The organism is Noviherbaspirillum album, assembly GCF_035916955.1.
Classification (GTDB): Bacteria; Pseudomonadota; Gammaproteobacteria; order Burkholderiales; family Burkholderiaceae_D; genus Noviherbaspirillum; species Noviherbaspirillum album.
Genome location: NZ_JAWIIV010000030.1, coordinates 1 through 56,536 on the forward strand (window position 1 = coordinate 1; position 56,536 = coordinate 56,536).

55 protein-coding genes and 2 riboswitches are annotated in these 56,536 nt (G+C 59.9%); of the genes, 24 read left to right on the plus strand and 31 right to left on the minus strand.

Features of this window, described 5'->3' with window-relative positions:
* The first annotated feature begins 281 nt into the window (after positions 1 to 281).
* From RY831_RS24995 to RY831_RS25010, 4 genes are all read left to right on the plus strand, one after another.
* On the plus strand, positions 282 to 515 hold the full coding sequence (locus tag RY831_RS24995) for a hypothetical protein (RefSeq protein ID WP_326509093.1): 234 nt from the start codon (positions 282 to 284) through the stop codon (positions 513 to 515).
* 87 nt (positions 516 to 602) lie between these two features.
* The gene (gene glf, locus RY831_RS25000; protein WP_326509094.1) at positions 603 to 1,754 is read left to right on the plus strand and encodes a UDP-galactopyranose mutase; all 1,152 of its coding nucleotides are present in this window, start codon (positions 603 to 605) and stop codon (positions 1,752 to 1,754) included.
* 479 nt (positions 1,755 to 2,233) lie between these two features.
* Positions 2,234 to 2,605 (plus strand): hypothetical protein, encoded by a 372-nt coding sequence (locus tag RY831_RS25005; RefSeq protein ID WP_326509095.1) that lies wholly within the window; start codon positions 2,234 to 2,236, stop codon positions 2,603 to 2,605.
* Between the two features lie 682 nt (positions 2,606 to 3,287).
* A complete protein-coding gene (locus tag RY831_RS25010) occupies positions 3,288 to 4,337 on the plus strand; it encodes a site-specific integrase (RefSeq protein ID WP_326509096.1) in 1,050 nt (349 codons plus the stop codon).
* Positions 4,338 to 4,391: 54 nt separating this feature from the next.
* Here the strand turns inward: RY831_RS25010 and RY831_RS25015 are convergent, their stop codons facing one another.
* A complete protein-coding gene (locus RY831_RS25015; RefSeq protein ID WP_326509097.1) occupies positions 4,392 to 5,345 on the minus strand; it encodes a diguanylate cyclase domain-containing protein in 954 nt (317 codons plus the stop codon).
* Between the two features lie 523 nt (positions 5,346 to 5,868).
* Here RY831_RS25015 and RY831_RS25020 point away from each other — a divergent pair.
* The gene (locus RY831_RS25020; RefSeq protein ID WP_326509098.1) at positions 5,869 to 6,348 is read left to right on the plus strand and encodes a nuclear transport factor 2-like protein; all 480 of its coding nucleotides are present in this window, start codon (positions 5,869 to 5,871) and stop codon (positions 6,346 to 6,348) included.
* Between the two features lie 184 nt (positions 6,349 to 6,532).
* Here the strand turns inward: RY831_RS25020 and RY831_RS25025 are convergent, their stop codons facing one another.
* Both RY831_RS25025 and RY831_RS25030 read right to left on the minus strand, forming a co-directional pair.
* Entirely contained in the window at positions 6,533 to 7,618 is a 1,086-nt protein-coding gene (locus RY831_RS25025; protein ID WP_326509099.1) for an alkene reductase, read from the minus strand.
* Between the two features lie 62 nt (positions 7,619 to 7,680).
* Positions 7,681 to 7,977 carry an ArsR/SmtB family transcription factor gene (locus RY831_RS25030; RefSeq protein ID WP_326509100.1) on the minus strand — a complete coding sequence of 99 codons (297 nt, stop codon included), beginning with the start codon at positions 7,975 to 7,977 and terminating at the stop codon, positions 7,681 to 7,683.
* A gap of 194 nt (positions 7,978 to 8,171) precedes the next feature.
* Here RY831_RS25030 and RY831_RS25035 point away from each other — a divergent pair, with 194 nt between their 5' ends.
* The 5 genes from RY831_RS25035 (at position 8,172) to RY831_RS25055 (ending at position 15,200) form a co-directional block, all read left to right on the plus strand.
* Complete coding sequence (locus RY831_RS25035) at positions 8,172 to 8,660, plus strand: response regulator (protein WP_326509101.1); 489 nt, start codon at positions 8,172 to 8,174, stop codon at positions 8,658 to 8,660.
* Between the two features lie 157 nt (positions 8,661 to 8,817).
* The gene (locus RY831_RS25040; RefSeq protein WP_326509102.1) at positions 8,818 to 12,138 is read left to right on the plus strand and encodes a DUF748 domain-containing protein; all 3,321 of its coding nucleotides are present in this window, start codon (positions 8,818 to 8,820) and stop codon (positions 12,136 to 12,138) included.
* 105 nt (positions 12,139 to 12,243) lie between these two features.
* Positions 12,244 to 12,696 carry a thrombospondin type 3 repeat-containing protein gene (locus RY831_RS25045; protein WP_326509103.1) on the plus strand — a complete coding sequence of 151 codons (453 nt, stop codon included), beginning with the start codon at positions 12,244 to 12,246 and terminating at the stop codon, positions 12,694 to 12,696.
* Positions 12,697 to 12,902: 206 nt separating this feature from the next.
* Positions 12,903 to 13,766 carry a glycosyltransferase family 2 protein gene (locus RY831_RS25050; RefSeq protein ID WP_326509104.1) on the plus strand — a complete coding sequence of 288 codons (864 nt, stop codon included), beginning with the start codon at positions 12,903 to 12,905 and terminating at the stop codon, positions 13,764 to 13,766.
* 189 nt (positions 13,767 to 13,955) lie between these two features.
* Positions 13,956 to 15,200, plus strand: coding sequence for a YihY/virulence factor BrkB family protein (locus RY831_RS25055; protein ID WP_326509105.1), 1,245 nt, complete (start codon positions 13,956 to 13,958; stop codon positions 15,198 to 15,200).
* Here RY831_RS25055 and RY831_RS25060 read toward each other — a convergent pair.
* On the minus strand, positions 15,166 to 15,747 hold the full coding sequence (locus tag RY831_RS25060; protein WP_326509106.1) for a lytic transglycosylase domain-containing protein: 582 nt from the start codon (positions 15,745 to 15,747) through the stop codon (positions 15,166 to 15,168). The genes RY831_RS25055 and RY831_RS25060 overlap by 35 nt on opposite strands.
* A 10-nt stretch (positions 15,748 to 15,757) precedes the next feature.
* Here RY831_RS25060 and RY831_RS25065 point away from each other — a divergent pair, with 10 nt between their 5' ends.
* From RY831_RS25065 to RY831_RS25080, 4 genes are all read left to right on the plus strand, one after another.
* Complete coding sequence (locus tag RY831_RS25065; protein ID WP_326509107.1) at positions 15,758 to 16,060, plus strand: hypothetical protein; 303 nt, start codon at positions 15,758 to 15,760, stop codon at positions 16,058 to 16,060.
* 96 nt (positions 16,061 to 16,156) lie between these two features.
* Positions 16,157 to 16,242, minus strand: a riboswitch (cyclic di-GMP riboswitch).
* 317 nt (positions 16,243 to 16,559) lie between these two features.
* On the plus strand, positions 16,560 to 17,210 hold the full coding sequence (upp, locus tag RY831_RS25070; protein ID WP_326509108.1) for a uracil phosphoribosyltransferase: 651 nt from the start codon (positions 16,560 to 16,562) through the stop codon (positions 17,208 to 17,210).
* Between the two features lie 128 nt (positions 17,211 to 17,338).
* Positions 17,339 to 17,545 carry a hypothetical protein gene (locus RY831_RS25075; protein WP_326509109.1) on the plus strand — a complete coding sequence of 69 codons (207 nt, stop codon included), beginning with the start codon at positions 17,339 to 17,341 and terminating at the stop codon, positions 17,543 to 17,545.
* 406 nt (positions 17,546 to 17,951) lie between these two features.
* Entirely contained in the window at positions 17,952 to 19,712 is a 1,761-nt protein-coding gene (locus RY831_RS25080) for an MBL fold metallo-hydrolase (protein WP_326509110.1), read from the plus strand.
* A 120-nt stretch (positions 19,713 to 19,832) separates the two neighbouring features.
* On the opposite strand, the gene RY831_RS25085 is transcribed toward RY831_RS25080, so the two are convergent.
* Positions 19,833 to 20,111 carry a hypothetical protein gene (locus tag RY831_RS25085; protein WP_326509111.1) on the minus strand — a complete coding sequence of 93 codons (279 nt, stop codon included), beginning with the start codon at positions 20,109 to 20,111 and terminating at the stop codon, positions 19,833 to 19,835.
* 285 nt (positions 20,112 to 20,396) lie between these two features.
* Between RY831_RS25085 and RY831_RS25090 the strand changes: the two genes are divergently transcribed.
* Positions 20,397 to 20,666 (plus strand): hypothetical protein, encoded by a 270-nt coding sequence (locus tag RY831_RS25090; RefSeq protein WP_326509112.1) that lies wholly within the window; start codon positions 20,397 to 20,399, stop codon positions 20,664 to 20,666.
* A 56-nt stretch (positions 20,667 to 20,722) separates the two neighbouring features.
* Here the strand turns inward: RY831_RS25090 and RY831_RS25095 are convergent, their stop codons facing one another.
* The 3 genes from RY831_RS25095 to RY831_RS25105 form a co-directional block, all read right to left on the minus strand.
* Positions 20,723 to 21,274 carry a hypothetical protein gene (locus RY831_RS25095; protein WP_326509113.1) on the minus strand — a complete coding sequence of 184 codons (552 nt, stop codon included), beginning with the start codon at positions 21,272 to 21,274 and terminating at the stop codon, positions 20,723 to 20,725.
* Between the two features lie 80 nt (positions 21,275 to 21,354).
* A complete protein-coding gene (locus RY831_RS25100) occupies positions 21,355 to 21,582 on the minus strand; it encodes a hypothetical protein (protein ID WP_326509114.1) in 228 nt (75 codons plus the stop codon).
* Positions 21,583 to 21,683: 101 nt separating this feature from the next.
* Positions 21,684 to 22,376, minus strand: coding sequence for a tRNA-uridine aminocarboxypropyltransferase (locus RY831_RS25105; RefSeq protein WP_326509115.1), 693 nt, complete (start codon positions 22,374 to 22,376; stop codon positions 21,684 to 21,686).
* 191 nt (positions 22,377 to 22,567) lie between these two features.
* On the opposite strand from RY831_RS25105, the gene RY831_RS25110 reads away from it, so the two are divergent.
* On the plus strand, positions 22,568 to 23,761 hold the full coding sequence (locus tag RY831_RS25110) for a pyridoxal-phosphate-dependent aminotransferase family protein (RefSeq protein ID WP_326509116.1): 1,194 nt from the start codon (positions 22,568 to 22,570) through the stop codon (positions 23,759 to 23,761).
* Positions 23,762 to 23,849: 88 nt separating this feature from the next.
* On the opposite strand, the gene RY831_RS25115 is transcribed toward RY831_RS25110, so the two are convergent.
* The 7 genes from RY831_RS25115 to RY831_RS25145 form a co-directional block, all read right to left on the minus strand.
* Entirely contained in the window at positions 23,850 to 26,726 is a 2,877-nt protein-coding gene (locus tag RY831_RS25115) for a PAS domain-containing hybrid sensor histidine kinase/response regulator (RefSeq protein WP_326509117.1), read from the minus strand.
* A gap of 3 nt (positions 26,727 to 26,729) precedes the next feature.
* The gene (locus tag RY831_RS25120) at positions 26,730 to 27,950 is read right to left on the minus strand and encodes an ABC transporter substrate-binding protein (RefSeq protein ID WP_326509118.1); all 1,221 of its coding nucleotides are present in this window, start codon (positions 27,948 to 27,950) and stop codon (positions 26,730 to 26,732) included.
* A gap of 181 nt (positions 27,951 to 28,131) precedes the next feature.
* Positions 28,132 to 29,814: a carboxylesterase/lipase family protein gene (locus RY831_RS25125; RefSeq protein WP_326509119.1), complete on the minus strand. Its 1,683-nt coding sequence runs from the start codon at positions 29,812 to 29,814 to the stop codon at positions 28,132 to 28,134.
* Positions 29,815 to 30,045: 231 nt separating this feature from the next.
* On the minus strand, positions 30,046 to 30,348 hold the full coding sequence (locus RY831_RS25130) for a hypothetical protein (RefSeq protein WP_326509120.1): 303 nt from the start codon (positions 30,346 to 30,348) through the stop codon (positions 30,046 to 30,048).
* A 96-nt stretch (positions 30,349 to 30,444) separates the two neighbouring features.
* Complete coding sequence (locus RY831_RS25135; RefSeq protein WP_326509121.1) at positions 30,445 to 31,464, minus strand: DUF2272 domain-containing protein; 1,020 nt, start codon at positions 31,462 to 31,464, stop codon at positions 30,445 to 30,447.
* Positions 31,465 to 31,558: 94 nt separating this feature from the next.
* Complete coding sequence (locus tag RY831_RS25140) at positions 31,559 to 32,872, minus strand: solute carrier family 23 protein (protein ID WP_326509122.1); 1,314 nt, start codon at positions 32,870 to 32,872, stop codon at positions 31,559 to 31,561.
* A gap of 193 nt (positions 32,873 to 33,065) precedes the next feature.
* Positions 33,066 to 33,398, minus strand: coding sequence for a thioredoxin family protein (locus RY831_RS25145; protein ID WP_326509123.1), 333 nt, complete (start codon positions 33,396 to 33,398; stop codon positions 33,066 to 33,068).
* 153 nt (positions 33,399 to 33,551) lie between these two features.
* On the opposite strand from RY831_RS25145, the gene RY831_RS25150 reads away from it, so the two are divergent.
* On the plus strand, positions 33,552 to 33,923 hold the full coding sequence (locus RY831_RS25150; RefSeq protein WP_326509124.1) for a hypothetical protein: 372 nt from the start codon (positions 33,552 to 33,554) through the stop codon (positions 33,921 to 33,923).
* 118 nt (positions 33,924 to 34,041) lie between these two features.
* Here RY831_RS25150 and RY831_RS25155 read toward each other — a convergent pair whose 3' ends face one another.
* The 3 genes from RY831_RS25155 to RY831_RS25165 all read right to left on the minus strand — a co-directional run bounded on the left by RY831_RS25155 (position 34,042) and on the right by RY831_RS25165 (position 38,398).
* On the minus strand, positions 34,042 to 35,796 hold the full coding sequence (locus RY831_RS25155) for a methyl-accepting chemotaxis protein (protein ID WP_326509125.1): 1,755 nt from the start codon (positions 35,794 to 35,796) through the stop codon (positions 34,042 to 34,044).
* Between the two features lie 365 nt (positions 35,797 to 36,161).
* Positions 36,162 to 36,584 (minus strand): NUDIX hydrolase, encoded by a 423-nt coding sequence (locus tag RY831_RS25160; RefSeq protein ID WP_326509126.1) that lies wholly within the window; start codon positions 36,582 to 36,584, stop codon positions 36,162 to 36,164.
* 95 nt (positions 36,585 to 36,679) lie between these two features.
* Positions 36,680 to 38,398 carry a DUF2382 domain-containing protein gene (locus RY831_RS25165; protein WP_326509127.1) on the minus strand — a complete coding sequence of 573 codons (1,719 nt, stop codon included), beginning with the start codon at positions 38,396 to 38,398 and terminating at the stop codon, positions 36,680 to 36,682.
* A 344-nt stretch (positions 38,399 to 38,742) separates the two neighbouring features.
* Here RY831_RS25165 and RY831_RS25170 point away from each other — a divergent pair, with 344 nt between their 5' ends.
* Positions 38,743 to 39,933 carry a PA0069 family radical SAM protein gene (locus RY831_RS25170; protein ID WP_326509128.1) on the plus strand — a complete coding sequence of 397 codons (1,191 nt, stop codon included), beginning with the start codon at positions 38,743 to 38,745 and terminating at the stop codon, positions 39,931 to 39,933.
* An 84-nt stretch (positions 39,934 to 40,017) separates the two neighbouring features.
* Here the strand turns inward: RY831_RS25170 and RY831_RS25175 are convergent, their stop codons facing one another.
* The 5 genes from RY831_RS25175 to RY831_RS25195 form a co-directional block, all read right to left on the minus strand.
* Positions 40,018 to 40,218 (minus strand): hypothetical protein, encoded by a 201-nt coding sequence (locus tag RY831_RS25175; RefSeq protein ID WP_326509129.1) that lies wholly within the window; start codon positions 40,216 to 40,218, stop codon positions 40,018 to 40,020.
* Between the two features lie 61 nt (positions 40,219 to 40,279).
* Positions 40,280 to 40,819 carry an MOSC domain-containing protein gene (locus RY831_RS25180; protein ID WP_326509130.1) on the minus strand — a complete coding sequence of 180 codons (540 nt, stop codon included), beginning with the start codon at positions 40,817 to 40,819 and terminating at the stop codon, positions 40,280 to 40,282.
* Positions 40,820 to 40,824: 5 nt separating this feature from the next.
* Positions 40,825 to 42,114, minus strand: a complete 1,290-nt coding sequence (locus RY831_RS25185; protein WP_326509131.1) for a multidrug effflux MFS transporter — start codon at positions 42,112 to 42,114, stop codon at positions 40,825 to 40,827.
* A gap of 76 nt (positions 42,115 to 42,190) precedes the next feature.
* The gene (locus RY831_RS25190) at positions 42,191 to 42,634 is read right to left on the minus strand and encodes a thioesterase family protein (protein WP_326509132.1); all 444 of its coding nucleotides are present in this window, start codon (positions 42,632 to 42,634) and stop codon (positions 42,191 to 42,193) included.
* A gap of 120 nt (positions 42,635 to 42,754) precedes the next feature.
* On the minus strand, positions 42,755 to 44,800 hold the full coding sequence (locus tag RY831_RS25195; protein ID WP_326509133.1) for an AsmA family protein: 2,046 nt from the start codon (positions 44,798 to 44,800) through the stop codon (positions 42,755 to 42,757).
* A gap of 239 nt (positions 44,801 to 45,039) precedes the next feature.
* On the opposite strand from RY831_RS25195, the gene RY831_RS25200 reads away from it, so the two are divergent.
* Positions 45,040 to 45,312, plus strand: a complete 273-nt coding sequence (locus RY831_RS25200) for a hypothetical protein (RefSeq protein WP_326509134.1) — start codon at positions 45,040 to 45,042, stop codon at positions 45,310 to 45,312.
* On the opposite strand, the gene RY831_RS25205 is transcribed toward RY831_RS25200, so the two are convergent.
* The 3 genes from RY831_RS25205 to RY831_RS25215 form a co-directional block, all read right to left on the minus strand.
* Positions 45,302 to 46,555: a polysaccharide pyruvyl transferase family protein gene (locus RY831_RS25205; protein ID WP_326509135.1), complete on the minus strand. Its 1,254-nt coding sequence runs from the start codon at positions 46,553 to 46,555 to the stop codon at positions 45,302 to 45,304. The two genes, RY831_RS25200 and RY831_RS25205, sit on opposite strands and share 11 nt — an antisense overlap.
* Entirely contained in the window at positions 46,552 to 46,821 is a 270-nt protein-coding gene (locus tag RY831_RS25210; RefSeq protein ID WP_326509136.1) for a hypothetical protein, read from the minus strand. Before RY831_RS25210 ends, RY831_RS25205 begins: the two co-directional genes overlap by 4 nt.
* 168 nt (positions 46,822 to 46,989) lie before the next feature.
* Positions 46,990 to 47,469, minus strand: coding sequence for an Lrp/AsnC family transcriptional regulator (locus tag RY831_RS25215; protein ID WP_326509137.1), 480 nt, complete (start codon positions 47,467 to 47,469; stop codon positions 46,990 to 46,992).
* Between the two features lie 126 nt (positions 47,470 to 47,595).
* On the opposite strand from RY831_RS25215, the gene RY831_RS25220 reads away from it, so the two are divergent.
* Positions 47,596 to 48,204 (plus strand): LysE family translocator, encoded by a 609-nt coding sequence (locus RY831_RS25220; protein ID WP_326509138.1) that lies wholly within the window; start codon positions 47,596 to 47,598, stop codon positions 48,202 to 48,204.
* 78 nt (positions 48,205 to 48,282) lie between these two features.
* Here the strand turns inward: RY831_RS25220 and RY831_RS25225 are convergent, their stop codons facing one another.
* Complete coding sequence (locus tag RY831_RS25225) at positions 48,283 to 48,825, minus strand: M15 family metallopeptidase (RefSeq protein ID WP_326509139.1); 543 nt, start codon at positions 48,823 to 48,825, stop codon at positions 48,283 to 48,285.
* A 120-nt stretch (positions 48,826 to 48,945) separates the two neighbouring features.
* On the opposite strand from RY831_RS25225, the gene RY831_RS25230 reads away from it, so the two are divergent.
* On the plus strand, positions 48,946 to 49,149 hold the full coding sequence (locus RY831_RS25230) for an oxidoreductase-like domain-containing protein (RefSeq protein ID WP_326509140.1): 204 nt from the start codon (positions 48,946 to 48,948) through the stop codon (positions 49,147 to 49,149).
* A 6-nt stretch (positions 49,150 to 49,155) separates the two neighbouring features.
* On the opposite strand, the gene dmeF is transcribed toward RY831_RS25230, so the two are convergent.
* Both dmeF and RY831_RS25240 read right to left on the minus strand, forming a co-directional pair.
* Entirely contained in the window at positions 49,156 to 50,127 is a 972-nt protein-coding gene (dmeF, locus tag RY831_RS25235) for a CDF family Co(II)/Ni(II) efflux transporter DmeF (protein ID WP_326509150.1), read from the minus strand.
* Between the two features lie 133 nt (positions 50,128 to 50,260).
* On the minus strand, positions 50,261 to 50,836 hold the full coding sequence (locus RY831_RS25240) for a TMEM165/GDT1 family protein (RefSeq protein WP_326509141.1): 576 nt from the start codon (positions 50,834 to 50,836) through the stop codon (positions 50,261 to 50,263).
* 11 nt (positions 50,837 to 50,847) lie between these two features.
* Positions 50,848 to 51,028, minus strand: a riboswitch (yybP-ykoY riboswitch).
* Position 51,029: 1 nt separating this feature from the next.
* Between RY831_RS25240 and RY831_RS25245 the strand changes: the two genes are divergently transcribed.
* Positions 51,030 to 51,206 carry a hypothetical protein gene (locus tag RY831_RS25245; RefSeq protein WP_326509142.1) on the plus strand — a complete coding sequence of 59 codons (177 nt, stop codon included), beginning with the start codon at positions 51,030 to 51,032 and terminating at the stop codon, positions 51,204 to 51,206.
* Between the two features lie 441 nt (positions 51,207 to 51,647).
* Here RY831_RS25245 and wrbA read toward each other — a convergent pair whose 3' ends face one another.
* Positions 51,648 to 52,247 (minus strand): NAD(P)H:quinone oxidoreductase, encoded by a 600-nt coding sequence (gene wrbA / locus RY831_RS25250; RefSeq protein WP_326509143.1) that lies wholly within the window; start codon positions 52,245 to 52,247, stop codon positions 51,648 to 51,650.
* A 137-nt stretch (positions 52,248 to 52,384) separates the two neighbouring features.
* Positions 52,385 to 53,182, minus strand: a complete 798-nt coding sequence (locus RY831_RS25255) for a dioxygenase family protein (protein WP_326509144.1) — start codon at positions 53,180 to 53,182, stop codon at positions 52,385 to 52,387.
* Between the two features lie 158 nt (positions 53,183 to 53,340).
* On the opposite strand from RY831_RS25255, the gene RY831_RS25260 reads away from it, so the two are divergent.
* Positions 53,341 to 54,219, plus strand: a complete 879-nt coding sequence (locus RY831_RS25260) for a LysR family transcriptional regulator (RefSeq protein ID WP_326509145.1) — start codon at positions 53,341 to 53,343, stop codon at positions 54,217 to 54,219.
* 352 nt (positions 54,220 to 54,571) lie between these two features.
* Entirely contained in the window at positions 54,572 to 56,287 is a 1,716-nt protein-coding gene (locus tag RY831_RS25265) for a methyl-accepting chemotaxis protein (protein ID WP_326509146.1), read from the plus strand.
* The last annotated feature ends 249 nt before the right edge of the window (positions 56,288 to 56,536 follow it).

Below are 56,536 nucleotides of genomic sequence, written 5' to 3' on the forward strand. Positions count from 1 at the left end.
ATGTTGTTTGAGCTTGCAGCTTGCGCTGCCGGCTCGCTTCATCAAGCGCCCACACTTATCGGTTGTTGGTTGTTAAAGAACCTTGCCTGACAGAGCGTCGTGTCTGTCGCCGTCATTCCCATATAGGGTGCGGCTGTCGTGCTTCAAGGGGCAATTTCCACTGCAAACCGCCATCCCTTACCGCACTGTTTCGTCCCTGTCGCTGCTCGCTTTGTTTGCTGCGTTTCGCGACGGGAGCCGAACTATAGCAAAGCATTCGCCAGTCTGCCAAGCACTTTTTTATGCATAAGAGAAAAAACGCCCCTCATAAAGGAATATTGATTTGGGGCCAATATTCCTTTTGGGATACGGGAACGCCGTTTGATGTAATGCCTGACTCAAAAAAGTGTCGTTTCCTTATTAATCCTGCCGCTGCGCTTTGTCATCCGTTGAAAATTCGCAAGTATCTTCCGGTGCGCAATACGGATCGTTCGCTTCCTGCTATGTATCAATCGATCACTGCCCAGTACAAATAAACTTAAAAAATTTACACGAATCCTAACTAGGAATTGCTGGTTGCAGGTTGACCCAGTTCCTTTAACCGTTGGCGAAAAGGGAATCCATTGAAAAACATTGCTATTGTCGGAGCAGGCTTTTCCGGCGCCGTTATTGCTCATGAACTTGCGAAGGCCGGTTATCAATTAAGCGTATTTGACTCACGAAACCATGTTGCCGGCAATTGCCATTCCGCACGCGATACCGAGACTGGCGTCATGGTCCATACTTATGGGCCGCATATTTTCCACACGAGCAATGAAAAAGTCTGGAACTATGTGCAAGAATTTGACGAATTCATGCCTTTTACCAATCGCGTGAAGGCGATCACTAAAGGTAAGGTCTTTTCGCTACCCGTGAATCTGCTTACGATCAACCAGTTCTTCGGCAAGACCTTCAATCCGCGGGAAGCTGAAGAATTCATGAAGATGATCGGCGATCAGTCCATTGCCGAGCCGCAGACATTCGAGGAGCAAGCTCTACGTTTCGTTGGAAAGGACCTCTACGAAGCGTTTTTCAAGGGCTATACCAGCAAGCAATGGGGGCTTCATCCATCCGAGCTGCCGGCCAGTATTCTTAAACGGCTGCCCGTGCGCTTCAACTACGACGATAATTATTACGCAAGCACATACCAGGGTATGCCGAAGAATGGATATACCTACATCGTGGAAAAAATGCTTGATCATCCGAACATCAAGCTGCATTTGAATACAGCCTTCGAACGATCGGCATCTGCCGACTATGATCATGTCTTCTATAGCGGGCCGATTGATACCTGGTTCGGCTATAGTCAAGGGCGGCTTGGTTATCGCACTTTAGATTTTCATGCAGAGACGCATACAGGTGATTATCAGGGAAACGCTGTGCTTAACTATTGCGACGAGGATGTGCCCTGGACTCGCATTTCGGAACACAAGCATTTCTCACCGTGGGAGTCGCATGAGAAGACTGTGATCTTCAAGGAGTACAGCCGATATTGCGAGGAGAACGATATCCCGTATTACCCCATTCGTCTGGTGAAGGACAAATCGCAGCTCAAGCAGTATATCGAGCTTGCTCAGGCAGAACGCAATATCACATTTGTCGGACGACTCGGCACCTACCGGTATCTGGATATGCACGTAACAATCGCAGAGGCATTGGATGTGGCCGAGCGTTTCCTGTCGCTTACCCAAACCAACCAACAAATGCCCGCATTCAATATCAATCCGCTGGGTTAGGCATTCGTCTGATTCAAGGGCCTGTAAGATAAGGCTAATGAGCCGATGAAGACTATCATCGGCTCATGCCTGATCGCTATTACGGCTCTTGCCGAGGCAAGCCGTGCTGTACAGCGCCTTCATTAGTACCGACGTCGGACATGCCATGAACGCCATTTAGCCCAGGCCGTTGGAAATCATATATTCGAGCATGTCGAGGCTCGGAAAGTACGCTAGCGACACCATCGGCCAGCATCGCTGAATACGACGTGATTTTAGCTTCGGCATGCTTCGCGCGGACTTTTCCCTGCAGGGGAATAACCTGGCACTTGCTCATTCGCTCTCTCCCAGAAGATGGAAATTGCAGTATAGAACCGCGGTGATGCTGCCGCTGTGACATTTTGTATCCCGAACAATGTTGCATGCGAAAGCGAGAACCGCTGCTGTGCCATCGCGGTCAGAACTATTTGATAATGCCGCTGACTGCATGGAGGAAAACGATGATGCAAGTAGCTCAATTGGAGGAACTCGCCGACCGACTGCTGTCGTTGAAGTCTCGTCTGCAGGATGTTTCCGGATCTAAGGAACAGGCGCTTGATGAGGGCAGCGAATTGGTACGAGCCGCAAAAGAGTGCGATTTCATGCTACCGACGCCTCTTACCCTGAGTACGCTTTCCGACACCGTCGAAAGAAAACTCCAAAATGTTGCGATCCTTACAGAACGTGCGCGCAAGCATGAATCCCTGCCCGAGGAGGCTCAAATCGCTGCCGAGCAGGAATACATGATGTCCGACGAAGACTATGCCCTTAATCACGCTCCGCAAGACGTGAGCTCACGCGGCGACAGTTCTGAACAGCCCGGTCGTCAATGAAAACATGACCTGGCACAATGCCACTGATGGCGACACGGTGTTCATTGAATTGCCGCAATGATGCTTGATCGCCTTCAGATGAACATACTGATCGACACGACGGCGCAGGCGAGCTGTGCAACGCCGTAGAGAATAGGTTGGACTCGTCCTTATCGAGTTTATCGCTGCTTGAGTCGGATATTCATCAAGCGAGTAATGTTGCGCCTCAACCTGATATGAGCGGTCGGCAATCTCGTCTATCGATGTCCAAGGGCCGCAAGTTGCTGAGGCGTGGGCCTCAGGTTTGGCGCTTGATGCATGTTTATCCCGCTTCATCGCAGTTTAACGGATGCTGCCTCTCGTCCTACCTGCCGGCGCCATCCGGCTTGCATATTCCATCCGAATCTCCTCTCCCATCTCTGGGTGCAGTTTCCGAAGTAGAAGAGTACTCATGCTGATCTGATGCCTCTCCAAAGGGAACGTTGATTAGCGTAAATATCTTGCAGAATCATTCATCACACCGCAAAAAAACGAACTAACCGTCGAATCTCTCCAACTGCTGAACACTGTGCACGCACTCCTTCCGGCTCCGGTATAACCCTCGTGTGCGAACGCCTCGCAGTTAGTTCGAATGGCTTCTCAAGCGCCTGATGTTCAGAGAAAATGCAGGCAATCTACTGCGCAGGCTTGTAAAGTGGCATTTATGACTATTCCTTTATTTCCAGACCAAGACCCCGCCGTCCTTGAGCAGAAACTGCGTGAAAGTTTCAAGGCATGGGTCGAATACCGAGCACGCTCGGGATCGACTGCGCGCAGCGAGCGACCCTTGAAAGACGAGTCCGCAATTGTTTATCAGGAAATGTGGCATGCGTTTGCCGCTTATTGCGCGTCGCGAAGTCTAGACACCACCACGGTGGAAGCAGCCGACATCAAGACTTTCCTGGCGTTGCGCGGCGCGGGTAACGCCAACGGTCGTCCGCGACCAAGTACCAAGGGCCAAGAGCTTTCCCCTCGCTATGCCTGGCGCATGCTCACCTTGATCGATCGCGTAACGCGCTTTCAAGCCCGATGCGACGGCGTCACTCCCAATCCCGCCGCCACCGAACTACTGCAGCTGAGCGAATACCGGTATGCCAACGCCAGCCATCGCGATCCCTTGCCGGACTACTGCACCGAGGCGCAGGCGAAACGCCTCATTGGCTATCTGACGGAGATCAGGCATTCCGAGTCCGCATCAGGACCGCTTACATGGAAGGAGGTAAGGGACCGCACCGCGGTGGCATTGATGCTGGGTGCCGGCCTCACGCCGGGCGACGTTCGGGTCATGACGCTGGACGGGGTTGCCGTCGCCGGCGGACGCAAGGCCGGCGTGCCATGGAAACTTGCATTGCCTGGCAACGGCAATGCGCCGGCACGTGAAACGCCGGTCGCCGAATGGGCCGGTCGTCAGCTCGCCCTTTGGCTCTCGATTCGCGAAGCGCAGAATATCGACGGAGAACTCGTCTTTCCTTCCACCCGCTCGGGCAAGCCTTGGTCGCATACCGGCTGCTATGAATCGTGCAAGGCGGTACTGTCGGGAGCAGGCATGGGGGATGAGGGTGGAGGCGTTTTCAAGCTGCGTCATACATTTGCCCTGCGCCAGCTTGCGAAAGGCAAGACCGAGACTGAAGTGGCGCGATGGCTTGGAATTCTAGACATCAACAGTATGGCTCGCTATCGCCATGTTCTTCCCAACCAGGTTGACGTCGTGTGAAGAGCCGGCATGCTATTTCACGACGGAAAAAGGCCGCGTGCGGACTGAGCGCATTCACGCTGCGTCACTTGCCTTTCGGCGTGGGCGCTTCGGATCAAAGGACGTCCGGTACTGATTCTTGCCCGCCCGCTTTGCGTCGTACATGAGACGGTCCGCGCGTTCCATCACCAACGCCGGGGTAGTCATGCAGGCATCGGGATGAATGCAGATACCCAGGCTGCCGGTGATGCGAAGTCCGGCATGCCCGGGAATGCACACTGCTGCAATGGCTTGCAGCACCTTGCAGGCGAGCCATTCGGCATCGTCAGCCGCATGCAGGCCGCACGCAAGGATGCCAAATTCATCGCCGCCGATACGGGCAATCCTGTCGGAATCTCGGAGGGAGTGGCTAATACGCTGCGCGACCAGGCGAAGGAGTTCGTCTCCCGCCTGATGTCCGGCGGCGTCGTTGACTGCCTTGAAGCCATCGAGATCGAGCAGCATCACTGCACAGATTGTGTTCGTGTCCTTTAGTACGCATGCAAGCGCCTCATCAAAGCCGGCGCGGTTCAGTACGCCCGTCAGCGAATCGGTCTTCGACGCCGTTTCCAATGCCTGCGCCCTGCGCTGCAATTCTTTGCGCCCGCGTGCAATCTGTTCCGATACAAGCGCCGCCTGCCACGGTATGACGAGTATCGCGAGCACCACGCCTATGGACAGCAGCGGAACACCTTGCCAGTACGGCGACAGCATGCAGGCCAGCGCAACCATTCCCGCCCCAAGCAGGGACGCTAGTTTCGCATAGTAGATTCCGCCCACCAATCCACATCCTATGGATACGCTGATCGGTGCCCACCATACCGGCGCCAGAAATTCTCCGCCGATCAGCATTGCAAATGCAATCGTCGCCTGGTCGACGAGTATCGATGCATTCAACCTTGATTTGAGCCTGAAAACAGCATGGCTGCAGACGAACATCCAGCCCAGGGCAAAACAGAAATAAACGCCGAGCAGAACCAGAAGCGGCACATTCGGCTTCAATGGAAGGAAGAATACGGCAACGAGCGCATATAAGATAAAAACGCACACGACGAGCAATCGGAACGCCGCCTGGCCGCTTTCGATATGGAGAGTGGACCTGGAAGCGGGGAATGGCATCGTACGAAATAAATCGTTCATTGAATGCGTTGGTGCTGGTGAGGCTGAAGAAACCGATTCGCAAGCGATCGAGACCTGATCGTGCTCGCGTCTGAATTGCAATTGCGCAACTATTCTATGTAAGAGCGTTGTTACCCGCTTCCCATAAATAGGGGGAAATGCGTCATGGATTTCATTGCGGATGAGCAGTCGGCGGCTTAGCCCCTGCGGCACTTTTGATGCGCGGCGGTTATACATCGATAATCTCAATCCATGCCGCTTTTTCCCATGTCCATGGGATCAATCGAGTCTGCATAATGGCTATACTCGCCGGCGCGAACACGCTGCTCGATACCGATCGAGTGCATTCTGACCCCGTGCGAGTCATCACCGCTCGCACCCACCGGGAATTGCCATGGAGCCCTTGAACTTGTGCCGGCGCTACCTTGCTGCCATCAATGCATCAAGTCTGGCCGACATTCTTGCACTGTTCGACTCGCCAAATGCGCCAGTCGTGTCGCCCACTCATGGGCAGCTGCCGGTCAGCGCCTACGTTCCGACTCTGTTTCACAACAATGAACGGTTTATCATCCGCATACGGCATGTCTTCGAAGCACTCTCGCAAGGGGCCTCAATTGCGCTGCACTGTCATTGCACGTGCATCGGCAACGATGGACAAGTCGTCGAATTCGATAGCGTTGACATTTTCGAGCTGAACGAAGCCCGGAAGAAGTTCAAGAAACTGACCGTGATCTACGATCCGACAAACCTATCGGTACGCACGTGCCGTGGCGAATTGAATAACGCCGGTTTTCCCAGTCGTCCAACGATGCCTGACGAAACGCGTTACTACAATTTTGAACTGGATTTCGACTCGCCTCGGCAAGCAGCATGACCACAGGCGAGCCGATTGGCTTGGAAACCAGGACATGCGAAACCCGTCCGCATCAAGTGGCTGGAAAAGAAAGACTTAACCCCGCAAAAGGCTCAGGGTTTCTCAAGGTTTGGGATCGGCCACGCTCGACCCGGACTTTTCAGAACGGGCGATCCCGTCCGGAGAAGTCCAGGTGATCCGTCACTTATGCCGCGGCCGTCCCGGCCACATCTGCATCATTTAATGCGGGGTAATCAATATAACCTTCAGGCGAGGGATGATAGAACGTATCCGGATTGGGTACGTTCAACGGGGCGCCGAGACGGAAGCGGCGCGGCAGATCCGGATTGGCGATGAAAAGTTTTCCGAAAGCCACCGCGTCGGCCTCACCCGTGGCAATCAGATCCGCCGCGCTTTCCCTGGTCATTTTTTCATTTGCGATATAGACGCCGCCGAACGCTTCCTTGATCTGCGGACCCAGCCGGCCGTCACCGAGCGATTCACGTGCGCAGATGAAGGCAATCTTGCGCTTGCCCAGTTCGCGCGCGACATAGCCGAACGTCGCAGCCGGATCCGAATCTCCCATGCTGTGGGAATCGCCGCGGGGCGCCAGATGCATGCCGACCCGGCCGGCTCCCCATACCTCGATGCAGGCATCCGTAATCTCGAGAAGCAGGCGCGCCCGGTTCTCGATGCTTCCGCCATATGCATCGGTGCGCTTATTGGTGCTGTCTTGCAGGAATTGATCCAGAAGGTAGCCATTCGCACCATGGATCTCGACACCATCAAACCCGGCCGCCTTGGCGTTTTCGGCACCCTTGCGATATGCCGCGACGAGGCCCGGGATTTCTTCGAGCGACAATGCACGCGGAGTGACATATGGACGCTTCGGCCTTACCAGGCTGACATGGCCCGACGCCGCGATTGCACTTGGTGCAACGGGCAATTCACCGTCCAGGAAGACAGGATCGGAAATGCGGCCTACATGCCAGAGCTGAAGCATGATGCGGCCGCCGGCAGCATGCACGGCATCGGTGATTTGCCTCCAGCCGGCCACCTGCTCATCGGACCAGATGCCCGGCGTGTCGGCATAACCCACGCCCTGCGGCGTTACCGCGGTCGCCTCGGAAAGAATCAGGCCGGCTGAAGCGCGCTGGACATAGTACTGCGCCATGAGCGCGTTGGGAATGCGTCCCTCGCCTACTGCGCGTGAACGCGTCAGTGGCGCCATGATGATGCGATTGGGCAGATTCAGGTCACCTGCCTGGAGTGGTGTAAACAATGTTGTCATAAAACCTCTTTATAAAACTGCAACGGTGGATACCGTTGAACTTAGGCGGGCTCGGGACAGCGTCATAGCCTGTCGTTCAAGCTTTCAAGAAACGCCTTGATCGTCGCCTCATTTCTTTTGAAAAAAACCCATTGACCTTCGCGTTGAGCTTCGATCAGGCCAGCTCGCTGGAGAACCGCAAGGTGGGCGGAGACCGTGGATTGCGACAGCCCGGCGCGTTCGTCGATCAACCCGGCGCACACGCCCAGGTGGAGCGGATGTGCCTGATGGGCGAAATATTGCTCCGGGGCCTTAAGCCACTCGAGAATCTGGCGACGGACCGGGTTGGCCAATGCCTTGTGAATCACATCGATATCCATCAGGCGGGATTGCGTCTTTTCAATGTTGAAGTGGGAACAGTGTGGCTGCCGATATTCCGGAACCGACGAATATCGCTAATTTACGATATATCTTGAGAGTTTGCTTGGGACGCTATAACCGGCACTTTTGCGGAATCTTAATCTCTGACGGAGCGCTATCGGTTAAAAGATACGCACACTGTTGAAAACCATTCATGACTCGTTACGGATCCCCTCCCAACGCCATGCTGAAAGATATCTCCAACGCCTTCGTACTGGCGAACCAAACAAAGGGCCACAATGAAGGCGCCTCCGCAGGGAAATCGCTTTCTAAGTCCCGTCGCGTGCTGGTGGTTGACGACAACGACGATGCCGCTCAATCCACGGCGGAACTCCTGCGCCTCCTGGGCCATGAAGTCTTTGTCGCAAACCAGGGAAGCACAGCCCTTGCGGAACGAGCTCGCTGTCATCCCGATATCGTACTGCTCGACATCAGCCTGCCGGACATGGACGGTTATGAAGTGGCGCGCCAGATGCGCACGGCGCCGGATCAGCAATCGCTGGTGCTGGTAGCCATGACCGGCTGGGGCGGCGAGCAGGACAAGCAACTGGCTGATGCCGCAGGCTTCGACCTTCATTGGGTCAAGCCGGTCAGCCTCGACAAGTTGCAGCAAATTTCGCTAATGCCTCCGCGTTCGCTTTGAAGTTGTTCGGGTTAGCATCGGATTTGCAGAGCTGGTGCCGGCCGGAGTCCGAATGGCTGCGCTACCACGCCGACGGTAACGGTGTGTAACGCGTAAAAGCAGGCAACTATCACGCCGGAAACGGCTGGTAGAATCGAAAGACTTCTCTTTCGATGCCATGTTGAAAAAAATTACATCCCGAATCTGGTCTCCCGCCGCAGCCAGGCACGGCTCCCTGTACCGGATTGGGCTCGCGCTGGCCGCGCTGGCCGGTTTGCTGAGCCTATATGCGGTTGCAGGTTTCCTGCTGCTGCCATTCATCGCCAAATCCCAGGCGGAGAAAATATTCGCGGAAAAATTCAAACGCCAGACACAAATTGAAGAAGTCAGGTTCAATCCCTTCACGCTGAAACTGGCCGTCGAAGGTTTCCGGCTATACGAAGCCGACGGCAAGAACGTATTCGCCGAGATCGACGCATTGATGGTGAACCTGTCCGCCGAATCGCTGATACGCGTGGCTCCCATAGTTCAGGAGTTGCACATTGCCGCGCCACGCTTGCATATCGCTCGCCTGGATGCGAATCGATACAACTTCGACGATATCCTTGCTGCGCTTTCCGATCAGCCAGCCTCGGAGGAGACGGCAAGGTTCTCGATCAATAATATCCAGCTTGAGGGCGGGCGAATCGAGTTTGACGACAAGCCAACGCGCGCCAAGCATGTAGTCGGCGACCTGCGCATCGGAATTCCCTTTATCTCATCGCTGCCATCCGACGTGCAGATTTTCGTCGAGCCCTTGCTTGACGCCAAGGTCAATGGCACACCCGTTCTGCTCAAGGGAAAGGCGCGTCCGTTTGCCAGCACGCGTGACGCGACTGTCGATCTGGACCTGGAAAACTTTGACCTGACCCGCTTCGTCGAATATCTGCCGTTCAAGGCACGGATTAAGGTGCCGAGCGCAAAGCTGACCATGAAGATGCAGGCAAATTTCCTGCAACCGGAAGGAAAGCCCGCCGCCGTTACGCTTAGCGGCAGAACGTCAATGAGTGCGGTACAAATCAGTGAGCCTGGCGGGAAATCGATTGCCAGGTTCGACGAACTCGCTGTCGAGCTGCGGGATACGCCGTTGTTCGGCGAGCGCATCAGTATCGCTCGCATTTCCCTCGATGGATTCCAGGCCAATGTGCAGCGGGGTAGCGACGGACGCATCAATATCGAACGAATGCTGGCTCCGACACAAGCCAGCGGACCTGCTCCGGGGAAGGCGCAGCCTGTTGGTGCCAAGACTGCCGTGCCGCGCCTCTCAGTGGGCGAGATTGCGGTGAGCAATGCGGCGCTTCACTTCGACGATGAGGCCGCAGCCCGTCCCATGCAGGCCGACGTCGAGAGATTCAAGTTCACTCTCAAGAAGCTTGATATCGATCTGCGCCGCAATGCAATCGACATCGCTGAGTTGCGCTCGGACAGCGCAGCCTTCAAGCTGCGGCAGGAGAAATCCGGAACCGCGGCGTCTTCCATTCCAGTTCCGCAGGCCGCCAAGAGCGTCACGACAGATCCAGCGCTCAAGTCCGAAACCGGGCCGCTGCTGTCTATCGGCGCGATTCATATTGGCAACTGGACAGCCCGTGTGGAAGACCACAATCATGCCGAACCGGCCGTGATCACGGTTGCTCCGCTCAGCGCTTCGCTAAAAAACCTGTCCAATGCGCCGGGAGCGGCGCCTGCGGCGTTGACGCTGAAGGCCAATGTCAACCAAGGCGGCCTTCTTGCGATGGAGGGCAACCTTGGCATTGCGCCGCTTCATACCGACTTCGCAGTCGACATCAAGGGCATTGACATATTGCCTCTGCAGCCGTACATCACCGATCACGTCAATCTCAAGCTGACGCGCGCCAGCCTTACCGCGTCGGGAAGGCTGCAGCTGGCGTCCGGGAAGGACAATGCCGTGCAGGGCGGATTCAAGGGCGACCTAACGCTGGGCAACGTGGCGACGGTCGACAAGTTGAGCGGCAATGACTTCCTGCGCTGGAAATCGCTGTTCGTCGGCGGCATGGATCTACGCGTGGCTCCATTTGCCTTTTCCGCCGACCAGGTTGCGTTGAGCGACTTCTTTGCGCGCGTGATCATCGATCCCAACGGGCGCATCAACCTGCAGGATATTGCGCGCGGAGATGCGCAAGGCAGCCGCAGTCTCACCGAACGCAACGACGACAAGAGCGGCCGGGGCAACGCCAAGCCGGCGGCCCCGGCCGCTACGGCGAGCCCGGAGGAGGCATTTGCCGGTGACAAACCGGGCAATGCCAAGGCCCCCGGTCTGCCGCCAATCGCCATTCGCCAACTGACGCTGCAGGGTGGACGCATCCGGTTCACCGACAACTTCATTCGCCCCAACTATTCCACTACTCTGGCCAACTTTGGCGGCGGAGTAACCGGTCTATCCTCGGTCGCAGCCGGAAATGCGCAGGTCGACATGCGCGGCGAGGTCAATGGCGCACCGCTGGCGGTCAATGGCAGCATTAATCCGCTGCGCGGGGATCTGTTTCTGGATCTGAAGGCCAATGTCCGGGGCATGGAACTGGCCCCGCTGTCGGCCTATTCCGGGCGCTATGTGGGCTACGGCATCGAAAAGGGAAAACTTTCGTTCGAAGTTGCCTATCGCGTCGATCAGCGCAAGCTGACCGCGGAGAATCGTCTGACTCTCGATCAGCTCACCTTCGGCAACAAGGTCGACAGTCCGAACGCAACCAAGCTGCCGGTGCAGTTCGCGGTTGCACTGCTGCGCGACCGCAATGGCGTGATTGACTTGAATCTTCCGATCGGCGGTTCGCTGGACGACCCGCAATTTTCGATCGGCGGCCTTCTTATGAAGGTAATTGGCAATGCCATCCTGAAAGCCGCCACGCAGCCCTTCGCGATGCTGGGATCATTGTTCGGAGGCGGCGCGGAGCTGTCCTCCATCGACTATGAACCCGGGCGTGCCACGATACCGTCCGCAGCCGAGTCCAAACTCCAGTCGCTTGCCCGCGCCTTGAGCGAACGGCCGAATCTCAAGCTCGACATCGGTGGCCAGGTCGACCCGGAGGCTGATCGGGAGGGCCTGAAGCGCACTTACCTGGAGCGCAGGGTCAGGTCGCTCAAATTGCGCGATGCCGGCATCCGCCCAGGTTCGCCCGAGGCTGCGGAAATCTCAATACGGCCGGATGAATACGCTGACCTGGTGGCACGCGTTTATCGGGACGCAAAATTCCCCAAACCGCGCAACGTGATTGGTCTGCCCAAGAGTGTTTCCGTCGGCGAAATGGAAAAACTCATCATTGCCAATGCCGAGGTCGATGAAGACGATCTTATTGCACTTGGTAACCAGCGCGCCCAGAACACGAAACTATGGCTGCAGCAGAAGGGCCAGGTCGTACCGGAACGGTTGTTCATCGTTGCACCCAAGCTTGGCAAACCAGATGGCAATGCGGCCGGCAGTCGAGTCGAATTTGCCCTCCGATAAGCCGTGTCAAGTCAGCGAAACATTTTGTAACAATCCTTACGACATATCTGTGGATAAAGGTACAGCCTTGGTATGTAATATCGACATCAACCAAGGAGATGGATCATGAACAAAACCATAGGCATCGTCGGCTCGCTGGCCGGACTGGTGCTGCTGGTATCAGCCAATGTCGCTCATGCCCGGGTTGACGTCGGCATCAATATCGATATTCCAGGGCCTTATGTGCGACCGGCACCCGTCTATGTACAGCCGGCGCCTGTTTATGTGCAGCCAGCACCTGTCTATGTGCAGCCCCAGCCGGTATACGTGCATCCGCGTCCGGTTTATGTGCAGCCCCGGCCTGTCTATGTACAGCCCGCGCCCGTCTACGTACATCCGCAGCCGGTGTATGCGCATCCGCGCCGCGTAGACAATCACGGCTGGCGGCATCAGCACTGGAACAACGGTCGACGCGACCAGGACAGGGACGGCGTTCCCAACTATGCGGACCGGGACCGGGATGGCGACGGCGTGGCCAATCGCTATGACCGCAGGCCGCATAATCCTTATCGCTACTAACAGGAAACAAGACCGCGGACGCTTTGCAAACTGGCAGAGCCAAGTACCGTCGCTCTCTGAATCGGCGGAAGCATTCCAAGCAGCGCTTGTATCCTCCCTGTTTCCTCGTGTCCCCGCGGGGAAAACATGAAACATAACGCAGGGCAGCCCCTCAAACGGCTGACCTGCGTTTTTCATGTGGTTTTCGTTTGTCTCCGGGGGAAATTGTGCAAAAGCTACGCAACCTTCTATCGATTGTCATCCTGACCTTCAATCGCGCATCGGAATTGCGCAGCACACTCCAGCAACTATTCTCGCTTCCCGAAACTCCGGACATCGTGATTGTCGATAATGCCTCGACGGATGATACGGCCGAGATGGTAAGCAGGGAATTTCCTCAAGCAACCCTAATACGCCTTCGGCAGAACATCGGCGCGGCGGCGCGCAATTTCGGAGTTCGCGCAGTTCAAACGCGCTATGTCGCTTTTTGCGACGATGACTCATGGTGGGCCGCCGGCTCCCTTGAAAGGGCGGTAGACATTCTCGATGGCCATCCCCGCGTGGCGGCAATCTGCGCCCGAATCCTTCTCGGAACGGACAATAGGGAAGATCCGATCTGCCGCATCCTCGCCGAAAGCCCTCTCCCCTCGGACGGACTGCCTGGGCGGTCGCTGCTCGGGTTCATAGCCTGTGCCACGGTTGTTCGCCGCGAACCTTATCTGGCAGCCGGCGGCTACGAACAGAAGTTCTTTGTCGGAGGCGAAGAAGAACTGCTTTCTCTCGACCTGGTCAGCAACGGCTGGCGCGTGGTCTACATTCCGGAAATGACGGTGCATCATCATCCCTCTCCACAGCGCGACAATCCAGGCCGGCAAATCATCGTCATACGCAACGCCCTGTGGGTCAGCTGGCTGCGCCTCCCTCTACGCAATGCCTTGCGCGAGACGCTGCGCACCTGCCGCTCAGCGAAAAACAGGCGCATTCTTTTCAAGGCATTGGGTAATGCCGCAAAGGAATTGCCCTGGGTTTTCCGCAGGCGCAAGGTCCTTGCTCCGGAAACCCTGGCACTGTATCGCCTGCTGCGTCACTAGCTCTTCTTGCGCTTGCACAGGTCACTGCGTTGCATTGCATGCGGCAGGACGACCGCCATGCGAGGGCTTGGAACAAAGTTACGAAACGACCATCATATTGTCATTAATGCAGTACCACAAACATTTGCCGCGCCTTCACCGGTTGCGGCATTCATGGATCCGTAGGCAACGGCATAAAGGAAGATGTCCATGCGAGGCCCGAATCAAATTGACAAACAACAGATCGTGCACGGTTTATTGAAGGCCACGGTCGCGGCACTTTCCTTCTGGCAGTTACGCAAGCAGGCGCAACGGAAGCAGTTGAAACAGCAGCACCAGGCCTTCACGAGCAGTGCCGAGGCACTCAATCCAAAGCGTCTTCCCGCACAGCCTGTTGGCGGGCAGCGCCGCGAGCTTGCTGCCGGACAGGCACAGACTCAGGCTCAGGCAAAAGACGGAACCAAAGGCGCGCCAAAGGTGCAGGTCGACGAAAAGCCGCATGAGGATCTTCGGAAGGAATCACGTCCCAAGGCGCTGCTTCATATCGCCATCTCGGCAGCCAAGGAATGGTCCGCGCACCGTGCCGCAAGCAAGGGCGCTGCGCTGGCGCTGTACACGCTGTTTTCTCTTGCGCCGATGCTGCTCCTGGTGGTCACCATCGCCGGATTCTTCTTTGGCGAGGATACCGTCCGCCAGAATCTGCTGGAACAGATGTCCAAGCTGATGGGAAGCGAGGGCGCGGACGCGGTGAAAACCATTCTAGGCGGCGCCAAGAACGAGTCTGGCGGCCTGATCGCAGGCCTCGTCTCGATCGCGCTGGTGCTGGTCAGTGCAACCAGCGCCTTCGCCGAATTGAAGGATAGCCTCGATGAATTATGGGAAGTGCCGCCATCGAATCAATCGGGATTGTGGGCTCTTGTGAAAGAACGCTTTCTCTCCTTTGGACTGATCCTGGTGCTGGCGCTGATGCTGCTCATGACCCTCGGGGTGAGCACCGCGCTTGCCTCGATGGAAGGCGTATTTGGAGGCGGCACGACGGGCACGATCCTGAAAACCGTCACCATGGTCGTCTCGCACCTGGTGTCGTTCGGGGTGGTTGCGGGGCTTTTCGCGGTGATCTTCAAGTATCTCCCGGCGACTCAAATTGCCTGGAGAGACGTGATCGTCGGCGCCGTCATCACTGCCATACTGTTCATCATCGGCAAATTCGCCATTGGAATGTATGTCGCCAGCGCCGACATCAGTTCTTCCTATGGCGCCGCCGGATCGGTCGTCATCCTGATCACATGGATCTACTATTCAGCGCAGATCTTTTTCTACGGTTCGCTGTTCACGCACGAATATGCAATGAAAGTGGGCAGCCGAGCCGGCACGAGCAACGTGGAACAGGCGAAGCCGCTCCCGTTGCGCGACGGCGGGCCTAGTCCTTCGACGTCGCGGAATAGTATCGCTTGACATCCCGGATGTAGCGACGCGTTTCGGCAAATGGCGGAACACCGTTGTACTTGCGCACATTGCCCGGACCGGCGTTATATGCAGCGAGCAGCTTGTCGAAAGTCGTATGGCTCTGCATCAGGTACTTCAGATAGGCCGTGCCTGCATTGATATTGATCTGTGGGTCATAAAGACTATGGGCGCGGCTCACCCCCACGAAGCGCGCGGTATCCGGCATAAGCTGCATCAATCCGCGCGCCTGCTTGGGTGATGTGGCACCCGGGTCGTAGCCTGATTCCTTCTCAATGACAGCGTGGATCAGCCCGGCCGGCACGCCATGCTGGCTCGATGCTGCCAGCACCATGTGGTGAAAGGGCTTGTCCTCGCATGCATGGCAGGACGCGTTGGCCACGATCTCGTCGACCGACAAGCTGTAATCCTGCGCCAGAGGCACAGTGTCCCGCGAACGGGCGTTTACGGATTTGCGCGGCAATCGGCCGCGTCCGTTGTCGGCGCCGAACGTGCCCCACTCGGCGAGAATGTCCTTGACGCTGGTCGCCCGATTCATCCAGCTTTTCTTGGGTCTATTCGTGAGCTGGTTCGCCTGCGATGACGACGTTACGGACGGCGGCTCTTCCTGCGGCGCTTGCACCGCCGGACCGGCGCACCCGGCAAGCATTGTGCATGCGGCGATTGCCGCGCAACTCGTCACGCCTATCGCACGTGCAAATTGTCGCGTTGAGATCCAGCATCCTGCTGCGATGGTGACTTGCGAAGCCGCGGCGGGCAGCGGCGGCGTTGAACGAGAGCGCAACATTCCATCCTCCTACGGCACGACCGCGATGAATGTCACGACCGGCGTGGAAGCGGCCGGACAATAGCGGGGACGTAAAGGTCTTCTGCTGCGGCTGCAGGCGCTTGCGGAGCGAAACAATCCGGGCGGATGTCGCTTCCATCGCGTTCATGTCGCGTTCATGATGTGCAGCTCTGCTGTCATAGGCAAACAGCCCTTAGACCAGAAGCTTTGCGTCCCCGCCTTTCAACGGGTTTGCCGAATTGATTTGGTGATTCGTGCGACGAGCATAGCGCGCGTCATTTCCTTGTGGAAAGAACTGATGCGATTTGTCACACTTTTTGTCTACTTTTTTGCCTTCGCGTTTTGTGCGCCGCAGCGTGGCGATCATGCTGCGGCAGGAAGCAGGAGCCCGCGATCGGTTTTTGCGTCGACGCGAGGAAGTCCGGGACGAAGGGGAGTGGCGAGTACATCGCTGCGCTTTCCCCGTTCATGTTGCCGTATACTCTTGCATGATTCGCCAGCCCGGGCATCCGCAAGGATTACCCGACAGCGGTGCCCGCATGCCTTACCTTACCGACGACGACATGAGACAAGATTCCCGTTTTCCCAATCTCTTCATCCTCAATCATCCGCTGATCCAGCATAAGCTGACGCACATGCGCGACCGCGAAACGTCGACCCGCACGTTTCGCGAACTGCTGCGCGAAATCACCTTGCTGATGGGGTACGAAATCACGCGCAACCTGCCGCTGACGACAGTGAGCATCGAAACGCCGCTGCAGACGATCGAGGCCCCCATCATCGCCGGAAAGAAGCTGGTGGTTGTTCCGGTCTTGCGGGCAGGCATCGGCATGAGCGACGGCCTGCTCGAACTGGTGCCCTCGGCACGTGTCGGTCATATCGGGGTCTATCGCGATCCCGACACGCACCGCCCTGTGGAATACCTGGTCCGGCTTCCCGATCTGGCTGAACGCATCTTCATACTCTGCGATCCGATGCTCGCCACCGGCAACTCGGCGGTGCATGCGGTCGACGTGCTGAAGAAGCGCGCCGTCGGCGACGACCAGATCATTTTCATGGCGCTCGTGGCGGCGCCGGAAGGCATCGAGGTTTTTCAAAAGGCGCATCCGGACGTCAAGGTGTACGTCGCGTCGCTCGATTCCCATTTGAACGAGCATGCCTATATCGTTCCCGGACTGGGCGATGCGGGCGATCGTTTGTTCGGAACGAAATAAGCCGGATCTTCAACGATGATGTGGCGGCCCGATGGCGTCACGGCTAACGGCGCCGCGATCCGTCTCCTGTTGGAAATGACCGGAACAATGCGGGCTCGATTGTGGTCGCACGTATTTTGGAGCTGATCATGACACGACCACACACCGACACCAACGCAGGCAAGCAGGACAAGGACCAGGACCAGGGCGCTCTCGAAAAGCTGGCCAATCTCATCGACCCGGCCAGCCGGGACGTCAGCGATGCGGAAATCTTCGATCCCGGCGCCAATATTCCGAGCTCGGGCCGGGTATTGAACGAGTCCGAAGCCCCGCCTTCGAAACGCAGCCCCCGCTGATGTGCAGACGTCACCCGGGCATCTAGGATGTCCCGGGTGTTACAGCGCGCTGCTGGTGATATCCGTGTGCCGATGTTCGTGTGCCGCCAGAACTTCTTGCCAGGTCGCCCTCCTCCGCGCACCGTCATGCACCGTCATGCAGCCGCCCTGCCCTGCGCCTGAAGCTACATGACGGCAAATATCATCCCGAGGCCGACCAGCATCGCAAGCACGAGCAAGGCTATGAGAATGGGAGGCTTCATCTTGTTATCCTTTCCTGTCAATTTAGCAATTTAATTTTTTGAGACATGCCGCAGCAATTCGTTCACTCGAAAACTGAAGCGCCACCGCATTAACAGAGGCCGCCTGTGCGTGGAAGCAAGCTCGACTACAATCGATCTTCAACGCCAACGATTGAAAACTGCCCATGGCTGCCATACCTGTCCCTGCCCCTGCTTCAATTCCCGGCGCTGCCCCTAAGCCGCCCCTGACGCCGCGCCCTGCCGCAACCCTGATCCTCGTACGTGACGGCGCACGAGGCCTGGAAGTTTTCATGCTGCAGCGTACTCACCAGGCAGCCTTCGTGCCGGGCGGCTATGTCTTTCCGGGAGGAGCCGTGGATGCCGGCGACGGCGATGCATTCTTCGCGCCCGATGCTACAGCCGACATCAGCGCCAGCCAACGCCTAGGCCTGCCCTCGGGAGGGCTGGCCTACTGGACGGCCGCTATCCGGGAATGCTACGAGGAAGCCGGCATACTGCTTGCCGATGACGCGCACGGGCGCCCTGTCGATACGGCCGAACCGTCCTTGTGCGCGGCGCTGGCGGAAGCGCGCGGCAAGGTCGCATCGGGAGAAATGGCTTTTGCCGACCTGTGCCGGGCGCTGCGCATGCGGCCTGCGTTCGAACGGCTTGCCTATTTCGCGCACTGGATCACGCCGGTGGGCGCACCGCGCCGTTTCGACACGCGCTTCTACATCTCTGCGGCGCCCGCCGGCCAATGCGGCTCGCATGACAACAGCGAAACCATTGCCAGCATGTGGCTGCGGCCCGAGGATGCCCTGGCGCGCCATAAGTCGGGTGAGGCCGACATGATGTTTGCCACGGTGCGCACGCTGCAAACGCTGGCGCGTTTCCATGACGTCGCGGCATTGATGGATTACGCGCGCAGCCTGGCGACAGTGCCGACACATCAACCTAGGGTATCGGCCGGAAGCAAGGGGCGCCGGGTGCTGATCCAGGGTGATGCCGCCTATGCCGAAGTCGGCAAGCTGGACCCGGAGGGCAAGGGCCATGCCGCCAGCGACATTGTTCCCGGCGAAGTGACCCGACTATCGCGATATCTGCGCCGGGTGACAGCCCCCAATCCCGGCTACATGACCGGCCCCGGCACCAACAGCTATCTGGTCGGCGAAGGCGATGATCTCGCATTGATCGATCCTGGTCCCGCGGATGCAAGCCATGTCGCGGCGGTGCTTCGCCATGCCGGAGGCCGCATTCGCTGGGTGCTGACCACCCACACCCATATCGACCATTCACCTGCCGCGGCACTTGTCAAGGCGCAGACCGGAGCCCGGGTGCTTGGGATGCCGGCGCCGCCGCATGGCAACCAGGACCGCGCCTTCGTGCCCGATGAGACGCTCGAGGATGGCATGACGATCCGGATCGGCGCTTGCACGCTGCGTGCCGTACATACGCCAGGACATGCATCGAATCACCTTTGCTATCTGCTTGAAGAGGACCGTATCCTGCTGACCGGCGACCACATCATGCAAGGCTCGACGGTAGTCATCAATCCACCCGACGGCAACATGCAAGCCTATCTGGCTTCCCTCCAGCTATTGAAGACCCTGGATATCGATTATCTCGCTCCGGGCCATGGCTTCCTGATCGAGAATCCCGATGCCGTAGTCGACCGCATCGTCGCACACAGGATGGCGCGGGAAGCAAAAATCGAGAGGGCCCTTGCAGCGCTCGGGGAAGCGCGTATCGAGGAACTGGTAGCAATCGCTTACGATGACGTGCCGCCGCAGCGGCATGCGATGGCTGCGCGTTCCCTGCTGGCGCATCTCGAAAAGCTGCAGGCGAATGGACGTGCCGCGGTGGAGGGTTTGTTCTGGCGTTCCGCTGCGGAAGGCCTGTGGAATACGGGGAATGCGTCAGTACGCGGGACGAAAGGCGGCGCCTGAAAACATCATAAGGCGCCTCTGCGCAACCGCCATGAAAATGGTCGACCGCGCCAAGGCGTTGGAAGGCTACAGATGTGCAGGTTTCAGATACCTTGTTCGTCTTTCATGCCGGTCATGCGGTCAATACGAATCGTAGACGGACTGCCTGCGCTCGAACAGGGGACGCTGGCGCGAACGGTCAATGGCGCGGCGCTGGGGAAAGCGTCCGGCCAGAAAAAAATGCATGGGATTGCGCCGATCAGCCCCGTGGTCCGAAAATCGCCGCCCCTTGGTCTGGGTGCGGCCCATCGACAGCAATGCCACCGCGGCCAAACCGCCGGCCAGCCCGATCAGCAATCCTTTGTTGCCGAGCAGCCGTGTCGCATGCCCGGTCGTCGGCAACCTTTTATTCAGTTCCATTGCAACGCCTCCTGTTTTCTACTGCACTCATCGTGAAAAATCGGTATTCGGTACCTGTTAGGACTGTGCTCTGCGCAAATTTGTTCTCGCTTGTTAAAACACTTGCGGCAGGTGCACTTCCATTGTCGCAAGCCTTTCCGTTTCGCCTTCGAGAAATCTCAACTTACCTCATGCATTTTCGGTTGCGGACACTCGGAAACGGCTCCTTGCGGAACCCCGTCCACGGCGAGTACTCTCTCTTGATGGCAGGTCTTTAACCGGCCACACTCAATCATGGAAAAATTCTTGATCCAGAATGAATTCGGGCAGCCGCAGGAATTGATCGGCGAAGAGATCGTCGTGCCGGATTTCGAAGAGCTGCAATTCATTTTGCATACCTGGCTGTACGACAAGCACGGCGGATGGGCCATTACCGAACGCTCTTCCGGAAAGCGCATCACCAGCGGTCCGCAGGGAACCGAACATTCCGCGCGCGAGCAGCTGGAACGCCAGCTGCGGCTGCATGGCAAAGATGCGCTAATGCGGGTGCTGGGCGCGGGCAAGCTGTCCAGCTGATCAGCGCAATCTGTTCTTGCGAGTCTGTGCGAGGCCGGTGCGTGCTTAGTACGCGCTTAATCTGCGCCGTGAACCGGCTGCAAGGGCTCGAAAATGGCCGCGTCGCGGATGGCCTGCGTCACATCGGCATACCGGTTCTGGTAGATGCTGACCTGCGCGTCATACTCCTCGCGGCCGATATGGTTGCCATGCTGACTGGCAATGATTTCATTGAACTTATCGCTCATGGGCACCGACATCGAAAGCCGGCGCACCGCCCGTATCGTCCGGCTGCGGCGGTCGATAAGGCTGAGGTACAGGGTAAAGCGGCTGTCCTGGCTCAGGGCTTCCGGCACGGGGCGCGTTTCCGGCGGGTAGAGAAAGACATGGAACTGTGCATCGCCGGTCATGTTATCGCCGATCTGCCACGGCACCACCGCGATGTTCTCCACCTGTAGCACACCGATGCGCACCTCGTCCTCGGTCACGGTGCGAATCAGATCGTCCGGCGGGTCGGCGAAGAACAGGCGCAGTTCGGGGCCGGACTTGGAAAACTCGAATACAGCCGCATCCGCATCGAGCAAGGTACCGCCATAGGTCTTGCCGACTTCCAGTGTCTCTGGGGTCATACACTCTCCTGCCATCGTGTTGCATGTACGGGGCGCAGGAGCACATGGCATGCTTGCGCTCCTGCGGTAAAAACTACCTGTCAGCGGTCAAGCGCATTGGGACTGACGCTCACCCGCAGATCGCCGGCCCGGCCATTCTGCCTAGAGTACAGCCACGCCGCATAATCCTTGATAACGGACATGCGATCGTCGTCATTCATGTCCTTCCATGCCGTGCCATCCTGATGATGAGCGATCACTTCGTCGAGTGAAAATTCGACGGAGCTTTCCTGGCCGTCGTCATCGATTGCCGCCTTGATTCGGCTCATGTCTGCTCCTTTCCATGTAAATGTCCGATCGGGAAAGACAGCTCAAGCGAAAGCCGTGCCTGCTTTCGTCCTCGCATCACCCGGCCTTGCACTGCATTGATTCAGCAACAGTTCCGGGGCGGCACACGCGATAGTTGCTCATTCACGAAGCCTTCGAACGCGTGCAGCAAGGGCATATACTTTGCCTCATTGCCTTCGAGCTGCATCAAGGCCCGGCAGGCGGCTTCCAGCGTGGAAAGCTGGTCGGGTGCGTGCGCCTTGCGGATGCTGTACCGCGAAGTATCGACCTGCTGCAGGGACATCCTTGGCAAGGTTTGCAGCATGGGATTGAGATGGAGCAGCTTGCGGCTTTTGCGCCATGTGCCGTCGAGAATCACGAGGCGCAGTCGAAAGACTCCGGGCGGCCTGCTCCTGTAATCGCCGGGAACGAACGACACCGGCATTTCCGGCGTCCCGGGATACAGCAGCACCGGATGAATTTCCTGCGGCCCGCAAACACCTGACTGCGTCGCTGCCATCGCGTCTTCACGCTCGACAGGCGCATGCAGCAGGCGCCGCAGTTCATCATCATCGAACGTTTCACCGACGGCCAGCCGGCTGCCGGCGAGACTCAGGTGCAGCAGCGGCGCGCTGCCTTTTGCCTGGCGGCTTTCCAGCGGATGCTGAAGAATGAGCACCTCGGGAATGGGTTGGACCGGCGTGATCCAGCGGCAGATGCACGCCGACCGCGGGCGGGCGCAACGACCGCAGATCGGACGGGATGGTTTCTCGGGAATGGAATCGTTCGGCGTCATGCAAGGCAGCGATGGAAGTAGCGCAGGCGCCACGACTATATCACCCGGCACCACCCCGCGCCGCTCAGTGTACCGGCGAGTTCCCCGGGCCACCCTATGCAACTATTTGCCAAAGTGTATTGGGACTCGCATAAAACAGGACCGTTAAGCTGATGCGTCTTCTCTCACCTACTCATATGACTGTCCCCGCCATGGAAACACTGCAAGCTCCGAACGTCTCTTCTCTCGACCATCTGCTGCCGCAGGAGCCCTTGCTGATGATGGGAGCGGGTCCGGTGCCGATCCCGCACAAGGTGGCCTACGCCAACTCCATCGTCATCAACCATCTCGGCGAGACCATGAACAAGGTCATCGAGCAGGTAAAGGAAATGGGCGCCTATGTGTTTCAGACCACGTCGCGTCATGTGCTCGGCGTCGCCGGTCCCGGCTCTGCGGCGATGGAAATGGCAATCGTCAACCTGGTGGAACCCGGCAGCAAGGTGCTCGCCGTATGCAATGGCTACTTCAGCCGGCGCATGGCCGACATGGCCGCCCGCGTGGGAGGCGAAGTGGTTGTAATGGAAGTGGCATCGAACCGCGCCGCCGATCCGGAGGAAGTGGAAGGCTATCTGAAACAGGGTGATTTCCGCACCCTCACCATCGTGCAGGGAGAAACGTCGAATACCGTATTCAACCGGCATCTCGAGGCGATTTCGCGGCTGGCGCATCGCTACGGCTGCATGGTAATCGTCGATGCCGTCTGCACGCTGAGCACCATGCCGCTGGAAATGGACCGATGGAAAATCGATGCGGTCATTACCGGCGGCCAGAAGGGACTGTCTTCCATTCCGGGCGTTTCACTGCTCGCGTTCTCGGAAAATGCCTGGAGCCGCATCGCCGCGCGCCGGCATACCCTGTCTCATTGGTGCCTCGATGCCCTTCTCGCCGACAAGTTCTGGAACCAGAAGTCCTATCACTATACGGCGCCGGTTTCAGGCATCCTGGCGTTGCATGAAGCACTGCGCCTGGTATGCGAAGAGACGCTGCCGCGCCGTTTCGAGCGGCATGCACTGTGCTCGCTGGCGCTGCAGAGAGGCATAGAAGCCATGGGACTGGAGCTGCCGGTATCGGCCGATGTACGGCTGAACTCGGTGGTGGGCATTACCGTGCCGGACGGCGTATCGGGGGATGCGGTGCGCACCCATATGTCGCGCGTGCATCGGGTGGAGATTTCCGGATCCTTCGGCGCCAACATCGTGCGTATCGGCCAGATGGGCGAACAAAGCCGGGCGCACAATCTGTTCCGCACGCTGCATGCGCTGGGAACCAGCATGCAGTTTGCCGGTGCGGCCGTCGATCTGCCGTCGGGCATCGCCGAACTGGAAAAGGGTTTGACGGGAAGCTGAAATCGGAGGGTCGCGCGTTTTGATGAGCCGCCCTTTTTGGCAAGGACGGCGACCGCATTGAGAATGCAGCACCATCGCCCGTCTCTCCCTACTGCATGGCGGCCGGCTCGCCTGATCCGGGTATGTTGCCCGAGTCGTGACGAGAGTGCGCGAGAATGTCCACCAGCGCCTGCCTGGTGGCGGGCTTGACCAGGTGATGATCGAATCCAGCAGCCTGGGAGCGTTCGACATCTTCCTTGCGGCCGTACCCCGTGACCGCGATCAGCAATGCATCCGCGGTCGCGGGGGCCTCCCGCAGCCGGCGCGCCAGCGCATAGCCGTCGATTTCCGGGAGGCCGATGTCGAGCAGGAATGCCTGGGGCGGATGTGCAAGAGCGCGCTCCAGTGCCTTGTCGGCGCGATGCTCGACGCTGACGCGGTAGCCTTCGGCCTCCATCAGGACGGCGAGGCTGTGCGCGGCGTCGACGTTGTCATCGACGATCATGACATGCATGCCCCGGCTATCCCGCACCGGAGCCGCGACAGGTGCGGCATCGGGCTCGATGACTTCGAGGTCGAGCCGCGGCAGCTTCACCGTGAACAGGCTTCCCTTGTCCGTTCCCTCGCTATAGGCTTCCACGACGCCGTCATGCAGCTCGACAAGACTGCGCACGAGGGCCAGGCCAAGTCCCAGGCCGCCTTGCGAACGGTCGGGAGTGCGCTCGGCCTGGGTGAACAGCTCGAACACGTGCGGCAGGAGGCTGGAAGAAATACCGATGCCGGTATCGCGTACGCTGATCTCCACCTTCTCGGCATCGACCGCGACCAGCAATACGATCTCGCCGCCTTCGCCTGTGTACTTGGCGGCATTGTTCAGCAGGTTGGTAACGATCTGCACCAGTCGCTTGCGGTCGCCGACCACGCAGGCCTGCGGCGGCACCGGCTGCACGTTGAGATGATGGCGACGGGACTCGATCAGCGGCCTGACCTGCTCGACGGCGCCGGTTATCACGTCGACAATCCGCACCGGTTCCTTCTCCACCTTGACCAGGCCTCGCGTCACACGCGACACATCGAGCAGGTCATTGATCAGGCTGGTCATGTGATCGACCTGGCGCGTGATGATCTCACTGGTCTGGCGCAGGCGTTCAGGGTCGGGTCCGGTCAGCTTCAGTATTTCTGCGGCGGTGCTGATCGGCGCCAGCGGATTGCGCAATTCGTGCGCCAGCATCGCCAGGAACTCGTCCTTGCGCTGATTGGCAATGCGCAGCGCCTCTTCGGCGTTCTTCCGCACCGTCACATCGATGGAGATTCCCCGCACCGAATGGGGCTTGCCGCTCTGGTCGCTCACCACCTTGCCGCGCGCTTCGATCCAGACCATATTGCCGTTGTCGGGACGAATCATCCGCACTACCTGGTTGAATTGGCTGCGTTCCTCGATGGCCTTGTCCATCGCGCGCTGCAGCCGCATCTGGTCGTCGGGATGCACCGCACTCCAGGCGTCGGTGCCGACGTCCCAGGTCGCGCCGAAAATGTCGGGTGCATTCGGCGAAAAGCGGATGCCGTCATTCGCCAGTGTCCAGTCCCACACGGCCATCCTTGCCGCAACCAGGCCTTCGCGCAGCCGTTCCTCGCTTTCCCGCACCGCCCGCTCGGCCTTTTCGATCTGCGACACATCGGTATTGGTGCCGAACCACTGCACAATGCGGCCGTCGCTGTCATGCAAAGGCGCGGCCGATGTAAAGAACGGCCGAAACTCTCCGTCGGCACCCCTGAGCGGGAAAGTCATCTGGAACGGCTGTCCCTGTTCGATCAGCTCCCGCATCCGTTCGAACACGGTGTCCTGCATGGCAGGGTGATGGACGATGCGCCAGCCGAACTCCTTCATTTGTCCAGGCGTCGTGCCGGTGTACTCGTACCAACGGTCGTTGTACCACTGGATCTTGCCGTCTGGACCGGCGATCCAGGCCAGCTGGGGAATGGTATTGGCGAGTTGCAGGAAACGCTCGCGCTCCTGTTGCAGCTGCACATGCTGCTCGTAGAGGCGGTCCAGCATGTGATTGATCGATCCCGCCACGCTGGCAACCTCGGTGCTGCCCTCGGTCGCCGCGCGCTGCGTACCCAAACCGCCGTCGACCACGCTGCGTGAAAAAACCTCCAGCTTGCGCAGGTCGTGGGTCAACCTGAGGGCCAGGCGCGCGCCGAGCACCAGCACCGTTCCCGCCAGTGCCAGGGCAATGACGGCGATGATGGCGAACTGCGGCGCAAGCTCCCGCGCCGATGCCGGCTGCAGCGGCTCAAGTACCTGGAAATGCAGGTGACGAAAAGTTTCGGGCATGTCGACGGGGACGGAAACCATGCTTTCGTTCCTGCTGGGAACGAACGCCTTGTCCGACCAGGTCAGCTGCGCCATGTCGTTCGGCCGCAAGTCTTTTAGCCTCAACTTGTAGATCAGCGCGCCTTCGGGCGTTTCGGTCCTGGAATAGCTCAGCATCTCCACCGCGATCAGTTCCGGTCCCCGATCGGATTCGATGATTTCGGCGGTTTCCCTGCCGGTTTCCAGATGTTTCTTAAGCCATGCCATTTCCTTTTCATTGAAACGCCCGAGGCCGTTGCTGGAAATCTCGCCGCCGGCGAAATCGGTGAAAAGAATATTGATCGGAACCCCGTTGATCTGGCGGATGCTCGACAGATAGGGCGCGAGATAGGTTTCCCGTCCGGCGCTGTCGACCAGTCCGGTGGCGAGAATGCTGCTGTTGGCGACATCATTCATGCGCGAGGCGACCGAATGCAGCGTCGAGCTTACGGTGGCCGCATGAAAGTCCGCCTCCTTCTTCGATACGATGCTCATTGCGGTGGCATGCTGCTCGCTGACCAGCCACCAGGACGACGCTACCGTCAGCAGCAGCGCGAACGTCGCCAGCGCCGCACTGGCGACGGCAAAGCGGCGCGTCAGGCTACCGGCTGCGGTGCGATGGAAAATCATGCATCACTTCTTTATCGGGACAAGCACGCCGTCTTCACGGTAGCGGGCCATCAGCAATTCATCGGGACCGAGCGCTTCGTGCCGCGCCGGAGTGAACGGCGGCTTGTAGTGTTTAACGAGGCCGCGATGCTCGCGCACCTTTTCCAGCGCGTCGCGTACCGCCGGCCGGTCGGTGGTGCCGGCAAGGGCGATTGCGCGCGCCAGGATATGCATCATGTCATAGGCATGGGCCACGCCTACCGGCGCCTTAATGTCCTCTATCCTGCGGATATCGGAGATGGACGACACCGTGCGCATGAATTTTTCCAGCGGCGGTTTTGCGGCATTGAAGAAACTGAAGGTCTGGATGACGCTGAAATCGACCTGATGCAATGCCGGCCCGGCCTGCTTCACGAACTCGCCGCCGGTGATGCCCCAGTGGCTGAGAATGGGAATGCGTTTTTCCTTCGGCAACGCGGCCACTTCCTTCACCAGCACCGCTGCCTCGTCATCGTTGGCCACCAGCAGCACCGCTTCGGCGCCGGCATCGATAAGTTTCTGATATTTGTCGACCAGCGTGGTATCGCGCCAGTTGTACCAGGTGGTGCGCACGATACGGATATCGCTCGCGGTTTCCACGAACTTTTCCGCCGCCGCCAGATTGCTCCTGCCCCACGAGGTATTGGTCAGCAGCAGGCCCACGTTATTAAGCTTGCGCTGTCTCGCATTCTTGAGCATGGTCGGCATTGCCAGGCTGTCGCGCAGCGAGAGGCGATAGATGAAGTTCGGACTCATGCCGTTATCGACGATGGCGTCGGCCGACGACCACACCGCGAGAAAAAGCAGCTTGGTTTCCTTCAGCTTGGGCAACTGCTCGATGACGACCGGGCTGAAGCGTCCGCCGAATACCGCGACCACGTTCGGCATCGAGGCGAACTCTTCGATATTGCGGATGCCGCGGGCCGGCATGGAACGATGGTCCTTGGTAATGATCTCGATCTGGCGACCGTCGAGCACGCCGCCGGCCGCATTGATTTCCGCGGCGGCGGCGCGCACGCCAAGTTCGACGGCCTGCGCCGATGTGCTGTTGGCCAATCCGAACTCGCCATCGATGCCAATGACAATCGGCGGCTTGCCGCTCTTGTCCTCGGCACCGGAGGCGAACGGCGAAACCAGGCCGGACAGGAGTCCGAGAGTTAGCAACTGGCGGCGCCTGCGCGCGTTTTGCAGTTGAGAACGGCCCATGCCGGCTCCAGTGGTGCGTGTTGACTGCCTAGCAGCGTCGTATGTTGACATCATTCCTTTTCCCGAGTGCCTTGTCATGTTCCCATGTTTCCATGTTCTGCCATGCCTTGTCGGTGAAACATGGCGCGGCGATGACGCAAGCAGCTGCGTCGTTATGCAATCGCGTATGCAACCGCGGGCATCAAAGATGCGGCCAGGGCAGCTTCACCCCGTCCCAAAAGTCGCAATGCGCATCCTGGGCCCCGCTCTTCATCGAAAGCGCCGGCGCAATTTCCAAATACGCATCCTGCGCCTTGGTGCTCGGCTGCCAGGCAACGCCGCCCGCGCTGCCCGGCGCACCGGTCCTTGCCATCGCGCTCCAGTAGGCGATCATTGCATTCTGAATCTTCAAATCGTCGCCGGTCGGGCGGTAGCTGCCCTGCCATGGAAACAGGAAAGCATGCTCGATAGTATGCACCGCGCCGAGCGCCTTCTGTTGAGCATCGTTCTGCAGTGCATGCGCGAACAGGTAACGGTAAACCGGCGGGTTGCCGGCTTCAGTCAGCGTGCGGGCGACACGGCGGCTCTGGCAGGTGAACAGCGCATCCGTAGTCAGGCTGACGAAGGCGGCCCGCGGGGTCGGGTAGGCTTGCAGCGGATAGCGCGACGCAATGGCGGCGGCATTGCTGCTGCCGAAGACCTTTTCGATGCCGGCCGCGTAGCTCGTCGCATCGGTCACCGGACCGACCGCGTTAACGAACAGCATGGTTTCTTCCGTGGAATTACCGACGATGACCGGCATCGCGGAATGGCCCCGCTCGCGGATGATCTCGATCGGCTGGCGCGGGAATACATGTCCATCGACATTCGGGCCATACAGGCGGGGCAGCACTCCGAACGTGCCAGGCAAGGCCCGCACGATGTCCTTCATGCTTTTGCCGCGCAGACAGGCAGCAATGTCGGCGAGCCTGTCATCTGCCTTGTTGCCCGCCCTGGTGCCCGCCTGATCGCAGCCGGTCAGCTGCGCGATGCGCTGGCCGGTGCCCTGTTCGGCATCGGCCAGGGTTTGCATTTCGCAGCCTGTGGGCACGCTGCTCTGCATGGCGGCGCCGTGAAACAGGCCGCGCGCCTGTGGCGATGTCATCAATGCGCACAGATTGCCGCCGCCTGCGGAGGTGCCGAACAGGAAGATGCGCTTGGGATCGCCGCCGAAGGATGCGATGTTCTGCCGCAGCCACTTGAGCATGGCTATATGATCAAGGCTGCCATAGTTGCCGGACACATTTTTGCTGTGCTCGGCATCCAGCGCCGGATGGGCGAGATAGCCGAGCGCGCCGAGGCGCGCGTTGAAGCTGACATAAACGACGCCCTCGGGAACGAGCTTTTCGCCGTTGTACTTGACACCGCCGAATCCGGGCGAACCTTGTCCGGAAAACGCATGATTGCCGCCGCCGGTCAGAAATACCATCACCGGCAACGCCCCGGTCGAAGCCTGCTTCGGCTTCCAGATGTTCAGCGTCAGGCAATCCTCATTGCCGATGACTTCCTTTCCATCCAGTTGTGGACAGACCGGGCCGAATGCCGAGGCGTCGCGCACGCCCTGCCACGTCAAAGGGGCTGCGGGTGGACGAAAACGCAGCTGGCCGACCGGTGCCGCGGCATAGGGAATGCCCTTGAATGCGACCAGTCCATCCTGGACGATTCCGCGAACCGCGCCCTGCCCGGTGCAAGCGGTGTCGGCTCCGGTCGCGCCGCAGGTCGATGTCGACGTCCCGTCCACGCTGGCGCAGCCGGAGAGGGCCGCAGCCGCGAACGCGACGGCGAACAGATGCCGGATCACGGAATTCTCCGTTTCGATGCTTGTGCGTGCGCATTTATTTTTCATAGGCGTTCCCCTCCGCATTCAGTTGTTATAAAGCCGTCTGCCGACGTCAGTTGCGGGTATTGTATGACTGAATCCGGAGTTGTTTCAGTATTAGAACGTACCTGGAATAACAGCGAAATTGCATGAGGGAAAATTGCTGCGGCAAAACCCGCGAACGTGCGGCCAACATGCCGGCAAAAGTTACTTCGCTGCCGGCAAAGACACGGAGATTTTTATTGACCGCAAGTGCAATCAGGCAGACAGCGCTTGTGCAAACACAGGCGTGAACTGGTAAGCGAGCTGTCCATCCCGTACACCGTAGGCTTGCAGGATGCGAAAGCCCAGCCATTCTGTTTCGCCCGACACCAGAATCTCTGCCTCGAAGATTTCCCGCATGAGCATCATGGTCGGGTTCCAGTTATCGGCTTCGACCGGCATGAGGGTAAGAGACGAACGCTGCTGCGGCGAAGCCACGATGGTGTGGGCAGCCAGGGTGTCGAGCAGCTCCAGCGCGGCTTCGCTCAGTACATCCTGGACCAGTTTATTGATGTTCATGGGCACAGTATGGTTTCATCGGTGAGAAAAGCCATGAGGCGGCACAATGTCGGCGTACGACCCGCTGCCGCGCCCAGGATGTTACTTTCATCCGCTTCATTGCTTGAGCTGAAGCAGCACGCTCCAGTACTGCAGATTGATATTTTGCCGCCGGCAATCCTTCTGGACCAGGCATGCGGTTTCCGCTTCCGGTTTGAACAGCAAAGGGCTGTGGTTGCCCGAGAGGACGCCTGCCTCGTTGAGGCGCAGCCTGCGGCGCGCCACCGATTGCAGCACATTGCCGCCGATGGTCTCCATCTTGCGCGCGCTCCGGTCGACGCCGACCACCAGTTCGCAATGCGACGCGGCGATGAAGTTTTCGGCACGGACCGCCTCCCGCCAGTCGGAAAAGCGCCGGAGAGGCCTGCTGCCGCGGGAATAGCACAACAGGTCGCCGACGCGCGGACGGACACGAGCGGGGTCGCAGGCTCGATAGGCATAGGCCGGATCGTGGTCGAAGGCCGCCTTGATATAGTCGGAATGCGTGGCTGAATACCTGAATTGCACGTCGCCAAGTCCTGCCTTGTGCATCAGGTAGGAAATGAATGCCGCCGACCATGGCGAATCGTTCAGCGCCGCGCGCACCAGCGCTTCGCGCATCGCTGCCTGGACGTCGTCCTCTCCTTCGCGCGAAGCTTCCGGCAGCAGGCTGCCGAGTCTGCGTTCCTTCGCGCGTGCGCCGCTATGGGCATCGTCGAGCAAGCCTGGTACGAATATCAGCTTGCGGCGCCAGGGCTCGCCTTCGACATGGGCGCCGAGCGCCAGCCAGTATTCCCAGACCCGGCGCCACGCATATCGTCCGGGACGGTTGCGCGCGCTTTCCCCGGTGTCGGGATCATGCAGAAGCTCCGTTTCGGACTCCGCGGACCCGAAGCGCAGCAGGGTGCCGTCGTCATCGATGCGGTGGCCGTTGAATTCGCGGTACTCGGCGTCGGCGATGCCGGCGAGCCGCGCTGCCACATCCGAAGGTGCTCCCGCCTGCAGGCATGACTCGGCGCGCCCATGCGCGGCGGTGAGGGTGAAGACAGAGACGAGGATGAACGCTGAAAGGCAACGCGGAACGGACAGGTGACTCATAGGCTGCATCGGCAAGACCCGGAAGGTCTGGCGAGCATAACATGCCTGCCCGAAGCCGTTGCGGCCCGGTCAGGCATGTCCGGCCTTGTCTTGATCAACCGCGCGATTTGCGTTCGCCGGCGGCCGACAGGATTGCGTACAGGATGATGGCGCCGAAGGTGGCGGTGCCGATGCCACCGAGCGAAAACTGACCGATCTTCAGAGTGAAGTCGCCGGCGCCTAGCACCAGGGTCACGGCGGCGACGATCAGGTTGCGGTTATCCGAAAAGTCCACCTTGTTCTCTACCCAGATGCGGGCGCCCGCCACCGCGATCAGACCGAACACGACGATCGATACGCCGCCCAGCACCGCTCCCGGAATGGTCTGGATGACCGCACCGAATTTCGGCGAGAAGCCGAGGATCAGCGCCACGACGGCGGCGATTACGAACACCAGCGTCGAATAGATGCGAGTCACCGCCATGACGCCGATGTTTTCCGCATAGGTAGTGACGCCGGTGCCGCCGGCCGCGCCGGAAATCATGGTGGCGACGCCGTCGCCGATGAAGGCGCGACCCATGTAGCGGTCGAGGTCCTTGCCAGTCATGGCGCTGACCGCCTTGATATGACCGAGGTTCTCCGCCACCAGAATGATGGCGACCGGCGCCAGCAGGCTCATGGCATCGGCCTTGAAAACGGGCGCCACGAACTTCGGCATGCCGAACCATGGCGCGTTTGCGACGACACCGAAGTCGATCGGCTTGCCGAGGCCGGCGCCGTTGGTCAGGATTGCATAGATTACGTAGGCCAGCAGCAGGCCGATCAGGATCAGGAGACGCTGGGTCATGCCGCGCGTGAAGACGGCCACGCCACCCACGCAGAGAATGGTCACCAAGGCCATCCAGGCATCGAAATTGTTCGCCACCACGCCCTTGACCGCAATCGGGGCAAGATTGAGCCCGATCACCGCGACCACGGCGCCGGTCACGACCGGCGGCATCAGTTTTTCGATCCAGCTGGTGCCGACCGCCGCGACCAGCAGTCCGATCAGCGTGTAGAGTGCGCCGCAGGCGATGATGCCGCCGAGCGCAACGCCCATGTTGGCGTTAGGGCCGCTGCCGCCATAGCCGGTGACTGCGATCACGAGCCCAATGAAGGCGAAGCTCGATCCCAGGTAACTGGGCACGCGGCCGCCGACAAAAACGAAGAACAGCAGCGTGCCGACGCCCGACATGAAGATGGCGAGGTTCGGATCGAAGCCCATCAGTAGCGGCGCCAGCACCGTGGCACCGAACATGGCGACCACGTGCTGCAGGCCCATGGCCATCATCTGCGGCCAGGGCAGGCGCTCGTCGGTATTGATGACCGGGCCAAGACCGTCGGAAGTGCCTTGCCTGAGCCGCCACTTGGGGAAAAAGGATTCTGCCATCGGGATACTCCAGTTGAGCCCTCGCGGTCCACCGCCGGGCATGACTTGTCCCGGTAATAGCCGCGCAGGTGAATTCAAAAAATATTTCAAACATGCAAGTTTATTCATCGGCTGCACAAACCACAACCATTGTTCAACTTGCAGGGGCCCCGCCGGCTAAAAAAACTGGATCGCTCCCGATGCGAAGCGGCTGCTATGTCCCGGCGTCTATCTGCTGCAACGCCTGCCGAATGGAATCCGCGTCGGCGGGGCGGACCAGCCTTGCCACCTCGGCGCCGTTCTTCATGAAGATCAGTGTCGGCCACAGCTTGACGCGGAATGAGCGGCCAAGGGGGCGGCCCGGACCGTCCTCGACCTTGATGTGCTTGACGGCGGGATGAGCAGCGAACGCCGTTTCGAGCAAGGGCTGGGCAGCGCGGCAGAAACCGCACCAGTCGGTTCCGAACTCGACGACGGTGGGCTCTTGCAGGGCATCAACGTCCTTGCGTGCCGGCTCGACCGCTGCGAAGGTATGGTTCATGGCCATGTCTATTTCCTTCCTGATATCGATACGCCAATTATCCCCGAACCGATGGTTCCGCTTTGCGGTAGCGTGCAACTAATGCGGCAGCACGGGTTCAGATATTGAAAACATGCTTATCCATGTTCATCAGACATCGTTTGAAAAAGGAGATTCATCATGGCAAATACCCAGCCATCCCAGCCATCGAATGAGGCCGCAAAGAGCGCCGCCGGCCGATTCACCGGGCAGACGGAGCAGCAGGAGCAGGTCGATCAGCCTATGCAATCCGCGCCCTCCCTATCTCATTCCTCCGACGACGATGCGGAAGACGGCCGCTATTCCGTTGCGGAAGAACAGAACTTTGACCAGCAGTCCGACCAGGCAAGGCGTATCGGACAGATGCCGGCCGACGAGGGAATCGGATTGTCCGGATTGAAGCCTTCCGAAGCCGTCGCGCAGTCCGCGGGAAAGGACTCGCAAGGCAGCGCTCCAACCCAGCTGGAAAAATCCATGGACCGTGCAGTGCCGAAAGCGGATGATGCGGGTTGATGTGAAAACGCATACGCCGTCCCGGCGCCTGCTTCGGTACCGGAACGGCGTGTGCCGCCGGGTCCTGCCTGGAACTGCGTTGAAATCCGGCTCGCCTGCGGCAAGCCGGTAGCGCACATCAGAACTCTTCCCATTCCTCGGTCGAGGCATGTTGCGGCTTTGCCAAGGCCTTGCCGCGGCTTCCCGCAGGCAGCTTCGGTGCGGTTGTCTGCACTGTCCCGGCGGCGGGCACGGACATTTGCGGCATGCCGGCGGCAAGCGGCCGCGTCGCGGCTTTGACAGGCACTGCAGCTACCATGGGCATCACGGCCACGGCCGGTGCCGCGCTACCATCGACCTTGAAGGTTCCAACCGCCTGTTGCAGGCCGCGCGCCTGCTCCTGCATCGCATCGGCCGCGGCTGCGGCCTGTTCGACCAGCGACGCATTCTGCTGAGTTACCTCGTCCATCTGGGCAATGGCCTGATTGACCTGTTCGATGCCGGCCGACTGCTCATCGCTCGCGGCGGTAATCTCAGCCATGATGTCGGTGACACGCTGTACGCTATCGACAATTTCCGACATCGTGGCTCCGGCCTGGTCGACCAGCTTGGCGCCGGTGGCGACCTTTTCCACCGAGTCGTCGATCAGGACCTTGATTTCCTTGGCCGCCGCCGCCGAACGCTGCGCCAGGCTGCGCACTTCGGTCGCCACCACGGCAAAGCCCCGCCCCTGCTCCCCTGCGCGTGCAGCTTCGACTGCGGCATTGAGCGCCAGGATATTGGTCTGGAAGGCGATCCCGTCGATCACGCTGATGATGTCCGAGATTTTCTTCGATGAAGCGTTGATCGAGCCCATGGTTTCCACCACCTGAGACACGACCATGCCGCCGCGGTTGGCGACTTCGGAAGCCGATTGCGCCAGCTTGTCGGCTTGGCGCGCATTGTCTGCATTCTGGCGTACGGTGGAGGTCAGCTCTTCCATCGAGGACGCCGTCTCTTCCAGCGTGCTGGCCTGCTCCTCCGTGCGTGAAGAAAGGTCGAGATTGCCGGCCGCGATCTGGGTCGACGCGCCCGCAATGGTATCGGTGCCCGACCTTACCTGGGCGACGATGCGCAACAGGCTGTCATTCATTTCCCTGAGCGCCTGCAGCAGGCGACCGGTTTCATCTTTCGTCTTCACTTCGATACGGCTGGTCAGATCACCGGCGGCGACGGTGCGTGCGATATCCACCGCATGATTGAGCGGACCGGTGATCGAGCGGCTCAGCAGAATGGCCAGCGCAATCCCGGCCAGTACCGCGCCGACGCCGATCGCGATGAATATCATTTGACCGAAGCGGACGCTTTCCATGACATGGACTCCGCTCTGCTCGACCACTTTCTTCTGCAGCGCATTGAGCGCATTCACGCTTTCCTGCAACGCGTCCAGCGCCGGCAGCGTCTCGCCGACCATCAAGTTGCGCGCCTCGGAATAGTCGGTCTCTTCCACCAGGGCGGCAATACGGCCGAAGCTGGCGACGTAAACCTTACGCTGCTCCTTGATGCGTGCCAGGAGCGCCTTTCCTTCCGGTTGCGTGACCAGCCGGTCGAGCTGCTCGATCGCGTCGGTAATGGTCTTCTTGTTCTCTTCGATCTTCTGCTTGATCGTGTCGCGCTGGTTCCTGTCATTGACGATCAGCAGTTCCATCGTGCGGCGCGCATTCGCGCGCGTCGTCGCGGTGATCACATTCGCCGCTTCCGCCTTGACCCAGTCCTTGTCGACAAGCTGTGCGCTGGTCACTCCGATGCTTTCAAAACGGGTAAGGCCGACCACCACGAGGATGGCCATCAGCGCGAGCACCAGGCCGAATGCCATGGCCAGGCGAGCGCCTACGTTCAGGTTGGTGAGTTTCATGAAAATTCTCCAGGGATGCCGGTTGATTTCCGGCCGATCCGGCAATCGGCGTACCCGCTTCAGGGGGAATGGTGTGCAATGGGTTTGCTTGCATTACGAGGAAACCGACATACGAAAGACAGCAACGCTTTCAGTCCGCTGGATCCCCCCGCGCAACAGCCGAGTATTATTCCATTATTTCCACAAGGAAACAATATGACAGTGGCTTGAAGTGTTCCGGAACCCTGAAGTCATTGCGATAATCGGCATGTCCGTATGCTTACGGCCCACTGCCGGAATGAATTTTCATGTGCAGCTTGCCAAAACGGCAAATGCGGGTTTTGAATGTATTCGCGCACCGGCGCGGCGATGGCAACCGGACCAGCTTACCAATCCAGCTTGAGCAGCAGGCTTCCCATGCGGGGCCAGCAAAGCATTCTTACCTCGTCGCGTGTGGCCCAGCAAAAGCCGTCCATTTCCGGTGTCGGCTGTCCGGTGACATGGTGCATGAAGTGGCTGGTGCAGATCAGGTGACCGAGATCGTCGAAGTCATCGGGAGCATCGACGCGGAAAAGGTACAACTGCTTGTCCCTGCGATAGGAGAAAAGGCCAAGATCGATAAACCGGTCGCGGGAAAATTCCAGTCCGGTTTCCTCATGCAGCTCCCGCACCGCGGCATCGAGTGTTGTCTCGCCCGGGTCGAGCAAGCCTTTCGGAATGTCCCAGTGCTCGGTGCCCGTGACGTGGCATAGCAGGAGGGTCCCGCGCTTCTTGACGACCAGTGTACCGCACGATGTTGCGATATTCATTCAATCCCCTTGCCGGCGCACATAAAAAAAGGCTGCATGCCCTTGAGCATACAGCCTCTTGCGCCGCGCCTGTTCGACGCGGATCAGCCGGTGGGTCAGTGACGGCGGGAAGAACCGCTCACGCGTTCAGCGCCATAGCGCACCGCATCCTTCACCTTGTCCCAGGTGCTGCCCGGGTGATTGCTTTCCCAATCACTGCGCAGCTGCGGCTCGACATCGGACCACTGGTAGTTCTTGTAGCGATCGCTGCCTGCCATCGTCGAGCCATAACGATAGGCGTCGTCATAATCTTCGTAGCGGCCGCCAGTGGAACCGTAAGCAGTCTGCCAGTGGCGGCGGAAGTCGGTGTCATCGTCGCCGATCGTTGTCCCGGCGCGCGATGCGCCGAGCTGCTCAACCTCGACGTCGGTGCGGCGCACGGTGTCATTGATCTGCTCGGTGCGTTGCGTCACTTCCTTGCCGACCACGACTTCCTCGACTACGCGCGCGGTCTTGGAGACCACGGCTTCCTCGGCGGTTTCACGCAGCTCAACCGAACCTTCCTTGAATGCCGCCAGGTCGGCGGCGGTCGCCGGCTTGTCGACCGCATGGCGCTCCACCTTCACATGCTCCTCGCGCAGTTGCACGGATTCATGCACCGGGGTATCACGCACGCGCTGGAACACGCGCACACCGCCGCGCTGCACTTCGCGCTTGCCGACCTTGAGCTCTTCCTCGATCACCGGAATGCGCGATGTGCCGGTCGTGGCCGCAGTCGCTCCTGCGGTTGTTCCGCTATTGCCAAGCGCGGCCGATGAGGTGTACGCGCTTCGCTCGTTGACGATCTGGTCGCGGGTATAGCGCGGTGCGCTCTCGTCGTATCCGCTCCAGCCCTGCTTCTTCCAGTGGCTTGTACGCTCGTCGACATCGACTGCATTGAAGCGGTTCATGATATCGGAGGCGCGGTCGGTTTCTTCTTCGCTGTTGACGTCAACGGTCAGCACATAGCTGCCGCGACGCACGGATTCTGCATACACGTCATGGTGTTCCTTGTAATCGTCGTTGCCGCCGAACAGTGAACGGAAGAAGCCGCCGATGCCGCCGGAGCTCTGTGAAGTGTCGGTAGTCGTGGTGTCGCTATCGAGGTCGTTCTCGGGATTGAGCTGAACCCTGGAACGCGGAAAGCCCGATGCTTCCAGCGCCTGCACGGCGCTTTGTGCATCAGCATAGTTGTCGTAGACGCCGACCACCGTATCGCCGCTGCCCTGTGTACCGATGCCGCTGGCGCTAGTGCTAGTGCTGCCTGGGCGATAGATGTGCTCGCCCTGGTTGGTGCGCCAATGGTTTTCGATATAGCTGGCATCGTCGTCGGAACGCGGATTCACGCCCATGAGAATGCCGCCTTCCTTCAGGCCGCTTTCATAGTGCTTGACGCGTTCTTCCGGAATGCCCCAGCCAATCAATGCGCCGAGCAGGCCGCCGGTTGCAGCGCCGGCGCCGGCGCCCGCGGCTGCCGCTGCCAGCGGGCCTGCGATCACGAGGCCGAGTCCAGGCAAGGCGAGGCTGGTGCCGGTGGCGGTCAGCGCCGCGAGCGTCGCGCCCAGCGTACCGCCGACCGCGCCGCCGATGCCGGCGCCCTCGGCTGCCTTGTTACCCAGCTCGGTGCTGGCGCCGCCGGAGAAGTGTTTTTTCCTCGCGTCGTCGGACATCACAATATTGATATCGTCCTTGGTATAACCGCGCGAGGAAAGGCCCTGGTAGGCACGCTCTGCGCTTTCGCGGTCTCGGAACAGACCAGTGAGCATGCCCGAATTATCTTTCGACGTGATTGCCATTATGTATCTCCTTTTCAGGTTGGTGACGTAGCGTTCAACTGCCGGGAAAAGATTCGACTGAAGGAAATGGACAACCCGGCATGAGGAGAAATGCGCGCTGCCGCCGTTACATTTCGCAGATGACGCATGCGAAGCCCGCAGAAAGTTGAAGCACGTTCAAGTACATTGATAAAACCGCAAGGTCCTGTAAGAAGCGCAAATCCCAAGTTAGTTCCGTATAGTTGTTGACATAGTGGCAGCGTGAATGGAAGGCAATACGCGCGGCCCTCCCTATCTTGCAGCCCCCGCAATGCGTGCGTAATATGCTGTATTTATATACAGTTTATTAGCAGTTTTTCGACGTCATGAAGGAACGCAATCGCGATGGCAGGATCGACGCAGAGCCTGTGCAGGTACAGGTGCAGGAAGAGGTACGGCCGTGGGCAACCCGCAAGGGCCGCGGGGCAGTATCGAACATGCAGGGCCGTTACGAGACGCAGCTGCGCTCCGGCTTCGACGACGGATGGCACAGCGACGATGTGGACCATGATGCATTCTCCGGCGCGCCGGGAACGCGCGTCTTCGACGAACAGGCAAGGACCATCCTGACGCGCAATGCCTCGCCCGACATTCCGTTCAACGTGTCGCTCAATCCGTATCGCGGCTGCGAGCATGGCTGCATCTATTGCTTTGCGCGGCCCACGCACAGCTACCTCGGCCTGTCGCCCGGCCTGGATTTCGAGACCCAGGTATTCGCCAAGGTGAATGCGCCAGACTTGCTGCGGCGCGAACTGGCGGCACCTTCGTACACACCCGAACCGATTGCGATCGGCGTCAACACCGACGCCTATCAGCCCTGCGAACGGGACCTGAAACTCACGCGGCGCATCCTCGAAGTACTTCGGGAATGCGAGCATCCGCTGGCCGTGATCACAAAGTCGTCGATGGTGGAACGCGATATCGACCTGCTGGCACCGATGGCGGCAAGGCGCCAGGCAGTCGTGGCGATGACGATCACGACGCTGGACCCTGCGATCGCGCGCACGCTCGAGCCGCGCGCGACCGCGCCCGCCAGGCGGCTGCGCACGATACGCACGCTGACCGAGGCCGGCATTCCGGTGGGCGTCAGCATCGCACCGGTGATTCCCTTCGTTACCGAACCGGACCTGGAGCGCATTCTCGTTGCCGCCGCCGAGGCAGGCGCCGCCAGCGCGAGCTATATCGTTCTGCGCCTGCCGTGGGAGGTGAACCCGCTGTTCCAGCAATGGCTGCAGGCCCACTTCCCCGAGCGGGCGCAACGGGTGATGAACCGCATCAGGGACATGCGCGGAGGGAAGGATTACGACGCCGATTTCGGCAGGCGAATGCGCGGCGAAGGCGTCTGGGCCGATTTGATCCGGCAGCGCTTCGACAAGCTGCTGGCGCGCCTCGGGCTCGACAGGCGCGCGGACGGGTTTGCCAGGCTGGACGGTTCCGCATTTCGGCGGCCGCTGTCGGTGCCGCCGAAATGCGGCACGCCGGGGAAAGCGGCGAATGGCCAGCTCGATCTGTTTTGACCTGTAGCTATATCAAGATGAAGGCGGCATCCGCAACATCCGTTCGGGATAACGGGGCAATGCAGCTGCGGCTTCATCATCGGCTTACTGCACCGCCCTCGGCTCTCCTTCCAGGATCAGTTCATACATGCCGGTATCGTCCGGTCCGAAATAAGCCTTTGCGACGTAGAAAGTCTGGCTATTGATCGGGAACGGTTCGGCAATCGGCGGCATGTGCGTCAGTTCATATACGCCGAAATCGGTACGGCTGCCGTTGGCCTCTTCGTGGAAGACTTGTACTCTCATTGCGATCACTCGCTTCAGCATCAATGTGCTGTAGAGTCATCATGCCGCAGACAGTTTCCGGTTATTTGGAAAAATCGGCTGGCCGATCGGCAACGGGCATGCAGCGTACCGCATCCCCGACACGGATCACGCCGCCGCTCAGGACGCGCGCGGTCATGCCGCCGTGTCCGCGCATGGCGTTGTAGGCGCCGGGGCCGAGCAGCTCTTCCATGCGGGAACATGGATCGCAGGAACCGGTCAGCGCGAGCTGCACCTCGGGACCCAGGCAAAGCATTAGCGGACGGTCATTGAACAGGCTGCGGGCGGCACTCAGGTTCAAACCGGCAATCACCAGATTACGGCGCAGCAATGCGGGATCGACATCCTTCTTGCCGATGAGCGAGGCAATGACCGGCAGATGCTCGGCCTGCAGCAGCGTGACCTGCCGCTTGCCTCCCTGCGACCTTGCCGCGATGTGGTCATCCTGCAAGCCGCGCCCGGCAATCGCGACAGCCTGGTCCAGCTGCCGTGTTGCGCCGCGCCGTACGGGCCGCACATAAATGGCTTGCACACGCCCGGGATGCGGGAAGCGGCTGGCCAGTTCGCGAAGGTCGACGGTCATCGCGTTTACTCTACCGGTACGGTTTCCCATGCATTGACGCTGTCTTTATGTGCATGATGATAGGAGCGCCCGCCCAGCCACAGGCACAGTGCAATCGCGGTGAACGCAAGCTGGCCGGCGGCCAGCCACAGCACCGAATGCCACAGAAAAGGCGCGACCACGCCCGACACCACCGCCGCCAGCATGATCTGCGTAAACGACTGGCAGGAGGCGGCCATTCCGCGGATGTCCGGGAACAGATCGAGCACCAGCAGCGTCACGCCGGGCGCCACCACCGACATGCCGAATGCATAGAAGAAGAGCGGCATCACCGACCATGGCAGCGCCGGGGGCAGGACAGCGTGATAAGCCAGATTGAACACTCCCGCGCCGATCAGGAAAGCGAACCCGAACAGCACTTGCCGGCCGACCGCGATGCGGCCTGCAAGACGGTTGACGGTAAGCGCGCCGAGGAAGATGCCGCCGACCGCGGGCACGAACTGCCAGGCGAATTGATCGGGGCCGAGTCCGAGATGCCGGGTCAGGAAAACCGGCGCCGCCGCGACATACAGGAACAGTCCGGCGAAATTGAATGCGACCGTGCCGGCCTTCAGGTGAAACAGCGGCGAACCGAACACGCGCCGGTAATTCACCATCAGCACGTGCGGGCTGAAGGGTTGGCGCAAATGTACCGGCAAGCTTTCAGGCAGGCGCTTGTAACAGGCCCACATCAGCAGCACGGTGTAGACGAACAGGAACAGGAAGATCGAGCGCCAGTCAAGGATCTTGACGATCCAGCCGCCGAGGATGGGCGCCAGCGCCGGCGCCACGGAAAAGATCATGGTCACCAGCGACAGCAGGCGCGCCGCATCCGGGCCCGAATACAGATCGCGGATGATGGCCCTGCCGATCACCACGCCTGCACCCGCCGACACGCCCTGCAATACCCGGAATGCCCACAGGTATTCAATGCTGTGCACCGCCGCGCAGCCCAGCGAGGCGACGCAGAACACCGCCAGCGAGCCGAGGATGATGTTGCGCCGGCCGAAGGCATCGGAAAGCGAGCCGTGCCACAGGATCATCACCGCGAAGGAAAACATGTAGGCCGTCAGCGTCTGCTGCACCTGTATCGGCGTGGTATGCAGGCCGGCTTCGATGGCCGGAAATGCGGGAAGGTAAGTATCGACCGAAAACGGGCCGAGCATGGCCAGCGCCGCCAGCAGGAAAGCTAGGCCCCCCGATGCGGAAGGAGGTTTCGATGAAACGGACCGCTGGCTTTCCGCGGCAGTAGTGAGGCCTTGATTTGTAGTTGTCATGGCGGGAAACCGAAAAGAAGGAATGCCGGGCGGGCCGGCATCACCATCGATGGACCCGGCGCGGCCCTGCTTGGTTCTATTCCGTCCAGTTGACGCGCTCGAACTTGCGATGAAAAGCCTCGGGCATGGACACGACGCTGCCGCGCTTGTAATTGAAGAACACAAACCCCGATTTCGCCATCGCAACCAGCGCATCGTCGCGCGGACGCGTGATGCGGAACGTGATATCGCCGCCGTACTTGTTGAAATCCATGACGCCCACTTCGAACAGCAGCTGGTCGCGCGCATGCGCTTCGGTCTTGTAGGTCGTGGCGAGATCGGTCACGATGATGCCGACGCCGTCGTCCTGGGTTTCCTCGATGCCGAAGTCGAACAGAAAGCGGGCGCGCGCTTCGGAAATCATCGAGATCATCGAGTCGTTGCCGAGATGATTCGCGCCGTTGATGTCGGTGACGCGAACCGTGAGATGAGTGGAATAGTAGTACTGGTCTTCGGGAAATTCGAGTTTCAGGCGGGCCATGATGAATCGATCGGTACGGATGCGTCGCATGCTGCGCGGAGACGGCATTGTACCCGCTCGCTTGATGCGATGCAGCAATACGCACGGACGCGGTCCTGCCCGATTTGTTTCCGGCAATGTTCAGCGACCGGAGCTGGCCTGACCTTCTTCCGCTTTCTGCTGCGCAGTCGTAGGCATTTTCTTGCCCGCAGGCGGTGCGGTCGGCTTCTTGCTGGCATCGGCTATGAGCTGGCCGCAGGGCACTTCCTCGCCCGGGCCGGGGTTGATCAGGGCCAGCAGGGCTGCCAGGGGAGCCGCGAGCGTACCCAGCGCGGTGGCGGCACCTGCCTTCAGCGCGAGCACGCCCTTGTCGAGCCCGACGTCCGGTTCCTTGAAGGTGCCTTTTACGTAAAGCGGAGTGCGCAGCGAAATGATGCGGATGCCCTTGCTCTCCGGGTTAATGGTGAGATCTATTTTTTCGTTATCGAAGTTGATGGCGCCGTCGACGAGAATGGTGGCATCCTGGGTATCGATTACGAAGGTGCGTGCATCCATTAATCCATCCTTGATGCCGAAATCCGCAGCCATGCAGTTGAGCTGCACCTGGCGATCTCCGAACACCTTGGCGATCACCGCGCTGCCGACGTTCAGGCCCATGGCTTCGAGAATGAACTTGCTGACGCTGCCTTCGGTGATGACGGACTTCACTTCACCGTTGGACGAAGCCATCAGCTTGGCGATCGAGTTGCCGGACGCCGTCAGCTGCGCATTGCCGTTGAGTTCGCCGAGGCTGGCGCGCATCGACTCGACGCCGGGGAACATTTGCTTGAGCTTGAGCGAGCGCGCCGCGATCTGCATGCGGGCCTTGGCCGGATCTTCGCGGCCGTCGATATGCAGTTCGGTGGTCAGCTTCCCGCCCGCCACGCCAAAATTAAGAGGCGCCAGGCCGAGCACGCCATTCTTCATCTCGATCTTGGTATACAGGTTGTCGATCGGCAGACTCTTGTCCTTGATGATTTTCTTGCCGTTGAAAGTGACCTGCACATCCATCTTCCGCCAGCGCTCGGTCTTGAACGGCGAAACCGGCAGCACCTTGTCAGGGGGCTGCTTGACCTCGGAGGCAGTTTCCTTCTTATCGTTTTCATCGGCGCCTACGAGTGCACCGAGGTCGCTGATGTTCAGATAATTGGAAACAACCTCGCCGCTCAGCAAGGGACGCGGCTGCTGCTGCTTGTATTCGAGCGTTCCGCCGATGTCGCTGTCGCCAACCTTGCCCTTGAACTTCTCATAGCGGAACACCATTGCACCCGGCGTGAACTTGCCGATCACACGGCCTTCGGTGGAAAACTTCGGCGTGTTAGGCAGCAGCACGCCGCTCAGCGGGAACAGGTCGGCCATGCTGGCGCCGAGAATCTTCATGTCGATGTCGAGTTCGCTCAGCGTCGACGGGTCCGTCAGCGTGCCGTCGGCGGTGATCGTGGTTTCGCCCACTTTCACCACCGCTTCCACCGGATAGCGCACATTCTTCTCGCGCAGGGAAAGCAGCGAACCGGCCTTGCCGTTGCCCGTCATCTTTTCCCCGTTGAACCTGCCGGCGGCTTTCCAGATCATGCTGCCGTCCTGGTCGGTTTCAATCTGCGTATTGACGTCGGCTTTCTTGCCGGGGTCGACATAACGCACCTCGGTCCCGGCCAGGTCGAGACCGTCGACGGCGAACTGCCATTGCGAAGGCTTGTTCTTTTCTTCCTCGTTCTTGGCGAAGGTCCAGTTGTTGCGGTCGCCGTCATCATGTTCGAGCGCAAGCTTTGCATCCTTGATGCTCGCCGCATGCAGGCTGACGGTTTTTTTCAGCAGCGCCAATGGATTGAGCTGGAAATCGACTTCCCCGACCGTGGCCATGTTCTCGCCGGTGGTGGCCCAGTCGGGATTGGAAAAGGTGATGTCCTTGGCATTGATGTGCGGCCAGGGAATGAAGCGCTGCCAGCCTTCGACCGCCTTCGGACGGTCCCAGCTCAGCGACAGGTCTCCGTTGATTGCGAAATTGCGTCCGGTCGCCGCGCTGACCCGCTCATTGATCCATGGCTTGAAGCGGTTCATGTCCATGTTGGCGAGCAGCACCAACGCCAGCACAAGCAGCGCAATGATCCCGGCAATGCTTCCGGCGAGAATTTTGAGTGGGCGTCCCATGCCGTTATGATCAATCCATCAATAGTAAGTTCGTCTGCTTGACACTTCAGGGCACGTTGCTTGCATCCTTATGCACTTGAGAAAGTCTGAAGGGGCTTTTTGAAACTGCTGCACCCGCAAGGTGAAACTTCGCCTCAATTAAAAGCGAAATAGTGATCGCCGGAAAACGCATGCACCAGTGGAGCCCAGTAATTTCGTACCTCATCGCACCATATTGGCACCGCATGAAAGGAAACGTGATGTCGGAAACCATCCACAGCCGCAGCATTGCCGAACACCTGAGCACGCTGGCCAGCCTGCTTGAAGCCGAAGCATTGAAGGCCGGCGCACTGGGCCTGCAAGTCGAGAGGAACCTGCGCAGCGAAGCGCGCCGGGTGCGCGCGATGGCTGAACAGTTATGGGCAAGCGACAGCGCCATTGAATTGCCCTCGGAGCAAAGCCGCGCGATTGCTCCGGCTTTCACAAGCGGAAGGCGCAGGCGGGACAGCCAGGTAAAACTGGTCAGCGGCTGAGGCTTGCGGATACGCATCCGGTGAGCCTTGCTTGCAGTACCTCGGCATGCGCGCGGTAACGCGCCGCAAGCGCGGCGGCAGCGGCTTGCTGCTGCTCCCGCTCAATCGATGCAATCCGGATAGCGTCCATCAAGGCTTCGCACAGCGCGGCCGGCTCGGCCAGCCAGCATTGCCGGTCGCCGTCCCATGTCTCCGCATAAGCGGCGTGCTTCGCGCAGCCGCTTCCCGTATCGTCGCGGCACAAGGTGACGCGGGGCAGCGCATGGGCCGCGGCGACGATACGCCCATGCAGGCTGCTTCCCGCATAGGCACTGCATCGTGCGAGCAGCGCACAGATATCCCAGAGATGCAGCGACGACAGTATGCGCACCGCATGGCTACGCATGCGTGCCGCCAGTCGCCGGTAGGCGCCAATGTCGTCATGCCAGGGTGCGGCGCCGGCGCGAAACAGCACGATGCCCCAGCCGCTGTGCCTGACGAAACGATCGAGCCCGGCGGCAAGCGTATCGAGCGTCGCTTCGTCGCCGAAATCGATGCTGAACTGCAGCGCAAGATAGCCCTTGGGAAACGCCTGCCGGCATTGCAGCACCTCGCCTGACGCGGCATGCGCCTGCAGGCGGTCAGCGAACAACTCGGCCACCATCACCGCCGGATCCGGCACCAGCTCAGCGGCCAGTCCCTGGGAATTCAGATGCGCAAGTGTTCGGCGGTCGCGCACCGAGATGCTGTCGGCGCCTGCAAGCTTTTCCCGCACTTCCACGCGCATCGCCGCGGTCACCGCATCCAGTTCGGCGCCGCCGATGGCGTTGTGCACGATCGCATCGGCACAGGGGAATTGAGCGCGCCCGGCGACGTAGGGAGCGAGTGCCTGCAGGCACAGCCGTTCCCGTGTCCATGCCAGAGACTGTTGCGCGTCGCTTCCAAGACGAGCTGTGATCTCCTGTGCCTCGTCGATTGACAGGGACATGACAGCGGCTTCCCATGCGCCACAGGTGAGCAGTTCGCCGCCGGCATGCACGATGCGCACCGGCCAGTCACGGTAGCGCTCCGCGAGATCGGCGATCGCATGCGCCTGGTGTCCTCCGGCATCGTTCAGGGTTCGTGCAACGAGTCCTGCGTGCACGAAATCGGCAGGGCCGGTCAGCGCTTCCAGGATATGCGGAAACAGGAGGTCTCCGAAATTGTGTCTGTCGAACGCGCCGAAAACGATGACCGGATTCGCGGCAAGCACGCTGCTGCTCATCGCAGCCAGCTGGCCACGATCAAACCAGCACCGACATAGATTGCAAGACGGATGCCGGGGATACCGCCCCCATGGATGCGCGCAAGATTCAGCGCGGCTAGGCTGCCCCAGAGCAGCACCTCGCCGCCGCCGCGCACGATGTCCATCGCATGCGTTCCGTTCAGCAGCAGGTAACCGCCCTGGCCGGCGAAGAAGCCGCAGAGGGCGGCCAGCAGGAAGCGCACTTCCTTGCGTGCCAGCAATTCATTAAGGGAGTGGTTCTCCATGGCGCGGATCGAGGTTGTCTGCAGGTCCGGCGGCCGCCGGACCTGCAGACAACATAATCCTCCGCGTGCGAATGCTCCATGAGGCAGCACAAGCCGGCGGTCCGTTTCGCTTGCGGCGGCGCGCAATCCCATGCCGCATGGCATGCAGCTCCATCTCGCATCCATGCATCAGGAAATCGGCAAGGCCGAGGTCGACTTGATTTCCCGCATCGCGAGGCTGGAACGTATCGAGGTCACGCCAGGCAGCTTGCGCAATACGTGGGTGACGAATTCGCCATAGGCGTCGAGATCGCGGGCCACCACTCGCAGGTAATAGTCGGCCTCGCCGCTGACGTTATGGCAGGACAGGATTTCCGGGATAGACTGGATCGCGCGCTCGAACTGCGCCGGCAGCTCGCCGGTGTGATTGGCGAAATTGATCTGCACGAAGGCAATCAGTCCGAAACCGAGCTTGCGGCGGTCGAGGTTCGCCTGGTAGCCGGTGATGTACCCCTCGTCTTCCAGCCTGCGCAGGCGCCGCCATACCGGTGTTTCGCTCAGATTCAGCTGCTCCGCCAGCCTGGCATTGCTCAGGCGGCCTTCCTTCTGCACCAGTTCGAGGATGCGAAGATCAACACGATCCAGTTCGTTGAGAGGATCTTTTGCCACTTTACTTCCTTTTTGTAGTGGATTCTTGCTCAGGATAGCAGTCTGTAGAGGCTATTTGGCAAGAAAATTACCGGCGCGCACGAGCATAATTTCCGCATTCCTTTCTCCCTTCCGAAAAAAACCGTCATGGATATCGCCGTACTGCCCCTCTATCTCTCCGCACTCGTCGCGGTCTATCTGCTTCCAGGACCGGACATGGCGCTGGTGATCGCCACCGGCGCCGCGCACGGCAGGCGCCTCGCGCTGGCAACCAGCCTCGGCGTCGCTCTGGCGCGCGGACTGCACGTACTGATGTCGGGAGCAGGACTCGCCGCGCTAATGGCGGCGAATCCCATGCTGCTGGATCTGGTGCGCTGGATCGGCGCGGCCTATCTGCTGATTCTGGCGGTGCAGGTGCTGCGCTCGGACCTGCGGCTCAATGCATCGGCACGCAGCGAACGCTCCGCCCGCTCCTGCTTCCTGCGCGGCTTTCTCACCAACCTGATGAATCCCAAGGCCCTGTTGTTTTGCGGCCTGTTCCTGCCGCAGTTCGTCTCGGCCGCGCATGGGCCGGCGCTGACGCAATTCCTTTGGCTCGGTGCGGTCCTGGTGCTGGTGGGCTTCGCTTTCGACTGCGTGTATGCGACCGCAGCCGCGCGTATCGGACAGCGCATGCAGGGCAAAGCCTCTCCGCTGAAAAAATGGCTGCTGCCGTCGGTGCTGGTACTGATGGCGGGAAGGTTGCTGGCAAGTTGAGAAAAACTTTTCAGATCACCTTCAACTTCAACTATTCGAAGCGAAGCGGCAATCAAGTCAGGTGTTCGAGCGCATCTGCTAACGCGCCTGGTGCTCCATGAACAGCCAGTGCCAGGGCTCGTACGCAAAACCCTTGTCATTCCCCCGGGGATAAGAAAGCACGAATCCGAAGCGGCCCGCATTGGCGGTCAGCCACACGAAAGCGGCGGTTTCCTCGAACGGCACTTCCCTCTCCTCGCAGCCCGGCGTATTGATATCGACCGCCCGCCCGGTGTGATGCTCGCTGTAGCCCGGCGGCGCGCTTAGCGTGAAAATGGTGGCGAGCGGCATGCCGCGCTCGATCTTGGCGCGCACAATGTCGGCCTGGCTGGCGAGATCGCGGAACGCCGACACGATATACAGCTCGACCCCATCCTGCCCCGCCGCCTCCCGCATCCGTTGCCATGCCCGCGCCGCAGCCGGAATCATGAGATGCGGGAAACCATCGCTGCCAATCTCGGCCAATGCCAGTTCGGTGGCTTCCGGATGAAACGGCAGGCCCGTCTGCGCCGCCCGCTCCGGTGAAATGCCGAGCGCGGCGAGGACTTCGGTTGTCTTGTTGTCAAGCTGGATAGTCTGCATTTGCGGTCAATCGAAAAATGAGTGCAAGCCTGTTGGGAACCATGCCTGCCTCAAGCAGTTCCACCGGGATAGAACCCGCACGATACCATGGTGCGGCAGGAGGCCTGCCAGGAGTAAACTATGCATATCTCCAGCTCATTCCCGAATACGATGTCCAGCCTGACCGACGACCCGCGTCCCGTTCCCCCCATCGAGCCCGCGCTTGAAGAGTGCTGCGGCAACGGCTGCGATCCTTGCATATTCGATATTCATTATGCGGCCATGGAGCGCTACCGCGCCGAACTGGCCGCATGGGAAGCGCGCCACCCGCACAACGCCGGCTGACCGGGACTACGCGCCCTCGCGCCGTGCATGGCGGATTTCAATGGTGGAATGCACAACTTCCTCATGAATGCCAATGCGCCTGCGCATCTCATCGGGTGTCAGCGCGGGATTGTCGGTAACCACGCTCAGCGCACATGCATAATGCTGGCGACCGACCCGCCATACATGCAGGTCTGTGATACGGGTGTGTTCGCTTTCGCGATTCGCCATGACCGCTTCACGGATTTCCTGCACCACCGGGTGGTCCATTTCACGGTCGAGCAACACCTTGGCGGTGTCACGGAGCAGGTTCTTCGCCCAGATAGCGACCACGACGGCCCCCACCACGCCCATGGCCGGGTCCAGCCATGCCCATCCGTAGATCCAGCCGCCCGCAAGTGCAACGATGGCCAGCACCGATGTCGCGGCATCGGTAATGACATGCACATAGGCCGCCTTCAGGTTCAGATCTGCGTGATGCCCATGCTGTCCGGCATGCGCATGTTCATGTTCATGCGCGTGCTCATGCCGGTGGTGGTCGTCATGGCCGTGATGGTGGTCATGGTGATGATGGGCATCGCCCAGGATAAACGCGCAGACGACATTCACCGCCAGTCCCAGCACGCCGACGAGCATCGCCTCCCGGTAATGGATATCCTGAGGCGCGAGCAGCCGCTCGATGGAGCCGGCCACCATCATCGCGGCAATACCGATCAGCAGCACCGCACTGGTGAAGCCGGCGAGCACCTCGATCTTCCAGGTGCCGAACGTAAATCTCGGATCGTGCGCATAGCGCCGCGCCGCCGCGTAAGCGAATGTGCTCAGTCCGATGGCGAGCGTATGGGAACTCATGTGCCAGCCGTCCGCCAGCAGCGCCATGGAATTGAACCACCATCCGGCAGTGATTTCGGCGAGCATCGTGAACGCCGTGATCCACATGACGATGCGGGTGCCGCGCTCGGCGGCCGGATTGTCGCCGCCGTAGACGTGGACATGCATGTCATCGTCCGCCTGCCTGTTGCCGGGTATGGAGTGGTCCGAGTGGCTTGATTCCTCCGGGTGGCGTGAATGGTTCGGCGGAGTATGGTGCATGCTGCTTCCTTCTCGTTGACTTTACCCGGGTCCAGCCCGCTCAGAATCCGATGCTCTTGCCTGCACCCAGCAGCGTTGCGATGCCAAGCACCGCAAAGATCGCCGCGGCGATGCCATGCACCAGGCGTACCGGCATGCGGTCGGCGATGCGGTCCCCCATGAGTACGGCGGGAACATTGGCCAGCATCATGCCCAGGGTGGTACCGGCAACCACACCTAGCAGGGCATTGTATTGCGCGGCCAGCGCCACTGTTGCCACCTGCGTCTTGTCACCCATCTCGGCCAGGAAGAACGCAACCAGCGTCGCGACAAACACGCTGGACTTGGCAAGCTGCGCATCCGCCTCATCGAACTTGTCTGGAATCAGTGTCCACGCCGCCATGGCAAGGAAGGAAATGCCGAGCACCCAGCGCAACGTTTCAGGCGCCAGCACCGAAGTGATCCACGCACCGAGAGCGCCGGCAAATCCGTGATTGACCAGCGTGGCCACAAGGATGCCGAGAATAATGGGCACAGGCCTGCGGAATTTTGCAGCAAGGATGAATGCAAGGAGCTGGGTCTTGTCGCCGATTTCTGCGAGTGCGACGATGCCGGTGGAGACGAGGAATGCTTCCATGTAATGTTATTGTTCCCTGGCCGGACATGAACCATTGACCACACGCCCGTCCAGCCAATGGAAGGCATATGGTCAAAGGTCTTGCCAAGTGCTGGAACCGCTTGCGCCATGGTCTGCTGACCAAGTGTGTTGACGCAAGCCCCTTCAACTTATTGCATTGCTGAAGGGAGGCTACTCCCCAATGACGGTGCGCATGATACTCGACAACATTGCTGGTGTCTATGGAGTTGATCGCCTGCGGATGCTAAATAGGAAAGAAAAAGATTTCATCGAAGACGCGGCTAAAGGGCCGATTGAAAAATTTAAATGGCTATTCCGACAATGCGGAAATAACATGAATTTCATCGCCGACAAAGTGACTAAGCCTTAATGAATGGTGTCACATTGCCGGGAGAACGGAGGTCTTTATGCGAGGCAAACCCGATGACGCTACAAAATGGCATGCACTGCGCAGCGTGAAATTTGCGGTGGGCTTGGTGATTAATGTCGGCGGCATGCTTGCCGTAGCACAAACGCTATTGTCCTGAATGACGAGGCGGCAGGAGTGGCGGCGTGCCATGCGAGTGTTGCCGTCATTTTCCCTGTGTCGCCGCACCTGCGCTCAAGCGCAGGTGCGGCGATTTTCATGCTGTCTTCGACAGCATCTCGGTAACGATCTGCAGCGGGCCGCCGGCGGATGCAACGGCGGCCGCATGATTTAAAGACTTTTCTGCGTTGCCCGCCAGCTTAATCGAACAGCTTGTTGGCTGTCTTGGCGATCAGCTCNACGGCGGCCGCATGATTTAAAGACTTTTCTGCGTTGCCCGCCAGCTTAATCGAACAGCTTGTTGGCTGTCTTGGCGATCAGCTCGCCCTGGTGGCGAGCGCCTTCCAATTCGATCTGGGAAGGCTGGCGCTGGCCCTGGCCGCCGGCAATGGTGCTTGCGCCGTAAGGGCTGCCGCCGACGATTTCGTCCAGCGTCATCTGGCCTTGGTGGCTGTACGGCAGGCCGACCACGGTCATGCCGAAATGCAGCAGGTTGGTGATGATGGAGAACAGCGTGGTTTCCTGTCCGCCGTGCTGAGTCGCAGTGGAAGTGAATGCGCCGCCGACCTTGCCGTTCAATGCGCCCTTTGCCCATAGCCCGCCCGCCTGGTCGAGAAAGCTTGCCATCTGCGACGGCATCCGTCCGAAGCGGGTCGGCGCACCGATGACGATGGCATCGTAGTTGGCCAGTTCAGCGACGGTCGCGACCGGTGCAGCCTGGTCAAGCTTGAAATGCGCATTCTTGGCGATGTCCTGCGGCACGGTTTCCGGCACGCGCTTGATATCGACACTGGCGCCGGTTCTGCGCGCACCTTCGGCAACGGCGTTGGCGAGCGTTTCGATATGGCCATAGGTCGAGTAATACAGGACAAGCACTTTTGACATGGTAAACCTCCGTAACGGGTGAGTGGGTTTGTTGATCTATTTCTTGTTGAATTGCCAATTGCACTGCATGCAAGCAAGGCGTTCAGCACGTAGAGATTACAGGAATTGCAAAATTCGTCCGGCGCCGTGCTACGAACTCAGTAGAACGCGTACACATCCATGGCCAGCACGCCGTACTCAACGCTGCCATGAAGGCGTTCGCCGCGCGCCTCAGTGCCGGCGGCACCCAATGCCGCGAACATGGGCAGCAAATGCTCATCGGTAGGATGGTTGCGCGCCGCATGCGGCGCCCTGCTCCGGTAATCGAGCAGAGCCGCGCGCCGTTCCTCGTTCATCTGCCCGTTCAATCGCTCATGCATCCAGGCTGCGAACTCGCCGGCCCACGCCTGCACCGGCGCGTCGATGCCCTGGCCGCGAAATTCATGGAGGTTATGCGTCAGCGAACCGGAACCGATCACTAGCACGCCGTCCCGGCGCAATTCGGACAATGCGCTGCCCAGCCTCTCATGCTCCGCCGGCGTGCCGCCGCGCAGAATGGAAACCTGGAGCACCGGGATATCGGCCTCCGGATACATCAGCCGCAGCGGTACCCAGGCGCCGTGATCGAGGCCGCGTGCAGGACTACGCTTGACCGCATGGCCGGCCTGCTCGAGCAGGCCGGCAAGCTTGCCGGCGAGCTGCGGCGCACCGGGTGCCGGATAGTCGATTTCGAACAGCGCAGCTGGAAAACCGCCGAAATCGTGAATGGTCTCCGGCCGCTCGGCAAAGCTGACCGCAGGGCCGCCCAACGCTTCCCAATGGGCGGAAAACACGACGATCGCTTCGGGCCGCGGCAGCGATTTTCCCAGTCCGAGAAGAAAACGACGCGCCGGGCTGTCCTGTATCGCAAGCATCGGAGAGCCGTGCGAGATAAACAGGGCTGGCAATGACGTCATGTGATCTCTCCAGGTAGCTCAACGGTTCTTCATCGCCTTGCGTCGGCGAGGCGTGATCGGGTTTCACTATATTTAACTTTATCGGGTAGATAAATACCTATCTGCTTGCCAGATTGTTTCTTAATGATTGACAATGCGGTATGGATATTCTTTCAAGTATGAAAACCTTCACGGCAGTGGTGGATGCCGGCAGCTTTGCCTCGGCTGCGGAGCGCTTGAATATGTCTCGGGCTATGACATCCAAGCATGTGTCCGCGCTCGAAGATCACTTGGGCACCCGGTTGCTCAACCGCACCACGCGCCGCCTCAGCCTCACGGAAACCGGAACCGTTTTCTATGAACGCAGTGTCCAGATCATCGCCGACCTGAGTGAAGCGGAACAGGTGGCCGGCTACATGGCGGCGGCACCGCGCGGCGTGCTGAAGATTGCGATGCCATTGTCATTCGGACAACATCGCCTTGGCGCCGTTATCGCCGAGTATGTGCATGCCTATCCCCAGGTCAAGCTCGACATCGCACTGAGCGACCGCAAGGTCGATCTCGTGGATGAAGGCTTCGACCTGGCGATACGCATCGGCATGACACTCGAACCAGGTCTCATCGCACGCAAGCTGGGCGAAGAGCGCATCATCGTCTGCGGTGCGCCGTCCTATCTGGAGCGACATGGTGTTCCGCGCACTCCCGGCGAACTGGCGGCGCATGCCTGCCTCGGTTATTCCCTGGGACAGGGCGGCGACGAGTGGCGGCTCGAAGGGCCGGACGGCACGGTCAACGTGCGCTGCAACGGACCGATCAGGGCGGATAACGGCGACATGCTGCGCCTGGCTGCGGTCAGCGGCGCCGGCCTGATCTTCCAGCCTCGCTTCATTGTCGGCGACGATCTCAGAGCAGGCCGCCTGAAGCAGATTCTCGAGGATTACCAGTCGGGCGAGATGGGTATCTATGCCGTCTATTCCAGCCGCAAGCATCTCTCCGCCAAGGTGCGCAGTTTCGTCGACTTTCTTGCAGCCCGGCTGGCGGACATCCCGCCGCCGTGAGCGGAGTCGCCTGGAACGACCGCTCTCGCGCAGCCCGAATATAAATGTAAAAAATTGTGACGGAGGAACAACAGCAGGTCACTACTGCATTTCCAAGTAGCAACCAACAGCCTGTTTTGGGATAATGCCATCAGAGCCAATGCGCCACGGGCTCCTGCAGCAAAGGCGTTCCGGGCCAGGCAGTCAATTGCCCGATCGAGATTTCCGTTTCGGATGTCGGATCCCACATCGTCGGCAGCGTGGATGAGTCCGAATCAATCCGCAACACTTTCTTCACCCTTGCAGCAGGATGGATGCCGCCACCCGGCCTACCGTCGCATTCCTTGAAAACCTTTCACACATAAGGCGCTTCATGTTCAAGAACCTCACGATCAAGACACGGCTTATCGGCGTCATTGCATTTCTTTCCCTGCAATTGATCATTGGCGGCGTCATCGGCATTGCCAGCCTGAGCAATGCCAATAGTTCCATGCGCTCGATTTACGACGACCGCCTGGTAACCCTTGGCCAGCTTGACCGCATCATCCGTTACATCAACGAAGACAATTCGGCGGTCGCCAAGGCGCTCACCGGCGAGCAAAGCGGCGTGGAGCAGGCACTCAAGGAAATCGGCGAGCGCAGCAAGCTGGTGGAGAAGGAGTGGGAAGCCTACATGAGGACCAAACTGACGCCGGAAGAGAAAAAGGCGGCGGACGAATTCGCTGCCGCCCGAAAGGTCTATATGGCCGAAGGGCTGAAGGCCGCGACCGATTCCCTGCAGGTGCTGGATACGCAATCCGGCGTGGCCGCCCTGCACGGTCCGATGAGCAAGCTGTTTACGCCGATGCGCGACAAGATTGACCACCTCATCAAGCTGCAGCTTGATATTGCCAAGGCCGAATACGAGCACTCGCAGACAATCTATCAATGGGTACGCAATTCCTGCATCGCCGGTATCCTGTTCGGCGTCGTTCTTGCCGCACTGGTCGGCTGGTGGCTGGTACAGGCGATTACCAGGCCCTTGAACGTCGCGGTGAAGGTGGCAGCCAGCGTCGCCGATGGCGACCTGACGCAAAAGATCGATGTAAGGTCGAATGATGAAACCGGTCAGCTCATGCGCGCCCTGAAGAACATGAACGACAGCCTGGTGCAGATTGTCAGCCAGGTGCGCACCAGCACCGAGACCATCGGCAATGCGTCCACCGAGATCGCCGCCGGCAACCAGGATTTGTCGGCGCGTACCGAGCAGCAGGCCAGCTCCCTCGAGGAAACCGCCTCGTCGCTGGAAGAACTCACCTCCACGGTTCGCCAGAACGCCGACAATGCGCGCCAGGCCGACCAGCTGGCGCAATCGGCATCCGAAGTGGCCAACCGCGGCGGCACGGTGGTATCGCAGGTGGTGGAAACCATGGGTTCGATCAATGAATCGTCGAAGAAGATTTCCGACATCATCAGCGTCATCGACGGTATCGCCTTCCAGACCAATATCCTGGCACTGAATGCAGCGGTGGAAGCCGCGCGCGCCGGCGAGCAGGGCCGCGGCTTTGCCGTCGTCGCATCGGAAGTGCGCAGCCTGGCTCAGCGTTCGGCGGCGGCGGCCAAGGAAATCAAGCTCCTGATCGACGACTCGGTACAGAAGGTCGACGCCGGCAGCCGCCTGGTCGGCCAGGCCGGTTCGACGATGGACGAGATCGTGCAGAGCATCCAGCGCGTGACCGACATCATGGGCGAAATCACCGCCGCCACGCAGGAGCAGACTGCGGGCCTCGACCAGATCAACCAGGCAGTCAGCCAGATGGACCAGGTGACGCAGCAGAATGCGGCGCTGGTCGAAGAGGCTGCGGCAGCGGCCGAATCGATGCGCGAGCAGGCCGGCGGCCTGGCGCACGCGGTCGGCGTGTTCAAGCTGGACGGCATGCACGCTGCGGCATCGACGCCCGCGACTCGTCCTGGCCTCGCTGTTCACGCGGCAGCACCGGTTGCCAAGCCGGCCACGGGTTCGGCGGTGGTTACACGATCCACGGCACCGGTAAGGGCGAAAGCGCCGGCACCGAAGATCTCGGCAGCCGATGGCTGGGAAGAGTTTTGATGCGTAATTCGAATATCGATTAAAGCCTTCAACCAGCGGAACTGGCGAGAAGGCAGTACCAGTGCCTGCGGACAGACCAGACGCTGGTTGCAGGGGCCGCACTTGAGCGGCCCCTTTTCTTTTGCCAGCCTTCCCCGGAGACTGGACCGGCCTCGTTGCGCGGTTACTGTCAGGCTCCATACATACCACCTACTATTGATTTCAATCAACAATGTAAGCCCGCACGGTTCTCGTTGCTTCGCTACACTT

Coding starts and splice junctions, on each gene's coding strand:
- RY831_RS24995 (WP_326509093.1), top strand. CDS start 282: ATGCATAAGAGAAAAAACGCCCCTCATAAAGGAATATTGATTTGGGGC.
- RY831_RS25005 (WP_326509095.1), top strand. CDS start 2,234: ATGATGCAAGTAGCTCAATTGGAGGAACTCGCCGACCGACTGCTGTCG.
- RY831_RS25010 (WP_326509096.1), top strand. CDS start 3,288: ATGACTATTCCTTTATTTCCAGACCAAGACCCCGCCGTCCTTGAGCAG.
- RY831_RS25020 (WP_326509098.1), top strand. CDS start 5,869: ATGGAGCCCTTGAACTTGTGCCGGCGCTACCTTGCTGCCATCAATGCA.
- RY831_RS25025 (WP_326509099.1), bottom strand. CDS start 7,618: ATGACAACATTGTTTACACCACTCCAGGCAGGTGACCTGAATCTGCCC.
- RY831_RS25030 (WP_326509100.1), bottom strand. CDS start 7,977: ATGGATATCGATGTGATTCACAAGGCATTGGCCAACCCGGTCCGTCGC.
- RY831_RS25035 (WP_326509101.1), top strand. CDS start 8,172: ATGACTCGTTACGGATCCCCTCCCAACGCCATGCTGAAAGATATCTCC.
- RY831_RS25040 (WP_326509102.1), top strand. CDS start 8,818: ATGTTGAAAAAAATTACATCCCGAATCTGGTCTCCCGCCGCAGCCAGG.
- RY831_RS25045 (WP_326509103.1), top strand. CDS start 12,244: ATGAACAAAACCATAGGCATCGTCGGCTCGCTGGCCGGACTGGTGCTG.
- RY831_RS25055 (WP_326509105.1), top strand. CDS start 13,956: ATGCGAGGCCCGAATCAAATTGACAAACAACAGATCGTGCACGGTTTA.
- RY831_RS25060 (WP_326509106.1), bottom strand. CDS start 15,747: ATGAATCGGGCGACCAGCGTCAAGGACATTCTCGCCGAGTGGGGCACG.
- upp (WP_326509108.1), top strand. CDS start 16,560: ATGAGACAAGATTCCCGTTTTCCCAATCTCTTCATCCTCAATCATCCG.
- RY831_RS25075 (WP_326509109.1), top strand. CDS start 17,339: ATGACACGACCACACACCGACACCAACGCAGGCAAGCAGGACAAGGAC.
- RY831_RS25080 (WP_326509110.1), top strand. CDS start 17,952: ATGGCTGCCATACCTGTCCCTGCCCCTGCTTCAATTCCCGGCGCTGCC.
- RY831_RS25085 (WP_326509111.1), bottom strand. CDS start 20,111: ATGGAACTGAATAAAAGGTTGCCGACGACCGGGCATGCGACACGGCTG.
- RY831_RS25095 (WP_326509113.1), bottom strand. CDS start 21,274: ATGACCCCAGAGACACTGGAAGTCGGCAAGACCTATGGCGGTACCTTG.
- RY831_RS25100 (WP_326509114.1), bottom strand. CDS start 21,582: ATGAGCCGAATCAAGGCGGCAATCGATGACGACGGCCAGGAAAGCTCC.
- RY831_RS25105 (WP_326509115.1), bottom strand. CDS start 22,376: ATGACGCCGAACGATTCCATTCCCGAGAAACCATCCCGTCCGATCTGC.
- RY831_RS25110 (WP_326509116.1), top strand. CDS start 22,568: ATGGAAACACTGCAAGCTCCGAACGTCTCTTCTCTCGACCATCTGCTG.
- RY831_RS25115 (WP_326509117.1), bottom strand. CDS start 26,726: ATGATTTTCCATCGCACCGCAGCCGGTAGCCTGACGCGCCGCTTTGCC.
- RY831_RS25120 (WP_326509118.1), bottom strand. CDS start 27,950: ATGGGCCGTTCTCAACTGCAAAACGCGCGCAGGCGCCGCCAGTTGCTA.
- RY831_RS25125 (WP_326509119.1), bottom strand. CDS start 29,814: ATGAAAAATAAATGCGCACGCACAAGCATCGAAACGGAGAATTCCGTG.
- RY831_RS25130 (WP_326509120.1), bottom strand. CDS start 30,348: ATGAACATCAATAAACTGGTCCAGGATGTACTGAGCGAAGCCGCGCTG.
- RY831_RS25135 (WP_326509121.1), bottom strand. CDS start 31,464: ATGAGTCACCTGTCCGTTCCGCGTTGCCTTTCAGCGTTCATCCTCGTC.
- RY831_RS25140 (WP_326509122.1), bottom strand. CDS start 32,872: ATGGCAGAATCCTTTTTCCCCAAGTGGCGGCTCAGGCAAGGCACTTCC.
- RY831_RS25145 (WP_326509123.1), bottom strand. CDS start 33,398: ATGGCCATGAACCATACCTTCGCAGCGGTCGAGCCGGCACGCAAGGAC.
- RY831_RS25150 (WP_326509124.1), top strand. CDS start 33,552: ATGGCAAATACCCAGCCATCCCAGCCATCGAATGAGGCCGCAAAGAGC.
- RY831_RS25155 (WP_326509125.1), bottom strand. CDS start 35,796: ATGAAACTCACCAACCTGAACGTAGGCGCTCGCCTGGCCATGGCATTC.
- RY831_RS25160 (WP_326509126.1), bottom strand. CDS start 36,584: ATGAATATCGCAACATCGTGCGGTACACTGGTCGTCAAGAAGCGCGGG.
- RY831_RS25165 (WP_326509127.1), bottom strand. CDS start 38,398: ATGGCAATCACGTCGAAAGATAATTCGGGCATGCTCACTGGTCTGTTC.
- RY831_RS25170 (WP_326509128.1), top strand. CDS start 38,743: ATGAAGGAACGCAATCGCGATGGCAGGATCGACGCAGAGCCTGTGCAG.
- RY831_RS25175 (WP_326509129.1), bottom strand. CDS start 40,218: ATGAGAGTACAAGTCTTCCACGAAGAGGCCAACGGCAGCCGTACCGAT.
- RY831_RS25180 (WP_326509130.1), bottom strand. CDS start 40,819: ATGACCGTCGACCTTCGCGAACTGGCCAGCCGCTTCCCGCATCCCGGG.
- RY831_RS25185 (WP_326509131.1), bottom strand. CDS start 42,114: ATGACAACTACAAATCAAGGCCTCACTACTGCCGCGGAAAGCCAGCGG.
- RY831_RS25190 (WP_326509132.1), bottom strand. CDS start 42,634: ATGGCCCGCCTGAAACTCGAATTTCCCGAAGACCAGTACTACTATTCC.
- RY831_RS25195 (WP_326509133.1), bottom strand. CDS start 44,800: ATGGGACGCCCACTCAAAATTCTCGCCGGAAGCATTGCCGGGATCATT.
- RY831_RS25200 (WP_326509134.1), top strand. CDS start 45,040: ATGTCGGAAACCATCCACAGCCGCAGCATTGCCGAACACCTGAGCACG.
- RY831_RS25205 (WP_326509135.1), bottom strand. CDS start 46,555: ATGAGCAGCAGCGTGCTTGCCGCGAATCCGGTCATCGTTTTCGGCGCG.
- RY831_RS25210 (WP_326509136.1), bottom strand. CDS start 46,821: ATGGAGAACCACTCCCTTAATGAATTGCTGGCACGCAAGGAAGTGCGC.
- RY831_RS25220 (WP_326509138.1), top strand. CDS start 47,596: ATGGATATCGCCGTACTGCCCCTCTATCTCTCCGCACTCGTCGCGGTC.
- RY831_RS25225 (WP_326509139.1), bottom strand. CDS start 48,825: ATGCAGACTATCCAGCTTGACAACAAGACAACCGAAGTCCTCGCCGCG.
- RY831_RS25230 (WP_326509140.1), top strand. CDS start 48,946: ATGCATATCTCCAGCTCATTCCCGAATACGATGTCCAGCCTGACCGAC.
- dmeF (WP_326509150.1), bottom strand. CDS start 50,127: ATGCATGTCCACGTCTACGGCGGCGACAATCCGGCCGCCGAGCGCGGC.
- RY831_RS25240 (WP_326509141.1), bottom strand. CDS start 50,836: ATGGAAGCATTCCTCGTCTCCACCGGCATCGTCGCACTCGCAGAAATC.
- RY831_RS25245 (WP_326509142.1), top strand. CDS start 51,030: ATGATACTCGACAACATTGCTGGTGTCTATGGAGTTGATCGCCTGCGG.
- wrbA (WP_326509143.1), bottom strand. CDS start 52,247: ATGTCAAAAGTGCTTGTCCTGTATTACTCGACCTATGGCCATATCGAA.
- RY831_RS25255 (WP_326509144.1), bottom strand. CDS start 53,182: ATGACGTCATTGCCAGCCCTGTTTATCTCGCACGGCTCTCCGATGCTT.
- RY831_RS25260 (WP_326509145.1), top strand. CDS start 53,341: ATGAAAACCTTCACGGCAGTGGTGGATGCCGGCAGCTTTGCCTCGGCT.
- RY831_RS25265 (WP_326509146.1), top strand. CDS start 54,572: ATGTTCAAGAACCTCACGATCAAGACACGGCTTATCGGCGTCATTGCA.